The following is a 56,321-nucleotide window of genomic DNA, read 5'->3' on the forward strand; positions in this document are numbered from 1 at the left end:
CCAGAACACCTCTCACACGACATGCGCTCCGGGGAGCGACGGGGAGCCGTACGCGGGTCCCCGCACGGAGGGGGTGCAAACGACGGCGGTACACAAGGCGGTACTCCGGTGACGCTGCTCTCCGGAATCCCGCGGAGTAAACCCACCGTGATGCTCCGGCGTCGAAACGGGAAACGGCGCCCGTCCGCCGTACTCCTGACACGAGAATGGTCGCGCCCGTGTCGACCGATGCCTCCTGGGAGCGTGCCGCGTGACGTCGTCGGACCGAGTCTCCGCGCCAGTCGAGGACCTGCTGGACACCCGCCCGGAGATCCTCCGGGAGGCGGCCGACGACTTCGGTCACCTGGTGCGCCGACCGCCCCGGGGCGTACTGCGGCCCCGGTCCGCGGCCGAGGTCGGGGACGCGCTGGTGTACGCGGGGCCGCGCGGGATCCCGGTGACCGCGCGGGCCGGCGGTCACTCTCTCTACGGCCAGGGGCAGGCGCCGGACGGGATCGTCCTCGACCTGTCCGGGCTGAGCGCGGTCGGGCCGGTGGCCGGGGACCGGGTGGCGGTGCGGGCCGGGGCGCTGTGGCGGGACGTGCTGGCGGCCACCCTGCCGTACGGGCTCGCGCCTCCCGTCCTCACCGACTACCTCGGTGCCGGCGTCGGCGGTGTGCTGAGCGCGGGCGGCCTGGGCGGCGCCAGTCACCGGCACGGCCTGGTCGCGGACTCGGTGCTGGAACTGGAGGTGGTCACCGGGGCCGGTGAGCACCTGGTCTGCTCGCCGGACCGGCATGGCGCCCTCTTCGACGCGGTCCTCGCCGGCCTGGGCCAGCTGGCCGTGATCGTCCGGGCCACGCTCCGGCTGTCCCCCGCGCCCACCCTGGTGCGCCGCTACTGCCTGTACTACCCCGGTCTCGACGCCTACCTGGCCGACCAGCACCTGCTCGCGACCGACCGGCGCTTCGACTACCTCGAAGGCCAGGCCCGCCCGGTCGAGGACACCGCCGACGGCTGGACCTACATGGTCGAGGCCGTCGCCGCCCACCGGGGCCCGACCCCGCCCGACGACCGGGCCCTCCTGGCGGGCCTCGCCTTCGACTCGGCCGAGTTCACGGACCTGGAATACGCCGAGTTCGCGCACCGGGTCGCGGCCGACGAGGAACTGCTGCGCGCGACCGGCGAGTGGCTGCACCCGCACCCCTGGCTGAACCTGCTGCTGCCCGAGGACACCGCCGCGTCCGTCGTGACCGACATCCTCGCCGACCCCGGCTTCCGGGACCTGCGCGAGAACGGCGTGGTCCTGCTCTATCCCCTGCTCACCCGCGCCCTGCGGGCCCCGCTGTTCCGCCGCCCGCGCGGCGAAGTCGTCTTTCTGCTGGCCCTGTTGCGTACGGCGGCCCCGGGCGCGGCCGACCCGATGGTGGCCGCCAACCGAGGGGCGTACGAGTCCGCGCGGGCGAAGGGCGCCGTCGCCTATCCGGTCAACGCGCTGCCGATGACCCCGGCCGACTGGCGGGAGCACTACGGCGGCCGGTGGGACACCCTGGCCCGGGCCAAGGGCGTCCACGACCCGCACGGCATCCTGGGCCGGGGCCACGGGATGGCGCACTGAGGACTGCCGTCCGCCGGGGTGTCGATTCCGCGCGGCGCCGTTCGTCGGTGGGGTGTAAGAAGCTCTTGAGGACCGGGAGGAACCATGAAGTACATGTTGCTGGTCTGCGGCGACGACACCGCCGACGCCTCCGGGATGGCGCCGGTCGAACCCTGGGTGGAGGAGCACGGCGTCCGGAGCGGCGCCCGGCTCTACGGCCACCGGCTGCAACTGCCCGACACGGCGGTCACCGTACGCGTCCGCGACGGTGAGGTGCTGCGGACCGACGGCCCGTTCGCGGAGACGAAGGAGTACGTCGCCGGATTCGACGTCGTCGACTGCGACAGCCTGGAGGAGGCTGTGCGGATCGCCGCCGGGCATCCGGTGGCCGGCATCGGGGCCATGGAGGTGCGGCCGTTCTGGGACGAGGGGTTCGCCGAGGACGCCGAGACGGCGATCCGTCAGCTCGACGCCGAGCTCACCGAGGCCGCCCGCGAACGGGACGTCGAGCGGTTGACGGCCTGCTACGCGCCCGACGTGGAGACCTTCCAGCCCTCCGGCGTCGAGGCACGGTCGGGGATCGCCGCGTTCCGCAAGGCGGTCGAGGGGTGGTTCGCGACGCTCGACGGGCCCGTGCACCGGGAGGTGCTCGAACTGCGCGTACGGCCCGGGGAGGGCAGCGCCTTCAGCCACGCCCTCGTCCGGATCCGCGGCACCCGCCTGACCGGAGAACCCCTGGACCGGACGGTGCGCGTCACCACCGGCTACCGGGACACCGGTTTCAGCTGGCTGATCGCCCACGAGCACGTGTCGGTGCCGCTGGAGCAGACGGCCGGGAAGGAGGGGTCGTGAAATACGTCCTGTTCATCTGCACGCCCGTCGGCGGCGAGGAGCTCAGCCCCGCCGAGATCGCCGAGGACCCGCGCTTCACCTCGTACATCCACGAGGTCCGCAGCCGTGACATCGTCAAGGGCGGCGCCCGGCTGCGGCCGGCCGCCGACGCGACCACCGTGCGCGTCCAGGGCGACGAAGTGCTGCTGAGCGACGGGCCGTTCGCCGAGACCAAGGAGTACGTGGCGGGTCTCGACATCATCGAGGTCGCCGACCTCGACGAGGCCATCGCGCTCGCCTCCCGGCACCCCGCGGCGCTCGCCGGCGGCTCGGTCGAGGTGCGGCCGGTCTGGGAGTGAGCGTCACGGACGACGTCGAGAAGGCCGTCGCCGCCGCCTTCCGCGAGGAGTGGTCCCAGGTCGTCGCCACCCTGATCCGGGTGACCGGCGACTGGGACCTCGCCGAGGAGTGCGCGCAGGACGCCTTCGCCCAGGCGCTGGAGCGGTGGCGGCGCGACGGAGTGCCGCGCCGTCCGGGCGCCTGGCTGACCACGACCGCCCGCAACCGCGCCCTGGACGTGCTGCGCCGGGAGGCGGTGGGGGCGGCGAAGCTGCGGGAGGCGGCCGTGCTGGCACGGGACGAGGGACCGTACGACCCGGATCACGAGGGCGACGACAGCGGGGTGGCCGACGACCGGCTGCGGCTGATCTTCACCTGCTGCCATCCGGCGCTGCCCGTCGAGGCCCGCGTCGCCCTGACCCTGCGCACCCTCGCCGGGCTGACCACGTCCGAGATCGCCCGCGCGTTCCTGGTCCCCGAGGCGACGATGGCGCAGCGGCTGGTGCGCGCCAAGCGGAAGATCCGCAACGCCGGCATCCCGTACCGGGTGCCGCCCGCGCATCTGCTGCCCGACCGCACGACAGGCGTCCTCGGCGTGCTCTACCTGCTGTTCAACGAGGGGTACGCGGCCACGGCCGGCGCCGACCTGATGCGGACCGGGCTGTGCGCCGAGGCCGTCCGGCTGGCCCGGCTGCTGGCCCGGCTGATGCCCGACGAGCCGGAGGTCGTCGGGCTGCTCGCCCTCCTGTTGCTGCATGACGCCCGCCGGGACACCCGGGTGGACCGGGCCGGTGACCTGGTGACCCTGGAGGACCAGGACCGCACGGCATGGGACCGCGCCGAGATCGACGAGGGCGCCGCTCTGCTGGAAGGCGCCCTGCGCCGCGGCCGCCCCGGCCCGTACCAGATCCAGGCGGCGGTCGCGGCCTGCCACGTCACCGCGGCGACCGCCGCCGACACCGACTGGGCGGACATCGCCGGCCTCTACGGCGAACTCCAGCGGTACGTGCCCTCGGCCGTGGTCCGGCTCAACCGCGCGGTCGCCGTGGGCATGGCCGAGGGCGGGGAGGCGGGCCTCGCGCTGGTGGCGGAGCTGGAGGCGGAGGACGAGCTGGCCGGTTACCACCTGCTGCCGGCGACCCGCGCCGACCTGCTGCGCCGAATGGGCCGTACCCCGGAGGCGGCCGCGTCGTACGAGCGGGCCCTGGAGCTGGTGGAGAACGCGGCGGAGCGCAGGTTCCTGGAGAAGCGGCTCACGGAGTGCCGGGCCGGCTAGGGACCCGGGGGACGCCACGGGCTCGGGCGGATCTCCGCCGAGAGGCCCACAGGCAGGCAGGGAGGCACGGAGGCGATCGCCGCGTACGAGAGGGATCCGGCCGCCTGTCCGGGCTTCGACCGCGCGGGTCTCACCCGGCGGGGGCGGAGGCGACGGTCCTGCCGGAATGACCCGTCCATCGCCTCCGCCCCGGGCGTCAGCCGCCGAGCGCGGCCGTCACGACCGCCTGGGCCTCCTCCTGTACCCGGGACAGGTGGTCGGGGCCCTGGAAGGACTCGGCGTAGATCTTGTACACGTCCTCCGTGCCGGACGGGCGGGCCGCGAACCAGGCGTTCTCCGTGGTCACCTTGATGCCGCCGATCGCCGCGCCGTTGCCCGGCGCCTCGGTGAGCACCCCGGTGACCGGTTCGCCGGCCAGGGTCTCGGCGGTGACCTGGGCCGGGGAGAGCTTGGCGAGGAGGGCCTTCTCCTCACGGGTCGCCGGGGCGTCGATGCGGGCGTAGGCGGGCTCGCCGAAGCGCGCGGTCAGATCGGCGTAGTGCTCGGACGGGGTCTTGTCCGTCACGGCCGTGATCTCGGAGGCGAGCAGGGCGAGCAGGATGCCGTCCTTGTCGGTGGTCCACACCGAGCCGTCCCGGCGCAGGAAGGAGGCGCCGGCCGACTCCTCGCCGCCGAACCCGATGGCGCCGCTGACCAGTCCGTCCACGAACCACTTGAACCCGACGGGAACCTCGACCAGTTGCCGGCCGAGGTCGGCGGCGACCCGGTCGATCATCGAGGAGGAGACGAGGGTCTTGCCGACACCGGCGCCCGCCGCCCACTGCTCCCGGTGCCGGTAGAGGTAGGAGATGGCGACGGCCAGGTAGTGGTTGGGGTTCATCAGGCCGGCGTCACGGGTGACGATGCCGTGCCGGTCGGCGTCCGCGTCGTTGCCGGTGGCGACCCGGAACTCGTCCCGCTTCTCGATCAGCGAGGCCATCGCGTACGGCGAGGAGCAGTCCATGCGGATCTTGCCGTCCCAGTCCAGCGTCATGAACCGCCAGGTGGGGTCGGTGTACGGGTTGACCACGGTGAGGTCGAGGCTGTGCCGTTCGGCGATCCGGCCCCAGTAGGCGACGGAGGCCCCGCCGAGCGGGTCGGCGCCGATGCGCAGCCCGGACGCCCGGACCGCGTCCAGGTCGAGGACGCTGGGCAGGTCGTCGACGTACACGCCCATGAAGTCGTACCGACCGGTGGTGGGCGCGGCGAGCGCGCGCTCGTAGGGGAGGCGCTGTACGTCCTTCATCCCGTCGGCGATGATCCGGTTGGCGCGGTCCTGGATCCAGGAAGTGGCGTCGGAGGCGGCGGGGCCGCCGCTGGGCGGGTTGTACTTGAAGCCGCCGTCGGCGGGCGGGTTGTGCGAGGGGGTGACCACGACACCGTCCGCCAGTCCGGTCGTACGGCCGCGGTTGTGGGTCAGGATGGCGTGCGAGACGGCGGGGGTCGGCGTGTAGCCGTCGGCGCTGTCGATCAGGACGGTGACGCCGTTGGCGGCGAACACCTCCAGGGCGGTGACCTTGGCGGGCTCGGACAGGGCGTGGGTGTCGGCGCCCAGGAAGAGGGGACCGTCGGTGCCCTGACCGCTCCGGTACTCGCAGATGGCCTGGCTGGTGGCCGCGATGTGGTCCTCGTTGAACGCGGTCGTCAGCGACGATCCGCGGTGCCCCGAAGTGCCGAACGCCACCCGCTGGGCCGGGTCGGCCGGGTCGGGGTGCAGTGCGTAGTACGCCGTGACCAGCCGGGCCACGTCGACGAGGTCCTCCGGAGCCGCCGGCCGGCCCGCTCGCTCATGCGGCATGAGTCCACTTCCTCCGCAGTCGTTGATCGATCGCTGGACGCCCATCTTTCCTTGTCAGCGGCGGCGGACGCGAGTGCGGCACCGGCACCGGCACCGGCACCGAAGACACGGCGGGTTCACGGCTGGTTCACCGCAGCCGCGGCGCACCCGGGGCGCGCTGCTCGAAGATGCCGAGCAGCCGGTCGAGGACGGTGGCCCCACGTTCGGCGCGGGCCCAGGATACGGCGCTCGTACGGCAGGCGACGGGCGGTCGGCCGAACGGCTCCCCGACGGGCGCGGCGGACGTTCCGGAAGGCCTCCGGGGGGACATACTGAAAATCAGTCAACTCCCGCGCCCCCGGGGCACTCACGAGAGGCCGCACCCGTGGAGAACTCCCTCGCGCCCGCCGCCCAGGATCGCTACGACACCTATCTGAACCATGTGAGGCGCTGCCCCGACTGCCGCCCCGTGCGCTGCCGGACGGGGCAGGCACTGGTGCGTGCCTATCTGACGACCACCCGGGCGGAGCGATCCGAGACCCACAAGCACTGATCGCGCGGCGCTTCACCCCTCCTCGCCTTCACAGGCCACGCCGATCGGCAGGTCGCGGTACCGCACAGACCGAATCGATGAACTGGTCCCGGGAATGAAGGAGTTCGGGCGGAGAACGCGAGAGGGCCCCCGGATGGTTCCGGAGGGCCCTCACGTGCCGTGAATCGTTCAGTGTGCGGCGGGAACCGTCCGCCCGGCCGGAACCGTCGCCGGCTTGGGGTTGAGCTGCCGTTCCGCCAACTCGCCGAAGAGCAGGCCGAACCCGCCCCACAGCACCAGCTGGATGGCCAGCGCCGAGAGCCGGAACCGCCACAGCAGGGTGGCCGGGAAGTCCGTCGGCACCTCGTTGATGGTCGGCAGGAACTGGTACGCCAGTCCGATGACGACCGCGAACGCGGCCGCCGCGACCACGGTCGCCCACCAGGTGCCGAGGCTCGGCCGGAGCCGCTTGCCCAGGATGGTGGCGGCGACCGCCAGGAGCACGCTGAGCACCATCATCAGGAAGTACAGCGTGGTCCGCTTGCCGATGGTGTCCGGGTCGCCCACCGACGGCGGGTTGGCCGGGTACTTCAGGAAGGGCACGACGTACACGGCGAGCAGCGCACAGACGGACAGCAGCAGCGCCGTCGCCCGCGGCGAGAAGCGGCCGACGCGGCCCAGGGCGAAGGAGTAGGCGAGTGCCGCGATGCCGCCGAAGGCGACCCCGTAGACCAGCACACCGGTGGCCAGGCCCGCGGTGGACTGGAGAGAACGGGAGACGACCTCCATCTCGTGCTCGTGCGAGTGGGCGTCCTCGAAGCTGATCGCCTTGTCGACGTTCGGCTCACCGAGGAGGTAGGCGGCGACCAGGGCGAGCACACCGGCGGCGAGGCCGGCGAGCATGCCCCGCACCAGGAGGTTTCTTACCGTTGCGGAGTTCATGAGCGTGTGGCGTCCCTTGCGTCAGTGGCAGGGGAAGCCGAGGAGGTGGCGGGCGTCGTGCACCCACTCGTGGACGTCCGTGCCGCTGAACACGGAGGTGGCCCCCTGCTCGGCGCCGACGAAGTAGAGCAGGATGAGCATGAGGATGCCGAAGAAGACCGCCCAGGGAGCTATCGCGCTCAGCGGCAGCTTGGCGGGAACGACGGGGGTGGTGGCTGTCGGCTGCGCGACGGTCTGCGCCATGGCAGAACCTCCTCTGGGAGTTCGCGTCCCATCTCGGTGGTGCACTGGACGACTGCTACGGGTCTGACTCACGAGCTCCCAGGGGGCTCTCGCTTACAGTGGCGCGACCGTGCCGGACTTCCACCGGCTTCCGTTCTGTCGTCGTCGATATCGGACAGACCGTACCGCGTGTCAGGAGCACGGCCAAGACCGCACCATCAGGCGTGATCTTCATCTCGCGTCCGGTGGCCTGTTCTGGGGGTGCCGGGTCAGCGGTGACGGAACCCGCCGGTCGTTCGCCGGTCCAGGTAGCCCTGCGGCTGCATCTTCCCGGCGCCGGCGTTCGACGAGGATCGTCTCCTGCCCGGCGGCGACGGTACGGCTCACCAGGCCGCCTCCGTGGTGGTGTCGGGTCCGGCGAGGCCCAGTTCGCGTTCGCCGAGCGGAGCGAAGAACCGGTCGACGTCGGCGTCGGTGACCTCGGCGAGAGTGGCCGGGGACCAGCGCGGGTCGCGGTCCTTGTCGATGACCTGGGCACGGATGCCCTCCACCAGGTCGGGGGCGGCCAGGGCGGCGCAGGAGACGCGGTACTCCTGGTCGAGGACCCGCTCCAGCGGACCGAGCCGCCGGGCCCGGCGCATCGCCGCCAGGGTGACCTTCAGGGAGGTCGGCGACTTGGTGAGCAGGGTCTCCGCCGCCTCCTTCGCCGCCGGGTCGCCGTGGGCGAGCAGCCGCCGGACGATCTCCTCGACCGTGTCGGCGGCGTAGCAGGCGTCGATCCACTCGCGGTGGCGGGCCAGTTCGCCTTCCGGCGCCGGTCGCACGTGCCCGTCGAGCGCGTCGTGGACGGGTCGGTCGGCGAGGTCGGCGATCAGCCGCTCGATCCTGTCCGAGGGGACACAGTGGTCGGCGAGTCCGCACAGCAGGGCGTCCGCCGCGCCGATCTGAGCGCCTGTCAGCGCGAGGTGGGTGCCGAGTTCGCCGGGGGCGAGGGCGAGCAGGTAGGTGCCGCCGACGTCGGGGACGAAGCCGATACCGGTCTCCGGCATCGCGATCCGCGACCGCTCGGTGGCGATCCGGACGCTGCCGTGCGCGGAGACGCCGACGCCGCCGCCCATGACGATGCCGTCCATGATCGCGACATAGGGCTTGGGGTAGCGGGCGATCCGGGCGTTGAGGCGGTACTCGTCGCGCCAGAACTCCGCCGACACGGTGCCGCCCCCGGCGCGGACGTCCTCGTAGATGCTGCGGATGTCTCCGCCCGCGCACAGGCCGCGCTCCCCCGCGCCGGTGATGACGACGGTCTCGACGGCCGGGTCGTGCTCCCAGGCGGTGAGGGCCTCGGCGATGGACCGGACCATGGCGTGGGACAAGGCGTTGAGTGCCTTGGGCCGGTTGAGGGTGAGGTGGGCCGCCCGGCCGGCGGTGTGGAGCAGGACGTCGCTCATCCGAGGGCCTCCGTGCGGCCGCGGGCCACGATGACGCGCATGATCTCGTTGGTTCCTTCCAGGATCTGCTGGACCCGCAGGTCACGGACGATCTTCTGGATACCGTACGCGCAGGGGTAGCCGTAGCCACCGTGCAGCCGGAGCGCGCGGTCGGCGAGGTGGGCCAGGCCACGGTCGAGGGCACTGCGGGCGCCGACTGGGGAGCAGGCGGCAGTGGCGAGCCGGCCGCCGACGACACCGGCCGGCCCCTGTCACATCCGCGCTCCGGGCGGTGTCTTCATGCCGAACAGGCAACGCATACCGGCAACAGACGAGGAGAACACCGTGACGCCGCGCATTCCGAAGGCCGAACTCCCCGCCGGGCTCAAGGCGAACATGGTCGAACAGCTCGGTGCCGTGCCCGAGAACGTCGAGGTGCTGTGGCACAGTCCCGAGGTCGCCCAGGACAACCTGGAGTTCGGCGGCAGGGTCGGCGCCTGGGACCGGGCCGACACGAGCCTCAAGTCGTTCGCGCACATGGCGGTGGCGGCCCAGGTGGGCTGCACCTGGTGCCTGGACGTCGGCTACTTCCAGGCGCAGAACGGGAACCTGGACCTGTCCAAGGCCAGCCAGGTGCCACGCTGGCGGGAGTCTGACGTCTTCACGCCGCTGGAGCGGGACGTGATGGAGTACGCCGAGGCCGTGACGAACACCCCGCCGACCGTGACCGACGAGATGCACGCCGCTCTGCTGGACCGGCTCGGCGCGCCGGCGATGGTCGAGCTCACCGCGTTCATCGCCTATGTCAACCTGGCGACCAGGGCGAACGTGGCGAACGGGGTCGGCTCGCAGGGCTTCTCCGACGCCTGCGCGATCCCCCTGGCCAAGCCGGCCGCGACGGCATGACGGCCGACCTGTCCGCCGAGGACCTGTTCGTCGACCATCGCCGTCTGCTGTTCACGGTCGCCTACGAGATGCTCGGGTCGGCGGCCGACGCGGAGGACGTTCTCCAGGAGTCCTGGCTGCGATGGGCCGACGTCGACAGGTCCCGGGTGCGGGACCCACGGGCCTACCTCGTCCGGATCGTCACCCGCCAGGCGCTCAACCGGCTGCGGACGCTGTCCCGCAGTCGTGAGGAATACGTCGGTGAATGGCTGCCGGAACCGCTGCTGACCGGCCCCGATGTCGCCGAGGACGTCGAACTCGCGGACAGCGTCTCGATCGCGATGCTCACCGTGCTGGAGACACTCGCACCGACCGAGCGGGCGGTGTTCGTGCTCCGCGAGGTCTTCGACGTGCCGTACGGGGAGATCGCCGAAGCGGTGGGCAAGTCGGCCGCCGCGGTACGGCAGATCGCCCGGCGGTCCCGCGAGCATGTGGCGGCCCGGCGGCCCCGGGTCCGGGTGAGCCGGTCGGAACAGCGCGCCGTCGTGGAGCGGTTCCTGGCCGCGCTGCGTACCGGGCGGGTGCGGGAGTTGATGGAGGTCATGGCACCCGACGTGGTCCTGATCACCGACGGTGGTGGACAGGCCGGTGCCGCGCTCACCCCGCTGCACGGCGCCGAACTCGTCTCCGCGCTGCTCGCCCAGCCGGACCGGACGGTGTCGCCGGTATGGCTCAACGGCGCGCCCGCCGGCCGGATCGAGCTCGGCGGCCGGCTGGCGACGGTGAGCGTCGAGGTGGAGAACGGCCGCGTCATCCGCATCCACGCGGTGGCCAACCCGCGCAAGCTGACGCGACTCGACGAGCCGTCCGAACTCACCCGCTAGACCGGTGTGTTCCCGGCGGGCGGTGCCGCCCGCCGGGAACACGGTGACGTGGGAACGTGCGGTGGCGGGCCGGTCCGCCGCGTCCACCGCCACGGCCACAGCTGGGCGGCACCGAGCGCCACCTCCACCACGAGGAAGAGCCAGAGCAGCCGCGTGGCGCCGTGGCCCAGCGCGTACGCCTGCCACAGGGCGAAGAGGACGCGCGCCACGCCGTCGAACAGGCCGTGGGCCGGCTGCGGTTCGACGATCCGCAGCAGCGCCCACACCACCACGACCGAGCCCATCAGGTTCGCGTACAGGGTCTGCATCGGGTCGAGGGCGGGCAGCATGCCGAGACCGAGGGCGTCCCCCAGCGACGACAGCGCGTCGTGCACGAGCGCATAGGTCCACGGGGTCGCGAATCCCGCGGTGACGACGAGGTCGTACCAGGCGCTCGCGCGGACGACACGCGGATAGGCGGGGTGGGTGGGGGCGGCAAGACGGATCACGACGAGGCTCCTGCTCATCTCGTGGCAGCGACGCCTCACGCTAAACAGTGGAGTACTGTCCAACGTCAAGTCCCAGTGCGGCGGTCCGGCGGAGGGTCATGCGTATCGGAGAGCTGGCCGCGCGGGCCGGACTGAGCAAGGACACCATTCGCTTCTACGAGAAGATCGGCCTCGTCACGGGTCGTCGGCTGTCCAACGGCTACCGTGACTTCCCGCCGGAGACGGTGCCCTGGCTTCACTACGTCCGTACCGCGCAGACCCTCGGCTTCTCGCTGGCCGAGATCGGCCGGCACTTCGAGGAGCTGGGCGACGCGCCGGACTCGGCCGAGGCGCTGTCCGCGCTGTTCCAGGAGAAGATCCGGGTCGTCGACGCGCGCATGGCCGAACTCGCGGCCCTGCGGAGCGAACTCGAAGCGCGGGTCGGCGCCGGATGCCCGTTGCGGGCGGTGGAACGGACGGGCTGAGGCCCGGTGTGGGAAGAGCCGTGATGTCCGTCCGCTTCCGGCGCGGCCGCGGCGGTCGGTTCAGCGCGCCGGCGCCCGCGCCTTCTTCAGGACGGTCCAGACCGGCACCGACCGGGGGGCTCTTCGCGACGTCCGGTGAACCGGCAGGGAACTCTTGGTCATGGGTTTCCCTGGACGGCCGTTCGAGTGCGCGGGCCTGCCTAGCATGGGGCGATCACGAACGGTACGAACCCGGGAGCTCGGGATGGTGTTGTCCGGCCTCGGCTGGAGGTCGTTGCGTCCCTGGGCGGTCGTCGCGGTCGCCGTCGTGTGCCTGGTGGCCGGAGTCCTCGCCCTCACGCACGACTCACGCCCCGCGCACGCCGACCCGACCGCCCTGCCGCACACCACGGTGGAGGTGTCCGCCAGCCGCTGCGGCCGGGGCTGGCGGGCGCCGGTCCCCGGTGTCCAGGTCTTCGACCTGCGCAACCCGACCGACGGCCCCGCCGAGGTCTTCCTTGAGGACCCGGAGAGCCAGGCCGTCTACGGAGAGGTGGAGGACATCGGCCCCGGCACCACCCGGGAACTCACCGTCCGCCTCGGCAAGGGCAGCTACGCGTTCAAGTGCGTCCCCGACGACGCCGACGCCGTCACCGGGCCCACGGTCCGCATCGCCAGGGGGAAGAGCGGCCCGGCCGCGGCCCCGGTCACCGAGCACGACCTGATCCCGCCGGCACTCGCCTACCAGAAGTGGATCGGCGGCGGCCTGTCCGACGTCGTACGGCTGACGACGACGCTGCGGGACGCGATCGACGGCGGCGACCTGGCCGCCGCCCGTACCGACTGGCTGCCGGCACACCTGGAGTACGAACGGCTGGGCGCGGCGTACGACGCCTTCGGGGACGCGGACGGCGCGATCAACGGCACCGAGGCGGGCCTGCCCGGCGGGGTGCACGACAAGGACTTCACGGGCTTCCACCGCGTCGAGTACGGCCTGTGGCACGGCGAGTCCGCGAGCGGCCTGCGCGGCCCGGCGGCCGGCCTGGTCAAGGCGGTCACCGCACTGCGCGACGCCTGGGCGGGGACCCGGATGGACCCCGCCCAGCTGGGACTGCGGGCGCACGAGATCCTGGAGAACACGGTGCAGTTCGAACTGACCGGCCGTACCGACTACGGCAGCGGCAGCAACCTGGCCACCGCCCGCGCCAACCTGGACGGCACGGTGCAGGTCATGTCCCGGCTGCACCCGCTGCTGGCCACCCGGTACGCGGGTCTGTCCGCTCTGGAGGGCGAACTGGACCGGGTCGGGAAGACGCTCGACGGCTTCGCACACGGTCGCACCTGGACACCCCTGGGGCAGCTGAGCCACCGGCAGCGCGAGAACGTCGACGCGGCGCTCGGGGACCTGGTGGAACGGCTGGCGTCGGTGGCGACCCTGTGCGATCCGCGGAGGACGGTGTGAGCACCGACGAGACGACCGGCAGGGGCGGCGTCGGCCGCCGTGGCTTCCTGCGGAGCGCGGCGCTCGCGGGCGCGGGGCTGGCCGCCGGCGGCGCGGCCGCCCCGGTCGCGGACTCCACCGCGGCGACGCCCGCCGTCGCGCCCTTCCACGGTCCCCGTCAGCAGTCCGCGATCGCGGCGCCGCGCCGGACGACCGTCTTCACCTCGCTCGACGTCACCGCCGGCAGCCGCGCCGAGCTGACCGACCTGCTGCGCACGCTCACCGACCGGGCCCGCTTCCTGACCTCCGGCGGCACCCCCGACCCGGTGGGCGTCACCGCGCCGCCCGCCGACTCCGGCGTCCTCGGCGAGGAACTGCCGTCGGGTGCGCTGGCGGTGACCGTCGGCGTCGGCGCCTCACTCTTCGACGACCGGTACGGGCTCGGGGAACTGCGGCCCCGTCGGCTGACCACGATGCCGGCCTTTCCCGACGACGACCTCAAGCCCGAGTGGTGCCACGGCGACCTCAGTTTGCAGTTGCACGCGGACGACACCGACACCGTGCTGCACGCCCTGCGCGACATCGCCCGGCACACCCGGGGCGGCCTGCAGGTCCGCTGGCGGCTGGACGGGTTCACCAGCCCGCCCCGGCCGTCCGGCACTCCACGCAACCTGCTGGGCTTCAAGGACGGCACCGCCAACCCGGAGACCGGCAGCGCCCGTGAGATGGACCGGCTGGTGTGGGTCGGCGCGGACTCCGGCGAGCCGGAGTGGGCGGTCGGCGGCAGCTACCAGGTGGTGCGGCTCATCCGCATGCTCGTGGAGTTCTGGGACCGGGTCTCGCTCGGCGAGCAGGAGCGGATGTTCGGCCGCTCCCGCCAGTCCGGGGCACCCCTGGACGGCGACGGCGAGCACGACACGCCCGACTACGCCGCCGATCCCAAGGGCGACGTCATCCCGCTGGACGCGCACATCCGGCTGGCCAACCCGCGCACCACGGCCACCGCCGGGCAGCGGATCCTGCGCCGCGCCTACAACTACGACCGGGGCATGGACAGCAACGGCAACCTCGACATGGGTCTGCTGTTCTGCTGCTACCAGCAGGACCTGGCCCGGCAGTTCGAGACCGTGCAGAAGCGGCTGGCCGGCGAACCGCTGGTCGACTACATCTCGCCGTTCGGCGGCGGGTACTTCTTCGCACTGCCCGGCGTGCGGGACACCGACGACTGGTACGGGCGCGCGCTCCTCGCCTGAACCTGTCCGCGACCTGAGCTTGTTCGGACAACTCCTCGCCCCAGTCGGTCAATACAAGGTCAAGATTTGCCCCAGCATCCCTGACCCGCTATTCATTCACCCGCCATCATGGCTCCGCCGCAGCGCCCGGAAGCGGGCGAAGCATCCCTGCCTGTACGACGCAACGACGTTCATGCCCGGAGGGTGAGTCCGCATGGCCAGCACAGGAAGACGAACGGCGATCAGGAGTCTGGGGGCGCTCGCGGGTGCCGCCGCGCTCACGGTCCTCGGCGGCACCGCGCCCAGCTGGGCGGCCGTCCCCGCCGGGCACGGCGGAGGGTCGTCGACCGCGACCCCGATCAAGCACGTGGTCGTGCTGTTCGACGAGAACATCTCCTTCGACCACTACTTCGCGACCTACCCGAAGGCCGCGAACACCGACGGCACGAAGTTCACGGCGTCCAGCAAGACCCCGAAGGACATCGACACCGTCGCGCACGCCGGGCTGCTGACGAAGAACCCGAACCAGTACGCGCCCAAGCGGCTCTCCCCGTCGCAGGCCATGACCTGCGACCAGAACCACTCCTACGGGCCCGAGCAACTGGCGTACGACGGCGGCAAGGCCGACCAGTTCGTGCAGAACACCGAGGTCGACAAGTGCAGCGGCGGCCTGTTCGGCGAGCCGGGCCTGGTCATGGACTACTACGACGGCAACACCGTCACCGGGCTGTGGAACTACGCCCAGCAGTACGCCCTCAACGACCGCTCCTACAGCTCGGTCTACGGCCCGTCCACTCCCGGCGCGCTCAACCTGATCTCGGGTCAGACGCACGGCGCGATCTCGGTCGACCCGGTCACCGGCAAGCAGACCTCGACGCCCGACTCGTACGCCATCGCCTCCCCGAACGCCAAGGGCGTGGGCACGGTCATCAACGACCCCGACCCGGCCTTCGACGACTGCTCCGACAAGGACCACACCAGCACCAGCGCGCTGGCCTCGCTGCAGGGCAAGAACATCGGTGACCTGCTCAACTCCAAGCATGTGAGCTGGGGTTGGTTCCAGGGCGGGTTCCGTCCTTCGACCGGCTGGGACGGCAACTCGGCCGACCACGCCAAGTGCGACACCACGCACACCAACGTCGGCGGCGCGTCCGTGGTCGACTACAGCCCGCACCACAACCCGTTCTCGTACTACAGGTCGACGTCCAACCCGCACCACGTGGCGCCGAAGAACGTCAACGAGATCGGTCACAACGGCCAGGCGAACCACAACTACGACCTGACCGACTTCACCGCGGCCGCCAAGGCGGGCAAGCTCCCGGCCGTCAGCTTCCTCAAGGCCGGTGAGTACCAGGACGGCCACGCCGGGTACTCCGACCCGACCGACGAGCAGCACTTCCTCGTCAACGAGATCAACGCCGTCCAGAGCTCCCCGGAGTGGAAGTCCACGGCGGTCGTCGTCGCCTACGACGACTCCGACGGCTGGTACGACCACGCCTACGCCAAGCCCCGCAACGGCTCCAAGGACACCACGGCCGGCTCCAACGGCAAGGCCACGGACAGCGCGGCCTGCCAGGCGGGCCCCGCCGCGTCCGGCGGCTACGCCGACCGCTGCGGCCCCGGCACCCGGCAGCCGCTGCTGGTCATCTCGCCCTACAGCAAGGTGAACAAGGTCGACCACACGCAGACCGACCAGTCGTCCGTCATCCGCTTCATCGAGGACAACTGGCGCACCGGCCGTATCGGCGACCACTCCTTCGACGCCACCGCAGGCTCGCTGACCAACATGTTCGACTTCCGGCACCCCAACAACAAGCAGGTGCTGCTGAACGCGAACGGCTCCGTCGAGCGCGTCGGCCCGATCCACCACGTGGCCCCGGTCAGCACGCACATCACGCCGGGCCCGGCGATGGTGAACACCGCCGCGACGACCGGCTCCGGCGCGTTCCCGACCCTCCCGGTGAGCCTCGCCGTGGGCGCCCTCGTGGCCGTCGGCGCCACGGGCACGTACCTGACGCTGCGCCGTAGGCAGCGCACCACGGCCTGACCTCCGCACGACCCCTACCACCTCGGCACGGTCCTCCTCCCCGGACCGTGCCGAGGTGCGTGTGGACATGGCTCGAATTCTTCACCCTTTCGGATGTAACGGGGCATTGACGGAACGTCGGGCGTTCCCCGGAAGTCCTGTGGGGTGAAGGCAGAGACCACAGAACACACGGGGGTGTTCGGACCTTGACCGACATCATTGACAGGATCACCGAGGACGGCACGGGGGAAGCGGCACCGGCTTCGGCTTCGGCTTCGGCTTCGGCACCGGCTTCGGCTTCGGCTTCGGAGGAACTCACGCCCTACGTGGCACCGTTGCCCGTGCCGCCCGTGCTGCGGCCCGGCACCGGCGACGTGCTGCGCGAGACGGAGATCGCCGTGCGCCCGACCTGGGTGCGCCTGCACCCACAGCTCCCGCCGACCCTGATGTGGGGGTACGACGGGCAGGTGCCGGGCCCCACCATCGAGGTGCGTCGCGGGCAGCGCGTGCGTATCGCCTGGACCAACCGGATCCCCAAGGGCAGTGAATATCCGGTCACTTCGGTGGAGGTGCCCCTCGGCGCGCCGGGCACCGCACCGCCCAGCACCGAACCCGGGCGCGCGGGCGTCGAGCCCGACAAGGACGTCGCCGCCCTGCCCGCCTGGACGGTGACCCACCTGCACGGAGCGCAGACGGGCGGGGGCAACGACGGCTGGGCGGACAACGCCGTCGGCTTCGGCGACGCCCAGCTCTCGGAGTACCCGAACGACCACCAGGCGGTGCAGTGGTGGTACCACGACCACGCCATGAACATCACCCGGTGGAACGTGCACACCGGCCTGTACGGCACCTACCTCGTCCGTGACGACGAGGAGGACGCGCTGGGGCTCCCGTGCGGGGAGCGGGAGATCCCGCTGCTGCTCGCCGACCGGAACCTGGACACCGACGAGGACGGCCGGCTCAACGGGCGGCTGCTCCACAAGACGGTGATCGTCCAGCAGCGGAACCCGGAGACGGGCAAGCCGGTCACCATCCCGTTCACCGGCCCGTACACGACGGTCAACGGCCGTATCTGGCCGTACGCCGAGGTGGCCGACGCCTGGTACCGCTTCCGGCTCGTCAACGCGTCCAACGCGCGGATCTACGACCTGGTCCTCGTCGACGAGGACGGCAGCCCCGTGGCGGGCGTCGTCCACCAGATCGGCAGCGACGGCGGACTGCTGCCCCGCCCGGTCCCGGTCGACTTCGACGCCACGCTGCCGACGCTGACCGTGGCCCCCGCCGAGCGCTTCGACCTGCTCGTCGACTTCCGGGGCCTGGCCGGCAGGACGCTCCGCCTCGTCAACAAGGGCCGCAACCAGCCGCCGGGGGTGCCCGACCCGGCCGGTGACGTGCGCTGTCCGGCGGTGCTGGAGTTCCGGGTCGGCCGCGGCGGCGAGAGCGACACCTTCGAGCTGCCCGAGGTGCTCTCCGGCTCCTTCCGCCGGCTCACCCACGACCTCCCGCACGGCCACCGGCTGATCGTGCTCACCCCGCCGGCCACCAAGGGCGCCGGCGGCCACCCGGAGATCTGGGAGATGACCGAGGTCACCGACCCCGGAGGCATCCAGGTCCCGGCCGAGGGCGTCATCCAGCTCACCGGAGCCGACGGCACGACGAAGACGTACCGCCGCACCTCCCGGACGTTCAACGACGCGCTGGGCTTCACCATCGCGGAGGGCTCCTACGAGCAGTGGAGCTTCCTCAACCTCGCGGCGATCGTCCACCCGATGCACATCCATCTGGCCGACTTCCAGCTGCTGGGCCGCGACGCCTACGACGTCTCGGGCTTCGACCCGGCGGTGGGCGGCACGACCAGGCCCATCGCCCACGACGCGGCGACGCAGCTCCCGCTGGCGCCCAACGAGCGGGGCCTCAAGGACGTCTTCCGGGTGCCGGGCGGACAGATCCTGCGCGTCATGGGGAAGTTCGACGGCGCGTACGGGCGGTTCATGTACCACTGCCACCTCCTCGAGCACGAGGACATGGGCATGATGCGGCCGTTCGTCGTCATGCCCGAGGAGGCGATGAAGTTCGACCACGGCGCGGCCCACGGCGGCCATGACGGGGGCCACGAGGGGGGCCACACCGGCTGACCCGCCGCAGCGGCTCGCGTCGGCACCCCACGGTGGTGGTGCGGTGGCGACGCGAGCCGCCGGTGCGGCCCTCCGCGGACTCCCCGGCGCACGCTGGTCACGATCATCGGCGGCACGGAAACCTGCACCGTACAAGGGGCGCCCTGGCGCCCTGGCGAGCGAAGCGAGATGGGGGTACCCCCGGCCGAAGGCTGTGGGAGGCTCAGGCCGCCCGGACGGACCGGGATCAGCGCCGTCTGCACCGCCTCCGAGGCGCGCGGACAGGGCCACGCCGGCCGCCTGGTGAGCGCACTCGCCGCACGTGTCCTGTCCCGGGGCGAACGCCCCTTCCTGCACGCGGCCGAGTCGAACGCCCGCGCGATCGCGCTCTACGAACGGCTCGGCTTCGAGAGCCGCAGACATGTACTTCCGCGGCTTCCGCACTCCGTGAGCCATGGGTCCCCGAAAGGCGGCCCGCGCGGCCGCGACGCCTCCCCCGAACCCCGGCAGATTACGTGCACTGTGCACTTTCTCACGCGGCCCGACGGCGCGGATGCCGATAGCGTCAGGGGTGTTCACCCCTTAAGGAGAGACGTCCGTTGTCCATCCCGACCGTGTCCCCGGGCAGTTACTTCGAGGCCGTCGACGGCCACCACTACAAGCCGACGCCGCACGCGGGCGGGGCCTGGGCCCCGGACGAACAGCACTTCAGTCCGCTGTCGGGGCTGGTCGTCCACGCTCTCGACCAGTACCGGGCCGCCCGCCCGGGCAACGCTCTGCTGCTCTCCCGGATCAGCTACGACATCCTCGGCCGTCTCGCCCTGGACGAGTGCGAGATCGAGGTGGAGACCGTCCGTCCCGGGCGGACCATCGAGCTTCTCGAAGCGGTCGTACGGATCTCCGGGCGCTCGGTGCTGCGGGCCCGCGCCTGGTATCTGGCCGAACTCGACACCTCCGCGGTGGCCGGCGGCCCCGACGACCGTCTGGTCCCGCCGGACTCACTCGCCCCGTGGCCGGCGGGCGAGCTCTGGCCCGGCGGCTACATCGACTCCGTGGAGATCCGCCCGGTCGAACCGCGGCGCCCGGGCCGTGCGGCGGCCTGGATCTCCACACCCGTGGAGCTGGTCGCCGGGGTGCCGGTCAGTCCGCTCGCCTCGTATCTCACCCTGGTCGACACCGCCAACGGCATCGCCGTCCGGGAGTCCCCCACCGAGTGGATGTTCCCGAACGTCGACCTGACCGTCCACCTCCATCGCCGGCCCCGGGGCATCTGGACAGGCTTGGACACCAAGGTCACGTTCGGCCCGACCGGACAGGGTCTGACCAGCACGGTCCTGCACGACGTGGACGGCCCGGTCGGACACGCGTCGCAGATCCTCACGGTCCGGCCGCTGCCGGGGGCGTAGGTCACCTGGCCGCGGCTCGCCACCGCGGTCCCTTGATGGACAGTCGACCGCCGATCTGCACGGCCTGCGCCACGGTCGCCGAGACGAGGGTGATGGTGCGGGTTCGGGCGACCGGGTGCGCGAGCCAGCGGGGTACGGCGTCGGGGGTGACGGTGACGCTGCGGTGCGCCGGGAGCGGGCCGCCGCCGAGGCCCGTCACCCTGCCGGACAGCTTGCGGACGTAGAGGGTGACCATGCCGTTGGCACCCTGGCCCTTGAACGAGGAGGTCGTCGCCGGTCTGGCCCGGAGGCGCAGCGCCGCGCGGCCCCGGCCGGCGGTCAGGTCCAGGTCGACGGCGTCCAGTGACCGCACGGTGAACCTCAGCGCCCGGACGGTTCCCGTCGCGGTGTGCACCGTGGCCGTCCCGTGGAACCTGGCACCGCGCAGCACGAGCCGGTCGGCACGCAGCACCCAGGAGCCCTCGGCGGCGCGGAGCGGGCGCGGCCCGAGCCGTGCCGCGTCGGCGGCCGCCGAGGAGACGCCCACCCCCGGGTGCAGGGACAGGCTCAGGCAGGCCACGGCCGCCGCGCCGGCGAGCGGCCGGGACGCCCGGGCGAGCACGGAGCCGGTCTTACCCGTACGGCGCGGGCGACCGCGTTCGTCGGGGTACGCGCTGCGGCCGGTGCGGTCGTCAGCAGCCGCCACTTCGACCCTCCGCCGCCGGAACGACCGTGTTCCCGCCCTCGCTCGGCGGTGCCGGCGGTTCCCCGGCCGCGGGCGGCAGCCAGGCGCAGGCCAGAGAGCCGCCGACCAGGCCGGAGGCGACACCCAGGAAGAGTCCGCCGAAGTTCGCGACGGGAAAGGAGACGACCGAGAGCAGGAGGGTGGCGATCCCGGCGAAGACCCGGAGGTGGGGACGGCAGCAGAGGGCCACGCCCAGCACCAGCAGCAGGGTTCCGATCACCAGGGACCCGGCGCCCGAGGTGGTCGACAGGGCGAGCGGGATGCCGCCCAGGTCCAGTTTCGCGAAGGGCCAGTAGAGGATGGGCAGCCCGGCGGTGAAGGTGAACAGGCCGGCCCAGAAGGGGCGTTCGCCGCGCCAGGTGCGGAACCTGCGCCGGAACCCCGGTGCCGCGGCGAGCAGTTCTCCCGGCCTGCCGAAGGGGTTGGTGATCACGCGTCCTGTCCTGATCAGTGGTGTCGTGGTCCGCCGGGTCAGGGGCATGTGTGGTTGCCCGATTGGATACTCACCCGCAGACCCGGGACGTTGAAGGTGCCGGCGGACAGCGCGAGCGTGTTCACCCGTACGTCGGTGAGGGTGACCGAGGTGGACTGGAGGCCGACGCCGTCCGGATCGAAGAACCGGGAGTCCCGGTCTCCGGACCTGACCGGGCCTTTGGAGATGGCGCCCTGGGCGACACCGATGTCGAGGCCGGTGAAGTTCGCTTCCGCGGCCGCTTCGGCCGTGGCGTCGAGGAACAGGTCAGACGCCTCGGCCAGCCGCTGGTCGCCGCCCGTGAGGCGCAGGGTCTGGGTGCCCAGCACCGGAACGTCGACCGTGATGGCCTCACAGAGCCCGCTGACCTTCGCATGCCGGAAGCCTGTGACCACGACGGGTACGAGTTCACGCTTCCTGGTCACGTCGATCATGCTGTAGAGGCTGACCCCGCGGGCGGTCAGTGAATCGGCGGTGAGCTGGAACTTCTGGCCGGAGATGAAGAACGACGCGGCGAGCACTCCCTGCGCCATGCCGATTCCGACGGTGGCGCACGCCGCGACGCCGGGCACCAGGACCACCGCGAAGAGCCGCCAGCGGGTTCTCCCGGCGCGGTGCGACATCCCGTCTCCTTCGGTCGTGAGGTGATGCCCCGCCCCTACCGGACAAGGCGAGAGATGTCCTGTTTGCCCGGTGACGGATCCTAGGCTTCCGGGTCGGGCGACCGGCTGCACGCCAGGCCCGCCGTTCGAGTGATGCAACTTCTGCTGGGCCCTTCGGGCGACGGAGCGGGGGCTGTGCGGGGTCCGAGTAGGCTTCCGGGCCTTCGAAGTGGGTCAAGTGCCCATATCGACGAGAAGGAGCAGCCCGATCGACGGGCGTCCGACCTTCGCCCAGTTGCCGCGGCGCCATCGCCCCGCGGCCCGCCGAACTGGCCTGGGTGGACACGCTCGCGCGGAGCGAACTCGCGCCCGGTGTCGCCGTGGTGGGGCTCGTCACCGGCTCGGCCGGGCTGGGAGCGCCGTCTCGACCAGTTCAGGGCCGGCGACCTCAAGATCGCCAACGCGTGTCATCGAGGTGCCGGGCGCCTCCCCCGTGCCGGTGATCAGCCACCCGAGGGCCACGGCCCGCTTCGTCGAGACGGCCGTCAAGACCGTCCGCTGTCCTGAGCCGGCCCTGCACGGCCCCGGCCCGCAGACCGCGGGCCGGGGCCTCGCGCTGTCCTCAGTTCCCGGGTTCCGCCTCGGCCGGCGCTCCGGCTGCGCTCTCCGCGGGCCCGCGGTGCACGGCACGGACCGGGATCGCGAGCAGCCACCAGTACTTGGCGAGGTTCGGTGACCAGAACGCCACCGGGATCGCCGTGGCGAAGACCAGGACGACCAGGAGGTTGCTGCGGACCGCCGTCCGCAGCCGCCCGGGCTGCACGTCCGGGGTGGCCAGCGCGGGCGCGGTCAGCAGCCGCAGGTACATCGCGCACAGGAGGCCGAGGGACAGGGCGATCGCGCTCGAGTAGCAGGCCGTCGCCGTGGTCGTCTCGCCGTACTGGCTGAGCAGCTTGGTCGGGAAGGGCAGCGCGGCCACGACCGCGAGCAGGGCGAAGTACAGGTAGAGCAGCCAGCGGTCGACGTCGGCGATCAGCGTGAACAGGGCGTGCTGGGTCAGCCAGAGCACGCCGATGACGGCGAAGCTCAGCAGGTACGCGCCGATCGCGGGGAACAACTCCCGTACGGCGTGGGCGACCTCGGAGTCGTGCAGGCCCTCGGGGACGTTGATGTCGAGGGCGAGCAGGGTGATGGCGATGGCGAACACGGCGTCGCCGAGCATCGCCAGCCGTTCCGGTGCCACGGAGACCTCGCGGCGACGGAAGGCAAGGGGACGGGGTTGGTTCATGGAGGCGGCACCACGGCATTCCTCGGCGTACGGGACGACGGAAGGATTACCACACCGCGGTGTACGTCGGGAGCGCGAACGACCCGGGCGCGGCACGGCCTTGACCGACGGCCGTGCCACGCCCGGGCTCACGGGACGGGGTGCGTCAGCCGATGATGCGGTGGGTGGTCCAGAACGACGTCAGGTCCGTGGTCGTGGCGGCCTGTGCGGCGGCCTTGAACTCGGCCGTGGTCGAGACGCCGTACCAGTGCGAAGTGGCGTAGTCCTTCAGGAGTTTGGCCATCGCGGTGTCACCCAGGGTGCGGCGCAGATCGTGCAGGGCGCACTTGCCGTAGCCGTAGACGACGGTGGAGTAGCGGGACGAGTGGGCGTCCCAGTAGGCCATCGAGTTGGTGATGTTCTCCGCGGACGAGGCCCAGGAGACGCTGTTCCAGCAGTTCGTGCCGGTGCTGCCCAGGGCCAGGTCGGTGGCGTAGTCGGTGAACGCCTCGTCCAGCCAGGGGCTGTTGTACTCGTCGTCGCCGACGATGCCGTAGAACCACTGGTGGCCGATCTCATGGGTGAGCGCCGTGGTGCTGACCAGGTCGAGGACGAAGCCGGGGTACTCCATGCCACCGAACCAGAAGTTGTTGTCGATGACGGCGTCCAACTCGCCGTACGGGTAGGCGCCGAAGCGGCCGGCGTGGGCGTCGACCGCGGTCTTCGCGGTGGTGAGCATGGACTGCGCGCTGGACGAACTGATGCCCGAGACCGAGTAGATGTTGATCGGGGTGCCCGCCGACGAGGTACCCGAGATCTTGGTGAACGGGCCCGCCGCCCACGCGAAGTCGCGGACCTTGGACGCGGTGGCCGTGGTGACCGTGCGTCCGCTGGTGCCGGGGGTGTCGACCGAGGTGCCGGTGGCCGGGACCAGCAGGGTGGTCGGGTGGTCGAGGGTCACCTTGAAGTCGGCGGCCAGGGAGTAGAAGGACTCGCCGTTGTTCGTGTACGGGTCCAGGTGCCAGCCCGAGCCGTCCTTGACCGCGAGGACCGGCAGCGCGTTGCCGATCATGTTGAAGGCACCGTCGTGGCCGAACCGGTCGGCGCCGCTCGGGACGGTGATCCCCAGGTCGAAGCCGATCGTGGTCGACTGGCCCTGCGCCAGCGGGGTCGGCAGCGCGATCTGGAGGGCCGTGCAGGCCACCGAGAGGGCGCCCGCGGTGCCGCCGGTGACGTTGGTGACCGTGATCGGCGGTGCGGAGCAGGTGCCGTGGTAGTTGTCCCACAGCCTCAGGTACACCTCGGTGAGCGGGGTGGCCGAGGCGTTGGTGAAGGTCGTGCTCTCGTGTCCGGTCCAGACGGTACCGGCGGTGTTGCTGCTGAGACTGACGGTGTACGACGGGGCGGCCGGCGTGCGCGTCGAGTCGGCCGGCGGGGTGGTGTCGCCGGAGGTGTTGAGGGCGATGTCGTCCAGGACGAAGCTCGTCTGGAGGCTGGAGTCCTCGGTACCGGTGAAGGCGAGGCTCACGGTCTGCCCGGCGAACGCCGACACGTCCAACGACTTCTGGACGTAGCCGGTGGCCTTGTTCAGGTTCGAGTACGTCGCCAGGGTCGTGCTGCCGATCTTCGCCGTGAGTTTGTCGTACGCGGTGGACGAGGTCGTCTCGGCGGTGTCGATGTGCAGCCAGAAGGTGAGGGTGGCGCTGCTGCACCCGGACGGGATCGTGACGCTCTGGGTGAGCGTGTCGGTGTGCGTGCCGCCGACGCCGTCGAGCCAGGCGAAGCTCGTGCCGCCGTGGGCGCTCTGCCCGGTGCGGCTGGTGATCACGCTGGTCGACGACTGCGTCCAGGGCGAAGTGCCGCTCTCGAAGCCGCCATTGGTGAGCACCTGGGTCGGGGTGCAGGCCGCCTCCTCGGCGGCCGACGCGGTGCTGCCGGGGAGCAGGGCCGCGGCCAGCGCCGCGACGGCCAACGCACTGGTGACGAAGGCCTTGTGGGGGGTCGATCTCACACGAAACTCCTTTGCGGCGACCGGGATACCGGTCTGCTCGGTGACCACTTGGCCGGCAGGGGTGTGCCGGGGAGCGGCCACAGGTCACGCGTTACGAGTGGTGCGAGTCCGAAGCCTGACAGATTTGACCAGGCCATGTCACTAAGGGATAACCCGCGCGTCAGGGGTGGTCCGCGCAGCACGGGGTGGGGTTGGGGACCTCGAAGGGGGCCAGCAGGCCTCCAGCCGCGGGGACCAGGGCCAGGGTGAGGACGCCGTCGCGCCACTCCGGGCGTACGTGGTCCTGCGTCAGGATCCGCGTGGCGGGCGGGAGTTCGGCGGCCGGTGCGCCGAGCACCACCAGGCGTTCGACGGCGGTGCGGTCGAGGATCGTGCCCGCGGTGACCGTGCCGGTGAGGTGCCGCACGCCCGGATAGACGACCGCCCGGCCGGAGGTGCGGGGTGCGGCGGCCGCCCGGCGGGCGCTGTCCACCGCGTCGTCCGGGCCGTGGGTGCGGTCGGCCAGGGCCACGCCCGTACCCTCGGGCAACGCCGTCAGCAGCTCCTGCCACACCGCGCCCGGGTCCGGGACGGCCAGCGACACCGTCGTACCCCGGCGCTGGTCGGTGCGGTGCAGGTGGGTGCAGGCGAACACGCCCTCCGGGAGCGCCAGTCGGCCCAGCAGCTCGTGGATCAGATGGTCCGCCTCGCGCAGGGTCGCCGTACCGGCGTCCACCCCGATGACGGGATGGACGCCGGCGGCGCGGTGCGGGGAGGTCATGCGGGCAGGACCCACATCGGGTTGGAGTAGAACCACAGGTCCTTCCACGGGTCGGCGTCCCCGAGGACGTCGATGGCCGGGCCCGCCGGGTCCACGGCGGGCCCGTTGATGCCGACCGCCGAGCGGTTTCCGTCGGTGCCGCGCAGCCGGACGTAGACCGGCTTGTCGAGGCGGCCGAGGGAGTACGTCAGCCGGACGGCGCCGGTGGCCTTGTCGACCTCGAAGGACTTCACGACCCTGGTGGCGGGCGCGGCGAAGGTGTCCTTGTCGCTCGCCTTGCCGGTGACGGCGCCCTGGATGACGTCGACGCGGGCCAGGACCGGCACGAACTGCGCCCAGTTGGGGCCGTTGGCGAGGCTGATCTCGACGACCAGGTCGACCTGGCTGCCCTTGCGGACCTGGAGCACGCCGCCGAGGGTGACCGCGTGGGAGCCGGAGCGCAGCTGGGCGTTGAGGCCGCTGATCAGGCCGCCGTGGTCGACCCAGACCCGGCCGGCCCGGATGCCGTCCATGACCGACTTGTAGGAGAAGGAAGCCGCGCCGACGTGGGTGCGGGAGTACTGGCCGGGCCAGAAGTCGGTGTCGGTGAGACTGACACTGCCGCCGTAGACCGGGTCGTTGTAACGGCCGTTGGCGTTGAAGTCGCTGTTGGGGCCGCGCACCGCGGTGTCGGCGTACACGTTGTGGGAGTCGGAGTTGGCGGTGATCCACCAGGGCTTGCCCTCGGCGAGCAGGCTGTCCCAGAGGCCGCCGACGGTGGCGGTCATCCAGTCGAAGCCGCCCCAGGTGCGGTAGCTCTCCAGCGGGTAGCCGCCGAAGGAGTCCGCGCTCGGGCTGTTGTCGTAGATGCCTCGCGCGGAGCCGGGGCCGTTCGGCTTGGGCAGGCCGCCCGCCTGGTGGCCGGGGGCGCCCTCCATGCCGACGGCGATCGACGGCTGGGCGTCGCGCCAGGCACGGATCTCGTGCGGGGAGTCGATGCCCTTGCGCGCCGGGTGGTTGGCGAGGAAAAGGGCGTCCTTGACCTTGCGGCGCTGCACCTGCTCGGCGAGGAAGTTCAGGCCGGAGATGGCCAGCGCCTCGTTGGCCGGGGTGTTGGCGGAGGCTCCCTTGACCGAACCGTCGAAGGAGTTCTCGAACTCCTTGAGGACGGCGACCTCGTTCTTGCCGGGGTGGACGAAGACGGTGCCGTGCTCGGCGGCCGGGATGTTCCACTCCAGTCCCTGGAAGACCAGCGTGTCGTCGATCTCGTCACGGGCCGCGAGGATGTCCGGGTTGACCTTCTCGACACCGATCTTGGCGTGCTGCTCGCTGCCGTGGTCGGTGATGACCATCCAGTCCAGGCCGTGCGCGTTGGCCTGCCGGACGTGGTCGACGACCCGGTACTTGGCGTCCGAGCTGTACTGGGTGTGGATGTGGTGGTCGCCTGCCAGCCACAGGAAGTCGCCGGAGCGGCCGCTCCGGGAGTGGGAGGAGGAGACCGAGGCCGCGGCCTGACCCGCGCCGGCGAGGACGCTGCCGGCCGCGAGGCCCGCGCCGAGCAGACCGGTGCGGCGCAGCATCGAGCGGCGGGAGAGCTGACCGGGCGTCAGCTCCTCGTCGGGGACCGACAGATCGAGGGCGGGCGGCAGCGACGAGGCGTCGGCGTCCGTGTGGTGGTGATGGTGGTGGTGATGACCGTGGTCGTGGCTGTGACCGTGACTCATGCGCGAACTCCCGCGGACCGTCGGGACGGGGGGGGCGACTCCAGGACGTGCAGAGTCTGCGAAGGTCGCGTGAACAGCGGGAGTCGAGGTCATGGTGAGGTAAAGAACCGCTGATGTGCAGCAAACTACGGGTAGTTGGCACGTAAAGCGGACGTGGAGCAGTGCACGCGGACGCAAAGACGCCCGGGCCGGCCGGTGAGGCCGGCCCGGGCGTCGTGCGCCGGGCTTCGCCGGGATCGGACCCGCCGGGATCAGACCAGGTCGAACCGGTCCGCGTTGGCGACCTTCGCCCAGGCGGCGACGAAGTCCTTCACGAACTTCTCCTTGGCGTCGTCGCTCGCGTAGACCTCGGCGACCGCGCGCAGCTCGGAGTTGGAGCCGAAGACCAGGTCGGCACGAGTGCCGGTCCACTTGACCGCGCCGGTGGCGAGGTCACGGCCCTCGAAGGTGGTCTGGTCCTCGGAGGTCGACTTCCACTCCGTGCCGTAGTCGAGCAGGTTGGCGAAGAAGTCGTTGGTCAGCACACCCGGGGTCTCGGTGAGGACACCGTGCTTCGACCCACCCTGGTTGGCACCGAGCACACGCAGACCGCCGACCAGGACGGTCAGTTCGGGGGCGCTCAGGCCGAGCAGGTTGGCGCGGTCCAGGAGCAGGTACTCGGCCGGCAGGCGGTTGCCCTTGCCGAGGTAGTTCCGGAAGCCGTCGGCCGTCGGCTCCAGGGCCGCGAAGGACTCGGCGTCCGTGTGCTCGTCGGTCGCGTCGACCCGGCCGGCGGTGAAGGGCACCTCGATGTCGACGCCGGCGTCCTTGGCGGCCTTCTCCACGGCGGCGGCACCGCCGAGGACGATCAGGTCGGCCAGGGAGACCTTCTTGGCACCGGAGTTGAACTCCTGCTGGACGCCCTCCAGGACGCGCAGTACCTGGGCCAGCTCGTCGGGGTCGTTGGCCTCCCAGCCACGCTGCGGCTCCAGGCGGATGCGGGCGCCGTTGGCACCGCCGCGCTTGTCGCTGCCGCGGAACGTCGAGGCCGACGCCCAGGCGGTGGAGACCAGCTGCGAGACCGTCAGACCCGAGTCGAGGAGCTTGGCCTTGAGGGCCGTGACGTCGGCGGCGTCGATGACCTCGCCCTCGGCCGCCGGCAGCGGGTCCTGCCACAGCAGGGTCTCCGCCGGGACCTCCGGGCCGAGGTACAGGGACTTCGGGCCCATGTCACGGTGGGTCAGCTTGAACCAGGCGCGGGCGAAGGCGTCCGCGAACTCCTGCGGGTTCTCGTGGAACCGGCGGGAGATGGACTCGTAGATCGGGTCGAAGCGCAGCGACAGGTCGGTGGTGAGCATCGTGGGCAGACGCTTCTTCGACGGGTCGTGCGCGTCGGGGATGATCGCCTCGGCGTCCTTGGCGACCCACTGCTTGGCGCCGGCCGGGGACTCGCTCAGCTCCCACTCGTAGCCGAAGAGGATGTCGAAGAAGTCGTTGCTCCACCGGGTGGGCTTGGTGGTCCAGGTGACCTCCAGGCCGCTGGTGATCGCGTCGCCGCCCTTGCCGGTGCCGTAGGTGCTCTTCCAGCCGAGGCCCTGCTGCTCCATCGGCGCGCCCTCGGGCTCGGCGCCCACGTTCTCCGCGGGGCCGGCGCCGTGGGTCTTGCCGAAGGTGTGGCCACCGGCGATGAGGGCGACGGTCTCCTCGTCGTTCATCGCCATGCGGCGGAAGGTCTCCCGGATGTCGCGGGCCGCGGCGATCGGGTCCGGGTTGCCGTTGGGGCCCTCCGGGTTGACGTAGATGAGGCCCATCTGGACGGCGCCGAGCGGGCTCTCCAGGTCGCGGTCGCCGGTGTAGCGCTGGTCGTCCAGCCAGACCTTCTCGGGGCCCCAGTAGACGTCGTCCTCCGGCTCCCAGACGTCCACGCGGCCGCCGCCGAAGCCGAAGGTCTCGAAGCCCATCGACTCCAGGGCCACATTGCCGGTGAGGATCATCAGGTCGGCCCAGGAGATGGCCTGGCCGTACTTCTTCTTGACCGGCCACAGCAGCCGGCGGGCCTTGTCCAGGTTGCCGTTGTCCGGCCAGCTGTTGAGCGGGGCGAAGCGCTGCTGGCCGGCGCCGGCGCCGCCGCGGCCGTCGGAGATGCGGTAGGTGCCCGCGCTGTGCCAGGCCATCCGGATCATCAGCGGGCCGTAGTTGCCGAAGTCGGCCGGCCACCAGTCCTGCGAGGTGGTCAGCACCTCCGCGATGTCCCGTTTCACGGCCGCCAGATCAAGGCCCTGGAACGCCTCGGCGTAGTCGAAACCCCCGTCGAGCGGGTTCGCGACGGCGGGGTTCTTGGCAAGGATCTTCAGGTTGAGTCCCTCGGGCCACCACTGGCGGTTGCCGCCGCCCTGCGTGGGGTGCGGGGCACGGTCGTGCGCGACCGGGCACTTGCCCGCGGCGTTCTCCTGGGTCTCAGACATGGGGGAAATCCTTCCGGAAGGGGCGGATCAACGTACTCAGGAATTAATTACTGACAGTGGAACAGGCGGGGCACAGGCCCCAGTAGATGACCTCGGCCTCGTCGATGGCGAAGCCGTGGTCGTCCGAGGCGGTCAGGCACGGCGCTTCGCCGACCGCGCAGTCGACATCGGCGACGGCACCGCACGACCTGCACAGGACGTGGTGGTGGTTGTCGCCGACGCGCCCCTCGAACCGGGCCGGGCTGCCGGCCGGTTCGATACGGCGTATGAGTCCTGCCGTGGTGAGCGCGTGCAGCGCGTCGTACACGGCTTGAAGCGATATGTGGCCTACGCGCTCGCGGACGCCCGAGGCGACCCTTTCGACGTCCAGGTGGTCGCCGCCCCGGACGGTCTCCAGCAGCGCGACGCGGGCGGCCGTCACCCGCAGGCCGGCACCGCGCAGCTCGTCGGCGGTGGTCGGGGGCTGGGATGCGGTCATGACGCCAACCTATCCTCATAAACACGAGTGATTCAAGAAAACAAACCGTTCAAGTTTGATGCCGAAGCAGACAACCCCGCCCCTCGGCCGTCATCCGTCCGCGGACTTTGCCATCTCTTTACAACCCGTCCCGGCGCCGGGTCGTCTCTCCGTTCGATCCGTTACTCAGCCCGCCCTGACCAACGCGGGCCGACGAAAGAGAGCGTCTCCATGCGCCGAACTGTCCTGACCGCCACGGCACTCGCCTGCACCGCCGTCCTGGCCGGCACCGTGCCCGCGTTCGCCGACGGCACCAGCCCGAGCCCGGTGCCCACCGTGGCACCGTCCGCCGCCCCCTCCGCGGAACCCTCCGCCGTCCCGTCCCAGGCCCGGTCCGCCCAGCCCACCCGGGCCGCCACCCCCGCGCCCGCCCGGGACCGGGGCCAGGTCGCCGCCGTACCCCAGGGCGCGCCCGACACCGGGGTCGCGGAGCCGTCCTCGGACTCCGGCACCGAGAGCGCACTGATCGGCGGCGGCGCGGCGGCGGCACTCGCCGCGGGCGCCGTGGTCTTCGCCGTGCGTCGCCGCCGGGCGACCGGGGCATGACCTCGCTCTCCAGGCGCGCCTTCGTCACCGCCGCGACGGCCTCGCTGCTGGCGGGCTGCGCGGGGCAGGCGGCCCACTCGACGGCCACCGCCGTCCGCCGCGAGGAGCCGCCGGCGCCTTCGCCGTCCGCCACGCCGACCGCGCTCGGGCGTTCCGTGCCGGTCCGGCTGCGCATCCCGGCGATCGGCGTCGACACGCCGCTGCTGCGGCTGGGTCTGGCGGCCGACGGCACGGTGCAGGTGCCGCCGATCACCGCGCACGACCGGGCCGGCTGGTACCGCCACTCCCCCACCCCGGGGCAGGTCGGCCCGTCGGTGATCCTCGGCCATGTCACGGTCGGCTCCTACGGTGACGGCGTCTTCCGCCGGCTCGCGGAGCTGCACCGGGGCGAGCAGGCCGTGGCGCGTCTGGAGAACGGCCGGTCGGCGGTGTTCACCGTCGACGAGGTGCGTACGGTCGCCAAGGCCGAGTTCCCGACCGAGGACGTGTACGGGGACGTGGACCGCCCGGAGCTGCGGCTGATCACCTGCGGCGGCCCGCGGGGCGGCGACGGCTACCTCGACAACGTGATCGTCTTCGCCACGCTGACCGGCACGACAGCCTGACCCGGCGGACCCGGATGCGGGACCGGTGGAACGTACCGAACCGGTTCCGCATCCTCCTCATCGTCCCCGACGAGCCCTTCGACCCTGGAGAACGTTGAAACGGTCCCGTGACAAGGCGGCGTCCGAGCTCTTCGCCGCCCTGTACCCGCGCCTGGCCGGCTGGTGCCGCCGCCTGGTCGACGACGACGAGACGGCGCACGAGATCGCCTCGGAGGCGTTCACCCGGCTGTGGGCCCGGTGGACGTCGGTGGAGGAGCCCCGCGGGTTCCTCTATGTCACCGCGGCCAATCTCGTCCGGGACCACTGGCGCAAGCTGGAACGCGAGCGCCGGACCGTGCGCCGCGTCAGCTCGGAGGCCGCGACCCGCCCGCACGCCGAGCAGGCGGACCCCTCGGTACGGCTGCTGGTGCAGTCGCTGCCGGAGCGACTGCGCGTCCCGATCCTGCTGCACTACTACGCTGACATGCCGATCCGGGAGGTGTCCGAGCTGACCGGGCGCAAGGAGGGAACCGTCAAGGCCGATCTGCACGCGGCCCGTGAACTGCTCCGCGGCCATCTGAGGAGAAGCCTTGACCACACGCTTTGACGAGGAGCCGGAGTTCGACGGCCCCGACGATCCCCTCACCGTCGTGCTGCGGCCGCCGGCCGCCTATCTGGGCCCGCCGCCGGGCCGGTACGAGGAGATCCGGCGCGCCGCGGGCCGCCGCCGGCTGGTGCGTGCGGCGGCCGGGGCGGGGGTGACCTGTGCCGTCGCCCTCCTGGTGGCTTTGCCGATGCGTCTGACGACGCCCTCGGCACCGGTGTCCCCTCGGGTCCCCCTGGCGCCGCCGGCCGTCAGCCCCACGGCCCCGCACCGCACCCCGGTGTCGCCGGCGCCGCGCAGCCCCACGCCGAGCCCCAGCGCCACGCCCGAGCGGAGTCGCGCCACACAGGTCCCCACCCGTGGCGCCTCGACGGCTCCGTCGGCGATGCGCGTCGCGCCCTCCGCGGACCGGCCGAGCGCCGTCGCCACGCGGTCCCGGTCGTAGCGGAGTCAACACGACGAAGGGCCACATCACCCGTTCGTGCCCCCGCGTTTCGGCGCGCCGCCTGTCCTGCGAACGCGCGGGCCAGGGCGTCGGGGCGGGGGGTGCGGCGCCCCGCGAGGGCCACGGTCCGTGTCGGCCGTCCGGGTAGGGTCGCACCCGCCCATCCGGCCGCTACGGCCCGTTTGGCCGAGGCCGCTGCTCGGCGTTGGTGTGATGTTTCGTACGAGGCCGGAATGAAAGGTGTGGAACGGGCAACGCTCCGTTCCATGCTCCACGCGCGAACCCTCCGGCAGGTGACCTGATGACGACGGCGACCAAGGCCCCTCTGACCTCTCCGGCCGCCGCGCCACCCTCCTCCCGTACCCAGCCGTCCGCCCCCGCCCCCTCGCTGCCGTCCCTCACCGGGCTGAGATGGCTGGCCGCGCTGCTGGTCTTCGGACTGCACGTGCACAACTTCCGCTACTTCGGCGGCACCGGCGCCCGCTTCATGTCCTGGGGGTTCGAGGCCGGCGCGTCAGGGGTGTCGTTCTTCTTCGTGCTGTCCGGGTTCGTGCTGATGTGGTCCGCGCGGCCGGGTGACCGGGCGGGGCGTTTCTGGTGGCGGCGCGTCGCCCGGGTCTATCCGGTGCACCTGGTGACCGTCGCCGTCGCCCTGACGATGGCCCTCACGCTGCCCCGCCAGCCGAGGCCGACCCTGCCGCAGGGCCTGGCCGACGTCTTCCTGGTGCACTCCTGGTGGCGGCCTTGGTGGCAGACGCTGGACCCGGTCAGCTGGTCGCTGGCCTGCGAGGCCTTCTTCTACGCCGCCTTCCCGCTGCTGGCCCTGGTGCTGCGCCGGCTGGACGTGCGGGGCACCAGGCTGCTGGCCGCGCTGTCCGTGCTCGCGGTGCTGGCGCTGGCCTGGACGGACGCCCACCACTGGTGGGACCAGCCGATCAGCTCCTTCCCGGCGGCCCGGCTGCCCGAGTTCGTGCTCGGCGCGGCCGCCGCGCGGCTGGTGCTGCTCGGCCGCTGGCGCGGCCCCGGTCTGGAGGCCTCGCTCGCGCTGGCGATCATCGGTTACTTCCTGGTCCCGCAGTTCACCGACGAGTACGCGGCCACGGCGTGCACCATCACGGGTTTCGCGCTGCTCATCCCGGCGGCCGCCCTCGCGGACCTGCGCGGACTGCCCTCGCTGTGGCGGCGCCGGTGGCTGGTGCGCCTCGGCGAGCTGTCGTTCGCGTTCTACATGGTCCATCTGCTGGTGCTGCGGACGGGCACCCACCTGCTCGGTGCCCGCCCGCGCTTCGGCCCGCTCGCCGGGGCGGCCGCCACCATCGTCGCGTTCGCCGTGTCGCTGGGCCTGTCCTGGCTCCTCTACGAGGGAGTGGAACGGCCCGCGCGACGGCTGCTGCTGCGGCGCCCGGCCCGGCGGACGACGGCCTAGCCGGCTACGGGAACTGCGTCACCTTCGAGGGCACCGTGCTGGTCCCCGAGGTCGGCGCTCCCGTGGTGTTGACGACGTGGGCGTACTGGCCCATGCCACCCAGCGAGATCACCAGCAGGTCGTGCATCTTGATGCCCGAGCCGGTCGGCACCTGGAAGCCGTTGGACTGCACGATCGACGGGTCGGCCGTGTAGTTGCAGTAGCTGCCAAGTCCCCATGCCTCGTGGCTGGTCACGGTGTCGGCGACCTTGTAGGCCGCGTAACCGACGACGCCGTCGTGGCTGATGGCGGCGGCGTTCGGGGCGTCGTAGGCCTTCTCGTTCTGGAAGAAGATGGTGCGGCCCCGCTGGCCGTTCCAGTAGACGTCGTACTTGTTGAAGTGCTCGACGAACAGGCCGGTGGCGAGGACGTCGTTGCCGTTGACCCGGAGGCCGTAGTCGGCGCGGTTGGTGTCCCAGCCGACCCCGCTGCCGTGGTCGGCGCGCCAGAGCCAGGTGTGGTCGATGATGACGTTGTTGCTGTTGACGACCACGGAGTTGGTGGCGAGGCCGGGTCCGGCACCGCCGACGCGGACGAACACGTCCTGCATGCTGGTGGGGTTGGCGGAGTGGTCGGCGCTGGAACCGGGGTCGCCGATCCGCAGCAGGGTGTCGGAGTTGACCGAGCCCGCGTCGATGAGGAACCCGGCGAGCTTCACGCCGTCGACGTCGGCCACGTGCACGGCGTCGACGCCGTTGTCCGGGACCAGGGTGGCCAGGCCCAGGCCGAGGACGACGGTGTTGGCGCGGGTGACGTTGATCGTCTGGTCGAGGTGGTAGATGCCCGGGGTGAAGAGCAGGTTGAGGCCCTGGGCGAGGGCCTGGTTGATGGTGGCGGCGGTGGCGCCGGGCTTGACGACGTAGAACTGGTCCAGCGGCAGCGAGGTGCCCGCGTTGGCCGGCCAGGAGACGCCCCGGGCGTTGGTGCGCTTCGCCGGGACGAAGACCTTGTAGGTGCTGCCGTCCAGGTACAGGAACGGCTTCTCGCGCGAGACCGGGGTGGTGTCCAGCGTGGTGTACGGACCGGAGTCGAAGTTGGTCGCGGGTGCGCCCTGGACTCCGGAGAAGGTCATGTTCCAGACGCCGTTGGTCCAGCCGCCGACCGAGCTGTCCCGGGTGTACCACTGCTGCTGGGAGTACGGACCGACCGTGCCGTCGATCTTCGAGTCGGCGATGTAGCCGCCGGAGGCCCAGCCGTAGCCGTTCGGGGCCAGGTTGAGGCCGCCCTTGACGTGGATACGACGGAAGGGGGCCGCCTGAGCCACGGCCCAGCGATCCGTCCCGTTCGACGGGGTGATGGCGAGGTTCTCCGCCGAACGCCAGAAGTTCTGCGTGGCGTTGCCGTTGAACCAGCCGGCGTCGACCGTGACGTCACCGTTGATCTGGGTGTCGTCGGGGTTGAGGCCCAGGCCGGAGATCGAGGTGTAGAAGCCGATCTGGGCGTTGATGCCGTTGTAGGTCCCCGGCTTGAGCAGGAACTGGTAGCGGCCGGTGCCGAACTGGGCCGACTCCTGCTGGGCGAAGACGGAGTCGAACTTCTGCTGGAGGTTCGGCGTGGAGGGGTCCACGACGATCACGTTCGGGCCGAGGTCGCCGCCGCCCTGGACCGGGGGCGTGCCGGTCGTGGTGCCGAAGACCTGGAACTCCCAGAGCGAGTAGCCGTACTGGGTGGCACGGTGCACGCCCTGCATCCGGACGTAACGGCCCTGGCCGGAGACGGCGAGGGTGTCGGTGCCGCCGTCCCCGCCGGTGACCGACGTGAGGTCGGTCCAGCTGCTGCCGTTCGCGGAGATCTGGAGCTTGTAGTCCTTGCCGTAGGCGGTCTCCCAGTTGAGGACCACCTGGGAGACCGTGGCGGTGGCGCCGAGGTCGACCTGGAGCCACTGGTCGTCGGTGAAGGCGGACGACCAGCGGGTCCCGGTGTTGCCGTCGACCGCGTTCGCCGCCACGGTTCCGGCGTTCTCCTCGGAGGAGGCGGTGGCCGTCTTTCCCTGGGACAGGGGGGTGTCGGCGGCCTGGGCCGCCGGGGCGTGCACGGTGGGCAGGGCGAGCAGCGCCGCCATGGCGGCGAGCGCAACGCCCAGGGATCTCAGTCTCATCAGCGGCTCCCTGAGATGGGCACGGACGCGCCCGACGGACGTGTCTCCGTGCTTAGTTCAGGATTTGATTTAAGTGATGAGGCAACCGGGCGACAACCCTTCGGCACCGGAATTTTCGACGACCGCCCCTCCGCGACCGGGCGGAGGGAGGCCGACGGGCGGTCAGGGGGCCGGCGTCACCGGGCGGCGAGTCGCTCGTACATGGCGGCGGGGTCGCCGGACAGGGCGCCCTTGACCCAGCGGGTGAGGTCGTCGGCGAGCACCTCGAAGGCGTCCGACTCGACGCCGTCGAGGGCCGCCGCGGCGATGTCCTGCGGGCTCGTCTTGGGCGCGTCGATGTGGGCCGCCATGTCGGTGTCGACATACCCCATGTGCAGGCCGGTGACGCCGATGCCCTGCGGCTTCAGCGCCACGCGCAGGCTGTTGGTCTGCGACCAGAACGCCGCCTTGGAGGCGCTGTAGGCGCCGCCCTCGGCGAACCAGGACAGCACCGAGTGGACGTTCAGGATGTGGCCGCCGCCGTTGCGCTCGATCAGCGGGACGAAGGCGCGGGTGAGCAGCAGCGGCCCGTAGAAGTTGATCTCGAACTCGCGGCGGATGTCGTCGAGCGAGGAGGTCAGGAAGCGGGTGCCGCTGGCGACCCCCGCGTTGTTGACCAGGAGGGTGACGTCCTGGGCCTGCTCGGCGACCGCGGCCACGGAGTCGGGGTCGGTGACCTCCAGCGCCAGCGGGACCGCGTCGGGGTGGGTGACGGAACGCGGATCGCGGGCGGTGGCGTAGACCTTGCCGGCGCCGCGTGCGTACAACTCCTCCACCAGCGCCTTTCCGACGCCCCGGCTGCCGCCGGTGACGAGGACGACGGAGTCCTTGATCGCGGTCATGACACTCACACTCCAGACTTGGACAGAGCCCGGAAACCGATCGGTTTCCGACGACTGAGGCCATCGTAAACCGATCGGTTTCCCACTTCAATCGCGGAGGGTGACGCCCGGCCGCCGGCCGCATCGGACGCCCTTACGGGCAGGGCGAGTTACTCGATCCAGTTGATTGCGTCCGACCTCTGGCTCCGGACTCCTACCGGGCGGTATACAGACCCGACACACGCGTGCGGGCCGCCCGTCGGGACCGGTTCCGCGCGCGTCCCGGTTCCAGGGGGGATCTCCATGGCGTACGGCACCCCGTCCGACGGTTCGGCGAGACGGCACCGGCGGAAGGCCACCGTCGCGGCGGCGCTGGGCGGCTGCGCCCTGGTGGCCGCGTCCACGACACCGGCCGCCGCGCACGGCGGCGACCACCACGGCGGCCACGACCGCGGCACCAGCTATGCGGCGCTCGGCGACTCCTACACCTCGGGCCCCGTCATCCCGACGCAGGTCGACGCCAACTGCGCCCGCTCCGACCACAACTACCCCTCGCTGGTGGCGGCGGCGCGGCACGTCAGCGCGTTCAAGGACGTGAGCTGCGGCGGTGCGACGACCGCGGAGATGTGGAAGGCGCAGGGCACCAACGGCCCTCAGCTCGACGCCGTCCGGCGGGACACCGACCTGGTGACGGTCCAGATCGGCGGCAACGACATCGGGTTCAGCTCCATCATCGGCACCTGCGCGACGCTCGGTGCCACGGACCTGACGGGCAACCCCTGCCAGCGGTACTACAACGCCTCCGGCACCGACCAGCTGACGGTCAGGATCGCGCAGACCGCACCCAAGGTCGACAAGGTGCTGCGGGCCGTCCGCGCCCGGGCCCCGCACGCCCGGATCCTGGTCGTCGGCTACCCCGACCTGCTGCCCGACGACGGCAGCGGCTGCTATCCGACGGTGCCCTTCGCCGCCAAGGACTTCCCCTACCTCCGGGACGTCGGGAAGCGGCTGAACCTCATGCTGCGCCTGGTCGCCGCGTGGAACGGCGCCCGGTACGTGGACACCTACGGTCCGACCGTGGGCCACGACATGTGCAAGGCCCCCGCCGACCGCTGGATCGAGCCCCTCCAGCCGACCTCACCGGCGGCTCCCGCCCACCCCAACGCCAAGGGCGAGGCGGCCATGGCCGGGGCGGTGCTGGAGCGGCTGGGCAGGCGGTACTAGGGGCTGGTCGGCAGCGGCTCGGGGGCCGTGCCCCACGGGGGTGGCGGCGCCCGAGCGGCTCGGACGGTCCGACACCACGGGCTGTCCGCCCCCGTGGAAGGGACCGGGGGACGGTTCGCGATAGGTTGGCCTGCATGAGCGACAACGTTTATTTCGACATCTCGATCAACAACGAGCCGGCCGGCCGGATCGTGTTCAACCTGTTCGACGACGTGGTCCCGAAGACGGCCCGCAATTTCCGTGAGCTCGCCACCGGGCAGAACGGCTTCGGCTACGCCGGTTCGGGGTTCCACCGGGTCATCCCCCAGTTCATGCTCCAGGGCGGTGACTTCACCCGCGGTGACGGCACCGGCGGCAAGAGCATCTACGGCGAGAAGTTCCAGGACGAGAACTTCCAGCTCAAGCACGACCGCAAGTACCTGCTGAGCATGGCCAACGCGGGCCCGCACACCAACGGCTCGCAGTTCTTCGTCACCACCGTCCTGACTCCGTGGCTGGACGGCAAGCACGTGGTCTTCGGCGAGGTCGTCGAGGGCTCGGAGATCGTCGACAAGATCGAGGGCTACGGCAGCTCCAGCGGTGCGCCGAAGGCCAAGATCGAGATCACGGCCAGCGGCACCGTCTGACAGCGACCCCCACAGGTGACCGGGCGACCGCCCGGTCACCGTTTGTCACGTGCGCGCCGGAGTTCCTCGACCTCCGGCGGGGCGCGGCCGGCCGGGTGATCGTGCGCGGTGAGGTGTTCCAGGGCCTCGGCCAGTTCCTGGCAGGCCTCCTCGACGGAGAGCCGGGTGTTGCGCTGCTCGGTGATCACGGCCGACAGCAGCAGCGCGGTCAGGGCCAGCGAACCGTTGAACAGCTGGAGCTTCACCATCACCTCGACGCGGGACAGCCCGGCGAACGCGCCGGTGCCGGCCGTCGCGGCGACCGTGGCCAGCACCGACGCGAACAGGGCGCACAGCATGCTCCCCGCGAGCCGGAACCGCAGCGCGGCCCAGATCAGCAACGGGTAGACGAGGAAGAGCGCGCTCAGGGAGCTGCGCGTGGCCACGGGGACCAGGACGACCGCGACGGCCGAGAGAGCCAGGGCCTCCCGCCAGCGGGCGAACGCCGGGGGCCAGCGGGCGCCGAGCAGCACCAGCAGGACCGGGGTGACGATCAGGACGCCCATCGCGTCGCCGACCCACCACGCCAGCCAGATGGGCCAGAAGTGGGTCGCGGCGAGCTTGCCGGCGAGGATCAGCGTGACCACGTCGACGGTGGAGCTGATCAACATGGCGGCGAGCGCCCCGAGGAACACCAGGGCGAGGCCGTCCCGGAGCCGGCCCAGGTCGGTGCGGAAGCCGACCCGGCGCAGCATCACGTAGGCGCACACCGGCCCGGCCGTGTTGCCGAGGAGGATGCCCACGACGTCGGGTCCGGGCGTGCCGAGCGACAGCACGAGGAAGAAGGCGCCGAGTGTGACGCCCGGCCAGCAGCCCAGGCCGAAGACCAGGAGACAGGCCAGCGCGACTCCGGTCGACGGATAGATGGGGGTGAGTACGGCGCCCTCGACGGTGAGCCGGCACAGCAGGCCCAGCCGCCCTGCCGCGTAGTAGCAGGCGGCGACGGCCAGCGTCCGGAGGGCGAAGACCGCCGGCCGGCGCGGTTCCTGGATACCCACCACAGCAGCCATCAGACACCGAGGCGGCCGGGTCGGCGAGGCGGGAGCCACCTACGGCTCACCTGCCGGGCCGACGCCGGTCACCCCGCCCCCCTCGTCCGACGGGAACTTCAGGCCGTGCGGTCGACGCTGTCGTGGCCCACGACCAGGACCGCCGCGTCGTCCTCGTGGCCCACCTGTTCCGCGCCCTTGATCACGGCGGCGGCCAGGGAGTGTGCCTCCAGGCCGGCGACGGCGGCGATGCCGGCGAGCCGCACCACCTGGTCGAGCCCTTCCTGGATGCTCATCGACGGACCTTCCACCACCCCGTCCGTGAGCAGCACGAACATGCCCCCGGTGGTGAGCCGGAACTGGGACACCGGGTACTCGAAGCCCGGTGCGATGCCCAGCGGCGGGCCGCCCTCGTCCTCGCCGACCCCGGACTTTCCGTCCGCGGTCGCCCAGACGAAGGGGATGTGACCGGCCCGGGCGCTCTCCAGCACCCCGGTCTCCGGGTCGAGCCGCATGAACGTGCAGGTGGCGAAGAGGTCGTTGCCCAGGGAGACCAGCAGGTCGTTCGTCCGGGCCAGCAGTTCGCCCGGCTCGCTGGTCACCGAGGCGAGCGCCCGCAGCCCCGCCCTGACCTGGCCCATGAAGGCGGCCGCCTCGATGTTGTGACCCTGGACGTCGCCTATGGACAGGCCGATACGGCCGTCGGGCAGGGTGAACGCGTCGTACCAGTCGCCGCCCACGTTGAGCCCGTAGGTGGCGGGCGCGTACCGGACGGCCAGGTGGAAGCGGGGGGTGTCGGGCAGGTCCCGGGGCAGCATGCCGCGCTGCAGGGCGATGGCCAGCTCGACCTGGGAGCGCTGGTACTCGGCCCGCTCGCGTGCTTGCGCGGTGAGCGACCTGAGTCTGACCAGCAGCTCGTCGTCGTCCATTGAGCGCTTGCGGGGCATGGATCACTCCGGCCGGGGCGGCAGCCTTTCCAGGGCGAACCCTTAGATTTTTACCTTTACAGGATCATAGTGCGAATGGCGGGCACAGATCGATCGCACCGGCGACGGCCGGGCGGGGCCGGCCGTCGCCGTCCTGACCACGGGGCGGCCCGGCGGGCGCGGCGGGCTCGTGGTCCGGACGAGCGGTTCACTCCTGGCGGATCCCGTCGGGCCGGCGCGAGGCGCGCAGCGTGCCGACCGTCTTGAGCAACCGGTCCGCCGGCTCACGCAGCCGGGGATGGGCGAGGACGGTGTTGCGCAGCCCGCGGACCGGGCGGCGCCACAGCCGGTGCGCGGCGGCCACCGGATGGGTGCGGGTGACGAACCCCTCGCCCACGCGCAGTTCGCGGGTCTTGAGCCAGTCCTTGTACTCCTTGTCCCCGCGCCCGAGGTCGACAAGGGTCACACCGCCGCGCGCCGCGCCCTCGGCGGTGCGCAGATGCATCATCAACCCGGGTGAGTAGTAGTGCAGTTCGGGGTCGTAGGCGGTGAACCAGGCGGCCAGTACGCTGCCCGAGCGCGGCCCGAAGTGCGCGGCCACCGGGCGGTCGCCCGCGTAGAGCACGGAGAGCACACCGGTGAAGTGCTCCTCGCGGACATGGAAGAGGTGGTCCACGAGGTCGACGATCCAGGGGCGGGCGAAGCGGTCCATGCGTCCGGTCCGCCGGTACTGGGCGGACTTCCAGCGCATCAGGGTGCGCAGGGCCGCAGGGTCGCGCTCATCGAACTCGAAGCGCAGGTCGCCGATGTCGCGGCCGAGGCGCCGTTCCTTCTTCAGCGTGGTCTTCGCCAGGCCGGGGTAGGTGGCGCGCAGCCACTCGGGGTAGCCACCGTCGCCGGGTTTGACGTCGATCACCGGGGAGGCGAAGGTGCCGGTGACATGACCGGCGAACGGTCGCTGCTCGGCGACCAGATGGTCGAACTCGAAGATGGACATCCCGCACGCGCTCAGCAACTCCTGGGCGTCCCAGGTGACTCCGGGCCGGTGCACCAGTGCCTGGCAGTCGGAGAGGCCGAGGCCGATGGCCCGGCCCACGCCGAGGGCGTTGCGCTCGAAGGGGAAGAAGCCGACGGGTTCGCCGGCGTCGCGCAGGACCGCCACCCGGACGCCCCCGCGGTGTCTGCCGACCCCGATCGTGAACTCCGGGGCCAGAAAGGGATTGGCGTACTCCGGTGACTCGTCCATCGCGTGGTGCCAGGCCCGGCAGAGCGACTGGGTCAGCTCGCCGGGTCTGTGGATCGTGATGTCCACCTCAGATCAACCGCCCTTCGGTTGACGAGGTGTGTGGCGCATGACTCCGGGACCGACTCCCGGACGGCCCTCTGCACTGGCCTCTGGATCGCATGGGCGACCACTCCCCCCCCATAACGCGGAATCCGCGTTCTGCCGTTGCTCTGAACAGCTCCTGTTCCCCGCCGTACACCTGCGGTCCGCGACCGGCGACGGGGTCGCCGGTCCGGAGGTGTCGCTCAAACGTCGCGAAACAGTACGCACGCTGTCAAGAGTGCCACTGTCGCGGCGGGATGGGGGTGGGGTGACTCGGACTTTCCCGGTGCTTTCCGTCAGGTCGCCGTCGCCGCGGCCGCCGCCCGGCCCGCCTGGCGGCCCGAGAAGAGGCAGCCGCCGAGGAAGGTGCCCTCCAGCGAGCGGTATCCGTGCACCCCGCCGCCGCCGAAGCCGGCGACCTCACCGGCGGCGTACAGGCCGGGCACCGGGGAGCCGTCGCTGTTCAGGACGCGTCCGGAGAGGTCGGTCTGGAGACCGCCCAGGGTCTTGCGGGTGAGGATGTTGAGCCGGACGGCGATCAGCGGGCCGGCGCTGGAGTCCAAAATCCGGTGGATCGCCGCCGTCCGGCTGAGCGAGTCGCCGATGTAGCTCAGGGCGTTGCGGATGCCCTGGACCTGGACGTCCTTGGTGTAAGGGTTGTCGATCTCGCGGTCGCGGGCCTCGATCTGCCGTTTGAGGTCGGCGAGTTCGATGAGGTTGTCGCCGGTCAGCTTGTTCATGCCGGTGACGAGGTCGGTGAGGTTGTCGGCGACCACGAAGTCGACACCGTTGTTCTTGAACTTCTCGATGGGCTCGGGGGTCTGCCAGATCCGGGACAGCAGTTGCCAGACGTTCTTGTTGGTGAGGTCGGGGTTCTGCTCGGATCCGGAGAGCGCGAACTCCTTGGCGATGATCTTCTGGGTGGTGACGAACCAGGAGTAGTCGTAGCCGGAGGCGGTGATCGACCCCAGCGTGTGCAGGGTGTCGTAGCCGGGTACGTCCGGCGTGTTGAAGCGCCGGCCCTTCGCGTCGAACCACATCGAGGACGGTCCGGGCAGGATGCGGATGCCGTGGTTGGGCCAGATCGGGGCGTAGTTGCGCAGGCCCTCGGTGTAGTGCCACATCCGGTCGGGGTTGACGATCCGGCCGCCCGCCTGCTGGGTGATGGCCAGCATCCGGCCGTCCACGTGCGCGGGGACCCCGGTCACCATGAACTTGGGCGGGGTGCCGAGCCGGGCCGGCCAGTTCTGCCGTACGAGGTCGTGGTTGGCGCCGATGCCGCCCGAGGTGACCACGACGACCGGGGCCCGCAGTTCGAAGTCGCCGACGACGGTACGGCTGCTCGGGGTGCCCCGGGCCGCGCTGCTGGGCTCCAGGACCGCGCCCCACACGCCGGTCACGGCGCCCGCGGTGGTCACCAACTCGTCGACCCGGTAACGGAACTTGAAGGTCACCTTGCCGGCGGCGACCGCCGCGCGCACCTTCTTCTCGAACGGCTCCACGACGGCCGGACCGGTGCCCCAGGTGACGTGGAAACGGGGCACCGAGTTGCCGTGGCCGTCGGCGAGGCCGCCGCCGCGCTCGGCCCAGCCCACGATCGGGAACCACTGCACGCCGAGGCCCGAGAGCCAGGAGCGCTTCTCGCCGGAGGCGAAGTCCACATACGACTGGGCCCACTTGTAGGCCCAGTAGTCCTGGCCCTTGGGGTCGTCGACGTCCCGGTCGAAGCCGGCCGTGCCGAGCCAGTCCTGCCAGGCGAGGTCATGGGAGTCCTTGACGCCCATCAGTCGCTGTTCGTCGGAGTCGACGAAGAACAGGCCGCCGAAGGACCAGAACGCCTGGCCGCCCAGGCTGGCCTCCGGTTCCTGGTCGAGCAGCAGCACCTTGCGGCCGGCGGCGGCGAGTTCGGCGGTGGCGACCAGGCCGGCGAGGCCGTGGCCGACGACGATCGCGTCCGCGTCCTGGGACTCGGCGGCGAACGCACCTGCCTGGCTGAGGGCCATACCGGCGAGCGTGCCGCCGGCCACCGTCAGCACCTGACGGCGGGTGAAACGGGACGGCTGGTCGGTGCCGTCGATCGGGCCGGCGCCTGCTCTGGGATTCTCCATGGGTGGGGGTGCCTTCCGTACGGATGCGGGCGGTGCGGGAGACAGGTCTGAGACTGCCGAGACGGCAGGGTGTTACCGACGGTAGCCCAAGGTGGCGGGCGGCGACCAGAGGTCTGCACACGGGGATCGTCAGATATCTCAGGACCACGGCAGGCCCCACATGCGCAAGCGATTTCCTATAGGATTCTGGTCGTGGAGGGTGATTCCGGGGCGAGCGCCACCCACATCTCCCCTAGTCACATCCACTCTTGTCGCAAGTCTTGACGCATGCGCCTCCCTGACCCACGATCTCCGCATCGATTTCCTATCTGATTCCGCAGGGGTGGGCGATGCGCTTCCCGACCAGATCCGTCCTGCCCGGCCTCCTCACCGCGGCCCTGCTCGCCGCGGGGACAGCGGCCTGCACCTACCGCAACGCCCCCGGCCCCGCGGCCGGTCGGGCCACGACTGCCCAACGGACGGGCGGCGGTGCCGAGTTGGCGGACGGCTCCCGGACCGAGGTGGCCCTGGTGCCCGGCGGCGCGCATCCCTACTTCCAGCCCTGGAAGACGGCGGGCGCCACCGCGAAGAAGACGTACGGCCTCGGGTCCGTGACCTTCGACGAGACGGCCGAGTGGGACCAGCAGAAACAGAACAACCTGCTGTCCACGCTCGCGGCGCGCGGCTACAACGCCTTCGGGGTGTTCGGGGTCTCCCCCACCGACATCAACACGACCTTCGCGGACCTCAGGTCGCAGGGCTTCCCGGTGGCCTCCCTCGGCTCGTGTCCGGCGGGCGGCACCGACGAGGCCGACTTCTGTCTCTCCACGAACGTCGAACTCGCCGCCTACAAGGCGGCGAAGGCGGCCATCGAGGCCATGGGCGGCAAGGGCACCCTGGTCCATCTGACCGGCAACAACGTGGACGCCAACACCCAGTTGCGGATCAAGGGGGTCGCCCGGGCCGTCAAGGAGTCCGGCGGCAGGGTGCGGCTCCTGCAGACCGTCACCGACATCGACACCGACCTGGGGACCGCGCAGAAGGCGGTGTCCGACCTGATGGCGGCGAAGGGCGACCGGATCACGGGCATCGTCGCCACCGCCTACAACCCGGCCGTCGCCGCCGCGGACGCCGTCAGGTCGTCCGGGTCGAAGGCGAAGGTCATCGCCATCGACGACGACGCCAAGATCCTCAGCGGCATCAGGCAGGGCACGGTCACGGCCACCGTCGTGCAGAACCCGGTCGGCCAGGCCGAGATCGGCGTCTGGGCGCTCGCGCTGCTCCAGACGAAGCAGTGCACCGTGCGCGACCCCGGAGTGGAGGTGGACTCCGGCTCGTTCGTCGTCGACAAGGCGCACGTGGCCGACTACGACAAGGCCCGGCAGACGAAGACCGCGCAACTCAAGCAGGAGTTCGCCGACAAGATCCTCGCGTGCGGCTGACCGCCCCGACAGAGAACGGACACCGATGACCCTCATCACCACCGCGACCGCCAGGCTGGCCGACATCGCCGTCGAGACGGACCGTACCGACGCGGTGCAGTCCTTCGTCAAACAGGAGACGGTCCTGGTCGACCTGGAGACGGCGGACGGCCTCACGGGCACCGGCTACACCTACACGATCGGCACCGGCGGCAGCTCCGTACTGGCCCTGCTGCGCGACCATCTGCTGCCCGCGCTCGTCGGGCAGGACGCCCGCAACGTCGAGGCCCTGTGGCAGCGGCTGTTCGCGCTGACCCGGGCGACCACCACCGGAGCCATCACCTCCCTCGCGCTCGCCGCCGTGGACACCGCCCTGTGGGACGTGCGCTGCAAGCGGGCGGGCGAGCCGCTGTGGCGGCTGGCCGGCGGACACCGCCAGGAGGTCCCGGTCTACGACACCGAGGGCGGCTGGCTCCATCTGAGCACCGAGGAGCTGGTGAAGAGCGCCCTGCGGGCCCAGGAGGCGGGCTGGGCGGGCGTCAAGATCAAGGTGGGCCGGCCGCATCCCGCCGAGGACGCGGAGCGGCTGGGCGCCGTGCGCGAGGCCGTGGGTCCCGCGCTGCACATCATGACCGACGCCAACCAGTCCCAGACGGCGTCCTCGGTGCTCCGGCTGGCGGCCGCGCTGGAACCGTACGCGCCCTACTGGCTGGAGGAGCCGCTCCCGGCGGACGACATCAGCGGGCACGCCCGGCTCGCCCGGGCCACCGGGACACCCGTGGCCGTCGGCGAGTCCTTGTACTCGCCGGCGCAGTTCCGGAGTTACCTGGAGGCCGGTGCCGCCTCCGTCGTCCAGGTGGACGCCGCCCGGATCGGCGGCATCACCCCGTGGCTGAAGGTCGCGCACCTGGCGGAGACCCACAACGTGATGGTCTGCCCGCACTTCCTGATGGAGCTGCACGTCAGCCTGGCCGCCGCGGTGCCCAACGGCCGGTACGTGGAGTACATCCCGCAGCTGCGGGCCGTGACCCGGACCGAGCTGACCATCCGGGACGGCATGGCGGTGGCCCCGGACGTGCCGGGCATCGGCATCGACTGGGACCGGGACGCCCTCGACGACCGGAGGGTGGCATGACGACGTCCGTCAGCCCACCGGACACCGTTGCGGAGGAGAGGACGGCCGGTCACCGCATGCCGTTCTGGGTCAACCAGCGGCTCGGCCTGCTCGTCCTGGTCGTCGCGCTCGGCGTCCTGTTCGGCGTGGTGCGGCCGGCCTTCCTCGACCAGCGCCTGGTGCTCTTCCCGCTGCTGCGTGACGTCGCCACGCTGACCGTGGTGGCGCTCGCCCAGATGGTCGCCCTGTCCGTGGGGCACATGAATCTCGCGGTGGGGCGGATGGCGGCGTTCGGGGCCATGTTCGCGGGCCTCGGCTACGACCGGCTCCATCTCCCCATGCAGGCGGGGCTGTTGCTGTGCCTGGCCGCCGGTGCGGCGATCGGCGCGGTCACCGGCTGGCTGATCGCCCGCACCGGGGTGAGCTCCTTCGTCGTCACGCTGGCGATGGACTTCGCCCTGCTGGGCCTGGTCTCCCTGCTGTACTCGGCCCTCACCGAGGACGCCGCCTTCACCACCCGCCCGGGCGGCATCGACGCGCTGCGGTCCTACTCCCTCGCCGACATCTGCGTCGGACCGATCTGCGGCTCACCGGCCGTCCCGCAACTGGCCCAGTTCACCGTCTACGCCATGCTCGGTCTCGGCTTCCTGTACGGCTGTACGCGCATCGGCCGGGAACTGCTGCTCACCGGGGCGAACCCGGCCGCCGCCGAGTTGTCCGGGATCCCCACCGGACGCCGGGTCCTGCTGGCCCACACCCTCTCCGGGCTGCTCGCGGCGCTCGCCGGATTCATGGCCGCCGCCGGGACGGGCACGTTCCGCGCCTCCATCGGCGACGACTTCATGCTGCCGTCCTTCCTGGGCGCGGTGCTCGGCGGCACCCTGCTCACCGGCGGGGTGGTGTCCGTCCTGGGCACGCTGCTCGGCACCGCGCTGGTCGGTGTGATCCGCAAGGGGCTCGACCTGCTCGGCGTCGGCCTGGAAAGCCTGAACATCTACCTCGGCTGCATCCTGCTGCTCGCCCTGTCGGCCGACCGGATCCGCACCGTGGTGTCCTATCGCAAGGTGGTGCGCTCCACATGAACACGATCCTCGATCGGCGAAGCCGTGCGGCCGCGGTGCTGCACCGGTTCTCCCGTACGACGACGGCCATGCTGCTGGTGGTGGTCGTGGCCGGTTCGGTGGCGCTGGAGGTGGCGTCGTCGGGCTCCTTCCTCGAGGGCCCCTCGGTGCGGGTCTTCCTGCAGTACCTGGCCACGCCCATCCTGATCGGTCTGGCGCAGATGGTGGCGCTGTGCGTGGGCCAGCTCAATCTCGCCGTCGGCGCCCTGGGCGGTTTCACCGCCTGCCTGACGGGGGTGCTGATGGCCGATCACGGGGTGCCGGCCGTGGTCGCCGTGCCGGTGGGCCTGCTGACGGCGACCGCCGTCGGCCTGGTGACCGGCATCGTCATCGTGGCCACGCGGATCAACGGCTTCATCGTCACGCTCGCCACCATGACGATCCTCCTCGGCGCCCAGTACCGGCTCACCGGCACCCGTACCGTCGACGGCTACTCACCGGCCCTGCGCGACCTCGGCACGGCGGCTCCGCTGAACGTCCCGCTCGTCTTCGTCACGGCGATCGTCGCGGCGGTCCTGCTGGGCGGGTTCGTGTACCGCACGGTCGCCGGACGGCGGCTGCTGGCCGCCGGTGGCAATCCACTGGCCGCCCGGCTGTCCGGAATCTCCACCGACCGGCAGATCGTGGTCGCGCACACGCTGTCCGGACTGCTGGTCGGGGTGGCCGCCGTGACGGCGACCGCCTCGCTGCCCGGCGTCAACCGCAGCGTCGGCGGTGACTGGCTGCTGCCGAGCTTCGCGGCGCCGATCATCGGCGGTGTCGCGCTGACCGGCGGCTCCATCGCCGTGTTCGGGACGGTGCTGGCGGCCTTCGTGACCCGGCTCATCGACGCGGCACGAGCCCAGTTCTCGCTGGACCCGAGCTGGGTGAACCTCCTGATCGGGCTGGTCGTGCTCGGCACGGTCGCCGGCGGGCACCTGCACCAGACCCGGCTGGCGAGGACCACGCCGTCCCCGCAGCCAGGAGGTGCGCGGTGAATCCGGTCCTCCTCGAATGCCGCGACCTGGTCAAGGTCTTCCCCGGCGTCCGCGCGCTGGACGGCGTGGGGCTGCGGCTCACCGCCGGCAGTGTGCACGCGCTCCTCGGGGAGAACGGCGCCGGCAAGTCCACCCTCATCAAGGTCCTGACCGGGGTGCACGCCCCCGACGGCGGCACCCTCGCCTGGTGCGGCGAACAGGTGCGGCTCCGCTCGCCGTTGGAGGCGACCCGCACCGGCATCGGCGTCGTCCACCAGGAACGCAACCTGATCCCGGGCTTCTCGGTGGCCGAGAACATCACCCTGCAGAAGCCGCCCGCGCGCCGCGGACTGGTGGACTACGCGGCCATGACCGAACCGGCCGTCACCTGCCTGACCGAGCTGGGCGTCGACCTCGACCCGGACCGCCCGGTGCGTGAACTGTCCGTAGCACAGCAGCAGTTGGTGGAGATCGCGAAGGCCCTGTACACCGAGAGCCGGGTGCTGCTCCTGGACGAGCCCACCGCCTCGCTGTCCCCCGAGGAGACGGAGCACCTGTTCGAGGTGGTCCGGCGGCTGGCCGGACGCGGCGCCTGTGTGGTGTTCGTCAGTCACAAGCTGGAGGAGGTGTTCGCCGTCTGCGACACCGTCACCGTACTGCGGGACGGGAGGTCGGTGCTGGAGTCCGCGCCGCTGGCCGAGCACACCCATGACGACATCGTGAGCCTCATGGTGGGCCGCGCCCACGCGGCGGCTCGGATGCGCCCGCGCGCGGTCGACCGGTCCGCCGCGCCGGTCCTGGAGCTGGACGCGGTCGCCACGGCCGGCGGGCACCGGGACATCAGCCTGGCGGTACGGCCCGGGGAGATCCTCGGTCTGTACGGGCTGGTCGGCGCCGGGCGGAGCGAGCTGGTCAAGGCGGTGCTCGGCCTGGACCGCGTCACCGGTGGGGAGGTGCGGGTGCACGGCCGGCCGGCCCGGATCGGCTCGCCGCGACAGGCGCTGCACGAGTTCGGCATCGGGTACGTGACCGAGAACCGCAAGGAGGAAGGCGTCTTCCTGGAGCAGCCGATCGTCCGCAACGTCACGGTGACGGTGTGGCGGAGGCTGGCCAGGGCGTTCGGGTTCGTCCCGGCGGGCGAGGAGCGCGCGGTCGCCCAGGACCTCGTGGACCGGCTCGGCATCCGGATCACCGGCCTCTCGCAGAACGCCGGTGAACTCTCCGGCGGCAACCAGCAGAAGGTCAGCCTCGCCAAGTGGCTCGCCGCCGACACCCGACTGCTGATCGTGGACGAGCCGACGGTGGGGGTGGACGTCCGCACCAAGCATGCCTTCCACGAGCTGATCTGGGAGCTGGCCTGCGACGGCCTGCCCATCCTGCTGATCAGCAGCGACCTCGCGGAGATGGTCACCCTCGCCGACCGGATCGTGGTCATGACCGACCACCGCGTCCGCGGCGAGCTCGACAACGACCGTGACTACGAGCGGATGAGCGGCCGGATCATCCGCCTGATCCACGCTCAAGACCCGGTGCGCTCGTGAAACGCGGGGCGATCCGGGTCAGGGAGCGGCCGGCGGCTCGCCCTCGCCCTCGCCGACCTGGCGTTCCATGCTGCGGGTGAGGTGGTCGGTCATCGCCTCGGCCGCCCGCTCGGGTTTGCGGCGCAGTACGGCCCGGACGATCCGCTCGTGCTCGGCGACGGTCGGGCCGCCGGCGCCGACCACCTTGCTGAGCCGGAAGATGTGCAGGTGCGCGTGGAGGCGTTCCACCGCGTCCACGAGGAGCGGGCGGTGCGCGGCCTGTCCGATCGCCTCGTGGAAGCGCTGGTCGAGCGCGGCGAAGTCACGGTAGGACGCGTACCGGCCGTTCGGGCTGGGCTGGGCCTGCATCTCCTCGACGATCCGTTCGAGGTCGTCGAGTTGGTCCTCGGTGGCGTTGGCGGCGGCCAGGGCGGCGGCCCGGGGCTCCAACAGCAGCCGCATCTCGAAGAGTTCCGCGAGGCCGTGACGGGTCAACAGCTCCGTGGCCCGGTATCCGGACAGCGCGCGCTTGACCACCAGTCCGTCGGACTCCAGCCGGGCCAGGGCCTCGCGGACCGGGGTGGGCGAGACCTTGAGGGTGCGGGAGAGCGCGTCGATGCCGACGCGGGCGCCGGGGGCGATCTCGTGGTCCATGACCATCGCCTTGATGCTCTCGTACACACTGTCCGACAGCGCCTGCCGGACAGGAGGCGGCCCGTCGTGCTCCTCGCCCTCGGCCGGGGCCCCGGCCGCGGCAGAGCTGTGCGACGGCATCCCGGCTCCTCGTCCTCAAGGCCTCTGTGTCGTCCACAGTTTACCCAGGTGGGCGGGGTGAGAGGCGCGAGAGTCCTGATCACGCACGGCAGCCGCGGCATCCGGTCCGCCACCCTCCTCACTGACGTCTCGCACTGACGTGCTAGGACGCTGCCCATGGAAACCGAGCCGATCACCCCCTCCACCCCACGGCCCGTGCGGCGGCCGACCCAGGTGCAGGGCTGGCACGAACTCACCTTCCTGCACTGGCCGGTGGAGCCGGAGCGGGTGGCGGGGCTGCTGCCCGCCGGCACCCGGCCGGACACACTGGACGGGGTCAGCTACGTCGGCCTGGTCCCCTTCCTGATGCGGGACGTCGGTCTGGGCCCGGGACCCGGGCTGCCGTACCTGGGGACCTTCTGCGAGACGAACGTACGGCTGTACTCGGTGGACGAGCAGGGCCGGCGCGGGGTGGTGTTCAAGTCCTTGGACGCGGCCCGGCTGCTCCCCGCGCTGGCGGGCCGGCTCGGATTCCGTCTGCCGTACCTCTGGTCCTCGATGCGGCTGCGCCGCGAGGGCGAGACGATCACCTACACCTGCCGGCGACGGGGCCGCCCGGCCACCGGCAGCCGGACGGTCGTACGGACCGGGCCGCCGATCGCCGAGCCGTCGCCGCTTGAGCACTTCCTGACCGCGCGCTGGGGGCTGCACGCCACCTGGCACGGGCACACCCTGCACCAGCCGGCCGAGCACCCGCCCTGGCCGCTGCACCGGGCCGAACTCCTCGATCTGGAGGACGACTTGGTGGAGGCGGCGGGCCTGCCCGCACCTGCCGGGCCGCCGGTCAGCGTGCTCTGGTCCCCGGGCGTGAAGGTGCGGTTCGGGCAGCCGACACTGCTCCGGCACTCCAGGTAAAGGATTCGTATGGTCTAGTCCAAAGTGCACTTTGGTCCAGTCCAATCTATTGACGTGATCGCGACACCTCCGGAAGCTGGGGCACTACCCCCACCTCCCCCCGGCCCCCTGGAGGCACAGTGAGACCCCTTCGCGCATGTCTGGGCGCGGCGGCCGCCGTCACCCTCGCCGCCGCCGGTACGACCGCGCTCGTCGCGAGCAACGCCTCGGGTGCGACCACCGCGCTGAGCAACCGGTGGTACGCGGCCGCCCCCTATCTGATGCCGCTGGACAACAACCCGCCGAACGCGGCCACCATCATGGACGCCACCGGACTCAAGGCCTTCCAGCTGGCGTTCGTCCTGGCCCCCAACGGCGGCGGCTGCTCCCCCACCTGGGGCGGTACGGCGGCGGTCTCCTCGGACACCGCCGTCCAGTCGGTCATCAGCACCATCCGCGCCAAGGGCGGTGACGTCTCCGTCTCGATCGGCGGCTACGGCGGCACCAAACTGGGCCAGACCTGCGCGGACGCCGCCTCCACCGCGGCGGCCTACCAGCAGGTCATCACCAAGTACGGGCTGCACGCGATCGACTTCGACCTGGAGGAGCCGGAGTACGAGAACACCGCGGCGATCAAGAACGAGATCGGCGCCGCGAAGATCCTCCAGCAGAACAACCCGGGCCTGTACGTCTCGGTCACCACGGCCGGCACGGCGGACGGGACCGGCTGGTTCGGCAAGCAGATGCTCCTGGAGGCGAAGTCCCAGGGGTTCACGCCGAACAACTTCTCCATCATGCCGTTCGACGGCGGCTTCAGCGGCGCGTCGGCGCAGACCAGCGCGCTCACCAACTTCAACGCGATCCTGCAGTCCACCTTCGGCTGGGACCAGGCGACCGCCTACGCCCACGAGGGCTTCTCCGGGATGAACGGCCGCAGCGACAGTGGCGAGTACTTCAGCCAGGCCGACTTCCAGACGGTTCTCGACTACGCCACGAGCCACAACATGGACCGCTTCACGTTCTGGTCCCTGAACCGCGACCGGCAGTGCACCCCCGCCGACAACAACGGCACCACGTCCGGGACCTGCTCCAGCGTGGCGCAGAGCGACTGGGACTTCGCCAAGTACTCGGTGAGGTTCGCCGGGGTCACCCCGCCGACCGGCACGCCCACCCCCACCCCCACGCCGACCCCGACCCCGACCCCGCCGTCCACCTCCTGCAAGACCGCGTGGAGTTCGACGGCGGTGTACACGGCCGGCAACGAGGTCTCTTACAACAGCCACAACTGGAAGGCCAAGTGGTGGACCCAGAACGAGGTGCCCAGCGCCTCGGAGTGGGGCCCCTGGCAGGACGAGGGCGCCTGCTGAACCTCTTGACGGGGTTGGTTCGGACCTTTAGCTTCACGGGTCATCGACGGTTATGGATGCGTCCGGAGTTCACGGATATGAACATCTGCTGAACTCCGGACGCATCCCTCCTCCGAAAGGACCCCCCACATGAACCGTTCCCGGCTGCTCGCGGCTCCGGCCGCCGCGGGCCTCGCCCTCGCCCTCGTCCTGCTCACCGGCGGCAGCGCGGGCGCCGCGGACCCGAGCAAGGCGCCCGGCGGCAACTTCGACCTGTCCATCTGGCAGCTCCAGGAGCCGGTCGGCTCCCCCGGCTCGCCGACCACCATCCCCTCGTCCCGGCTGCAGGGCGCCGGCGGCTACCAGGACGCGTACTTCTACACCGACACCCGCGACGGCGCGATGACCTTCTGGGCGCCCGAGAAGGGCGTCACCACGCCGAACTCCAACTACGCCCGCTCCGAGCTGCGCGAGATGAACCGCGACGGCAGCGCGGCCAACTGGTCGCTGAGCGGCAGCCACAAGATGAGCGCGACGCTGCGGGTGGTCTCGGTGACCAAGAACGTGTGCGTGGGCCAGATCCACCTCGGCACCGGCGGCTCCTCCACCAAGCCCCTGCTGGAGCTGTACTACCACTCCAACGGCGACATCGTCCTCGGCACCGAGAACTCCCCGTCCGGCGGCCAGACCACGCACACGGTGGGCCATGTGTCGATCGGCAAGACCTGGACCTACACCATCGCCGTCTCCGGCGGGAACACCATCGACCTGACCGTCAACGGCACCACGACCCACTACGCCATTCCGTCCTCCTTCAACCCGTACAAGCAGTACTTCAAGGCGGGCTCGTACAACCAGTCGTCCTCCGACAGCACGACCAACGGCGCCCGGGTCGCGTTCTACGGCCTGACCGTCCAACACGGCTGAGTTCGGCCGCCCCCTTGGCGGAGGCGGTGGCTCCGCAGCACGATGGAGACGCCATCCGCGCCAAGGGCCGGACGACGGGAGGACTCATGACACAGAGCTGGGGACCACGTCCTCCCGTCACGGCGGACGACGCCGAATGGCGGCCCGCGCTGGACATCCCGGCACCCGGGCCGCAGCGCCGCTGGACGGTACTGCTGCGCTGGCTGCTGCTGATCCCGCAGTTCGTCGTCGTCTGCCTGCTGGGCATCGCCGCGTTCTTCGTGACGGTGGCCGGCTGGTTCGCGGCGCTCGTCCTGGGCCGGCTGCCCGACGGGATCGCCGGCTTCCTGGGCAGGTACCTGGCGTACGAGACCCGGGTCACGGCCAGCTCCATGCTCCTGGTGGACCGCTATCCGCCGTTCGCCCTGACCGCGCCGGAGTACCCGGTGCAGATCGAGCTGCGGCCCACCACCCTGAACCGGCTCGCGGTGCTGTTCCGGCTGATCCTGATGATCCCGGCGGGGATCGTCGCCAACTTCGCGGCGGCCGGCTGGTTCGCGATCGGCTGGATCTTCTGGATCATCGGGATCGTGCTGGGGCGGCTGCCCGGGCCGGTCTTCGGGGCGACGGCGGCGGTCGCCCGCTACCGGATGCGGTTCGGCGCGTACGCCGCCATGCTGACGCCCGTCTACCCCAAGGGGCTGTTCGGCGACCAGCCGGCCGCAGAGGCGCAGGAGGCCCGCTCCGCGACCCGGCCGCTGCTCCTGGACACCACCGCGAAGGTCCTCGTCTGGGTCTTCCTGGTTCTCGGCCTGCTCACCCAGGTCTTCTCCCGCCCCACCGCCGACTACGACGACAACGGGCTCGCGCACCCGGCGCAAGTGGTACATCCGGCGGGACGGTCGTAGCGTCGAAGGAAAGGCAATACGGCGGAACTGGTGGGAGCGACCATGCGCAGACCAGTGGTGGGAACGGCGATCGGACTCGGGGCGGCTCTGCTGCTCACGGCGGGCATGACGACGGCTTCCGCGACTCCGCCGACACCGGCCGCGTCGCGGACGGTCCAGCACCCCGTGCTCGTCGACTGCCTCTGGCACCAGCGGTTCCGGCCGACCGACTTCATGCTGGCCTGCGGCGACGGCAACAGCCTGCTCAGCGGCATGCGCTGGACCCAGTGGAACGACAACACGGCGGTCGGCCAGGGCGTGAACGTGGTCAACGACTGCAAGCCGTACTGCGCGGCCGGCCACTTCCGCAAGTACGCCGTGACGGTGCGGCTCGACCGGCCCACAGCCTGGACGAAACATCCGAACGTGCAGCAGTTCACGCGGATGAGCCTGAACTACGCCGGCGCCAAGCCGGAGGGATACACGCAGGTCATGAACTACCCGCTGTGGAACTGAGCGGGACCCGTCACCCGGCTGCGCGGCAAGCGGGGCCACGCCGTGCGCCGGGCGGGCGACGTACCGGCCGGGGCTGACCCGGGCCGGGACCGATGAACCGTCATTTTTGTGTGACCGGTACGCCGGAGCCTCGCGCTCCCGTCGAAAGAGGTCACATGCCCCGATTTCTCCGCCCGGCCGCCGTCGCGCCGGCCGCGGTCGCGATCGGCCTGCTCGCGGCGGCTCCGGCCGCGAGCGACGAGCCGGTCGTCTCCAGTCCGCACGTCATCGCGCACTTCGATCTGGCCGCCGGGCAGACGCCCGAGAACGTCGTCACCGAGCGGGGCGGCTCGGTCGACGTGACCTTCTCCTTCGCCCGGCAGGTCGCCAAGGTCACCCGGGAACGCCGGGTCCGGGTCCTGGCGACCCTGCCCGCCGAGGACCACCCCCGCACCTCCCTGATGGGCGGCGCCGTCACCCTCGGCCTGGCCCGCGCCCACGACGGCACGCTGTACGTCAACTACGCCACCGGCACCGACAGGACCGGCGTCTGGCGCGTCCCGGCGGGCGGCGGTACGCCCGAACGGATCGCCCAGCTGCCGTCGGACAGCCTGCCCAACGGCCTGGCCCTCGACGAGCGGCATGGGGTGCTCTACGCCGCCGACTCGGCGCTGGGCACGGTGTGGCGCGTCCCGCAGGCCGGCGGCA

The 56,321-nt window shown here is 71.4% G+C and carries 53 protein-coding genes, 2 pseudogenes and 1 riboswitch (2 of these 56 running past the window's edge); of the genes and pseudogenes, 32 read left to right on the forward strand and 23 right to left on the reverse strand.

The window, feature by feature from the left end; genetic code table 11:
• Nucleotides 1-23: the 5' end (the start) of an acyltransferase family protein gene (locus tag ABZ642_RS07050; RefSeq protein WP_360478376.1), read on the reverse strand. 1,192 nt of this gene lie to the left of the window's left edge; 23 of the gene's 1,215 nt are visible here — the first part of the coding sequence; its start codon is at nt 21-23; its stop codon lies beyond the left edge, outside the window.
• Nucleotides 24-250: 227 nt separating this feature from the next.
• Here ABZ642_RS07050 and ABZ642_RS07055 point away from each other — a divergent pair, with 227 nt between their 5' ends.
• The 4 genes from ABZ642_RS07055 (at nt 251) to ABZ642_RS07070 (ending at nt 4,022) form a co-directional block, all read left to right on the forward strand.
• Nucleotides 251-1,597 carry an FAD-binding protein gene (locus ABZ642_RS07055; protein WP_360478379.1) on the forward strand — a complete coding sequence of 449 codons (1,347 nt, stop codon included), beginning with the start codon at nt 251-253 and terminating at the stop codon, nt 1,595-1,597.
• 84 nt (nt 1,598-1,681) lie between these two features.
• Complete coding sequence (locus ABZ642_RS07060; protein ID WP_360478382.1) at nt 1,682-2,428, forward strand: nuclear transport factor 2 family protein; 747 nt, start codon at nt 1,682-1,684, stop codon at nt 2,426-2,428.
• Nucleotides 2,425-2,766 (forward strand): YciI family protein, encoded by a 342-nt coding sequence (locus ABZ642_RS07065; RefSeq protein WP_360478385.1) that lies wholly within the window; start codon nt 2,425-2,427, stop codon nt 2,764-2,766. The genes ABZ642_RS07060 and ABZ642_RS07065 overlap by 4 nt, the downstream gene beginning before the upstream one ends.
• Entirely contained in the window at nt 2,763-4,022 is a 1,260-nt protein-coding gene (locus ABZ642_RS07070) for an RNA polymerase sigma factor (RefSeq protein WP_360478388.1), read from the forward strand. The genes ABZ642_RS07065 and ABZ642_RS07070 overlap by 4 nt, the downstream gene beginning before the upstream one ends.
• 196 nt (nt 4,023-4,218) lie before the next feature.
• Here ABZ642_RS07070 and pgm read toward each other — a convergent pair whose 3' ends face one another.
• Nucleotides 4,219-5,859 carry a phosphoglucomutase (alpha-D-glucose-1,6-bisphosphate-dependent) gene (gene pgm / locus ABZ642_RS07075; RefSeq protein WP_360478391.1) on the reverse strand — a complete coding sequence of 547 codons (1,641 nt, stop codon included), beginning with the start codon at nt 5,857-5,859 and terminating at the stop codon, nt 4,219-4,221.
• Nucleotides 5,860-6,223: 364 nt separating this feature from the next.
• Here pgm and ABZ642_RS07080 point away from each other — a divergent pair, with 364 nt between their 5' ends.
• Entirely contained in the window at nt 6,224-6,391 is a 168-nt protein-coding gene (locus ABZ642_RS07080) for a hypothetical protein (protein ID WP_360478394.1), read from the forward strand.
• A 168-nt stretch (nt 6,392-6,559) separates the two neighbouring features.
• Here ABZ642_RS07080 and ABZ642_RS07085 read toward each other — a convergent pair whose 3' ends face one another.
• The 4 genes and pseudogenes from ABZ642_RS07085 to ABZ642_RS07100 form a co-directional block, all read right to left on the reverse strand.
• Nucleotides 6,560-7,312, reverse strand: coding sequence for a CbtA family protein (locus ABZ642_RS07085; RefSeq protein ID WP_360478397.1), 753 nt, complete (start codon nt 7,310-7,312; stop codon nt 6,560-6,562).
• A 21-nt stretch (nt 7,313-7,333) separates the two neighbouring features.
• Entirely contained in the window at nt 7,334-7,555 is a 222-nt protein-coding gene (locus tag ABZ642_RS07090) for a CbtB-domain containing protein (protein ID WP_351323751.1), read from the reverse strand.
• 41 nt (nt 7,556-7,596) lie between these two features.
• A riboswitch (cobalamin riboswitch) is annotated at nt 7,597-7,734 on the reverse strand.
• Nucleotides 7,735-7,917: 183 nt separating this feature from the next.
• Nucleotides 7,918-8,982, reverse strand: coding sequence for an enoyl-CoA hydratase/isomerase family protein (locus ABZ642_RS07095; RefSeq protein ID WP_360478401.1), 1,065 nt, complete (start codon nt 8,980-8,982; stop codon nt 7,918-7,920).
• A pseudogene (locus tag ABZ642_RS07100) lies at nt 8,979-9,221 on the reverse strand (acyl-CoA dehydrogenase family protein); the annotation flags it as partial. The gene ABZ642_RS07095 and the pseudogene ABZ642_RS07100, both read right to left, overlap by 4 nt.
• Nucleotides 9,222-9,306: 85 nt before the next feature.
• Between ABZ642_RS07100 and ABZ642_RS07105 the strand changes: the two are divergent.
• Both ABZ642_RS07105 and sigJ read left to right on the forward strand, forming a co-directional pair.
• A complete protein-coding gene (locus ABZ642_RS07105; protein WP_360478404.1) occupies nt 9,307-9,867 on the forward strand; it encodes a carboxymuconolactone decarboxylase family protein in 561 nt (186 codons plus the stop codon).
• On the forward strand, nt 9,864-10,730 hold the full coding sequence (gene sigJ, locus ABZ642_RS07110; protein WP_360478407.1) for an RNA polymerase sigma factor SigJ: 867 nt from the start codon (nt 9,864-9,866) through the stop codon (nt 10,728-10,730). The genes ABZ642_RS07105 and sigJ overlap by 4 nt, the downstream gene beginning before the upstream one ends.
• Here the strand turns inward: sigJ and ABZ642_RS07115 are convergent.
• Nucleotides 10,727-11,218: a hypothetical protein gene (locus ABZ642_RS07115; RefSeq protein WP_360478410.1), complete on the reverse strand. Its 492-nt coding sequence runs from the start codon at nt 11,216-11,218 to the stop codon at nt 10,727-10,729. The genes sigJ and ABZ642_RS07115 overlap by 4 nt on opposite strands.
• Before the next feature lie 98 nt (nt 11,219-11,316).
• On the opposite strand from ABZ642_RS07115, the gene ABZ642_RS07120 reads away from it, so the two are divergent.
• From ABZ642_RS07120 to ABZ642_RS07150, 7 genes and pseudogenes are all read left to right on the forward strand, one after another.
• Nucleotides 11,317-11,682: a MerR family transcriptional regulator gene (locus ABZ642_RS07120; protein WP_360478413.1), complete on the forward strand. Its 366-nt coding sequence runs from the start codon at nt 11,317-11,319 to the stop codon at nt 11,680-11,682.
• A gap of 244 nt (nt 11,683-11,926) precedes the next feature.
• Nucleotides 11,927-13,123, forward strand: coding sequence for an EfeM/EfeO family lipoprotein (locus ABZ642_RS07125; RefSeq protein WP_360478416.1), 1,197 nt, complete (start codon nt 11,927-11,929; stop codon nt 13,121-13,123).
• Nucleotides 13,120-14,355 (forward strand): iron uptake transporter deferrochelatase/peroxidase subunit, encoded by a 1,236-nt coding sequence (efeB, locus tag ABZ642_RS07130; protein ID WP_360478419.1) that lies wholly within the window; start codon nt 13,120-13,122, stop codon nt 14,353-14,355. Before ABZ642_RS07125 ends, efeB begins: the two co-directional genes overlap by 4 nt.
• 193 nt (nt 14,356-14,548) lie before the next feature.
• On the forward strand, nt 14,549-16,381 hold the full coding sequence (locus ABZ642_RS07135; RefSeq protein WP_360478422.1) for an alkaline phosphatase family protein: 1,833 nt from the start codon (nt 14,549-14,551) through the stop codon (nt 16,379-16,381).
• 185 nt (nt 16,382-16,566) lie between these two features.
• Nucleotides 16,567-18,495, forward strand: coding sequence for an O-aminophenol oxidase PhsA (gene phsA, locus ABZ642_RS07140; protein WP_360478425.1), 1,929 nt, complete (start codon nt 16,567-16,569; stop codon nt 18,493-18,495).
• A 198-nt stretch (nt 18,496-18,693) separates the two neighbouring features.
• A pseudogene (locus ABZ642_RS07145) lies at nt 18,694-18,925 on the forward strand (GNAT family N-acetyltransferase); the annotation flags it as partial.
• A gap of 148 nt (nt 18,926-19,073) precedes the next feature.
• On the forward strand, nt 19,074-19,880 hold the full coding sequence (locus ABZ642_RS07150; protein ID WP_360478428.1) for a thioesterase family protein: 807 nt from the start codon (nt 19,074-19,076) through the stop codon (nt 19,878-19,880).
• Between the two features lies 1 nt (nt 19,881).
• On the opposite strand, the gene ABZ642_RS07155 is transcribed toward ABZ642_RS07150, so the two are convergent.
• The 9 genes from ABZ642_RS07155 to ABZ642_RS07195 form a co-directional block, all read right to left on the reverse strand.
• Complete coding sequence (locus ABZ642_RS07155; protein WP_360478431.1) at nt 19,882-20,565, reverse strand: hypothetical protein; 684 nt, start codon at nt 20,563-20,565, stop codon at nt 19,882-19,884.
• Nucleotides 20,552-21,037 (reverse strand): DUF6114 domain-containing protein, encoded by a 486-nt coding sequence (locus tag ABZ642_RS07160; protein WP_360478434.1) that lies wholly within the window; start codon nt 21,035-21,037, stop codon nt 20,552-20,554. Before ABZ642_RS07160 ends, ABZ642_RS07155 begins: the two co-directional genes overlap by 14 nt.
• A 38-nt stretch (nt 21,038-21,075) precedes the next feature.
• Nucleotides 21,076-21,699, reverse strand: a complete 624-nt coding sequence (locus tag ABZ642_RS07165; RefSeq protein ID WP_360478437.1) for a DUF6230 family protein — start codon at nt 21,697-21,699, stop codon at nt 21,076-21,078.
• 601 nt (nt 21,700-22,300) lie between these two features.
• The gene (locus ABZ642_RS07170; protein ID WP_360478440.1) at nt 22,301-22,966 is read right to left on the reverse strand and encodes a TMEM175 family protein; all 666 of its coding nucleotides are present in this window, start codon (nt 22,964-22,966) and stop codon (nt 22,301-22,303) included.
• Between the two features lie 145 nt (nt 22,967-23,111).
• The gene (locus ABZ642_RS07175; RefSeq protein WP_360478443.1) at nt 23,112-24,956 is read right to left on the reverse strand and encodes a M1 family aminopeptidase; all 1,845 of its coding nucleotides are present in this window, start codon (nt 24,954-24,956) and stop codon (nt 23,112-23,114) included.
• 160 nt (nt 24,957-25,116) lie between these two features.
• Entirely contained in the window at nt 25,117-25,716 is a 600-nt protein-coding gene (locus tag ABZ642_RS07180) for a hypothetical protein (RefSeq protein WP_360478446.1), read from the reverse strand.
• Nucleotides 25,713-27,419 (reverse strand): PHP domain-containing protein, encoded by a 1,707-nt coding sequence (locus ABZ642_RS07185; RefSeq protein WP_360478449.1) that lies wholly within the window; start codon nt 27,417-27,419, stop codon nt 25,713-25,715. Before ABZ642_RS07185 ends, ABZ642_RS07180 begins: the two co-directional genes overlap by 4 nt.
• A gap of 251 nt (nt 27,420-27,670) precedes the next feature.
• Nucleotides 27,671-29,863, reverse strand: a complete 2,193-nt coding sequence (katG, locus tag ABZ642_RS07190; RefSeq protein WP_360478452.1) for a catalase/peroxidase HPI — start codon at nt 29,861-29,863, stop codon at nt 27,671-27,673.
• Nucleotides 29,864-29,906: 43 nt separating this feature from the next.
• Nucleotides 29,907-30,341, reverse strand: a complete 435-nt coding sequence (locus ABZ642_RS07195; RefSeq protein WP_360478455.1) for a Fur family transcriptional regulator — start codon at nt 30,339-30,341, stop codon at nt 29,907-29,909.
• Nucleotides 30,342-30,551: 210 nt separating this feature from the next.
• Here ABZ642_RS07195 and ABZ642_RS07200 point away from each other — a divergent pair, with 210 nt between their 5' ends.
• From ABZ642_RS07200 to ABZ642_RS07220, 5 genes are all read left to right on the forward strand, one after another.
• On the forward strand, nt 30,552-30,926 hold the full coding sequence (locus tag ABZ642_RS07200) for a sortase-dependent protein (protein ID WP_360478458.1): 375 nt from the start codon (nt 30,552-30,554) through the stop codon (nt 30,924-30,926).
• Complete coding sequence (locus ABZ642_RS07205) at nt 30,923-31,531, forward strand: class F sortase (RefSeq protein WP_360478461.1); 609 nt, start codon at nt 30,923-30,925, stop codon at nt 31,529-31,531. Before ABZ642_RS07200 ends, ABZ642_RS07205 begins: the two co-directional genes overlap by 4 nt.
• 94 nt (nt 31,532-31,625) lie before the next feature.
• A complete protein-coding gene (locus ABZ642_RS07210) occupies nt 31,626-32,117 on the forward strand; it encodes an RNA polymerase sigma factor (RefSeq protein WP_360478464.1) in 492 nt (163 codons plus the stop codon).
• Nucleotides 32,101-32,559, forward strand: a complete 459-nt coding sequence (locus ABZ642_RS07215) for a hypothetical protein (protein ID WP_360478467.1) — start codon at nt 32,101-32,103, stop codon at nt 32,557-32,559. The genes ABZ642_RS07210 and ABZ642_RS07215 overlap by 17 nt, the downstream gene beginning before the upstream one ends.
• 301 nt (nt 32,560-32,860) lie before the next feature.
• Nucleotides 32,861-33,985, forward strand: a complete 1,125-nt coding sequence (locus tag ABZ642_RS07220; protein WP_360478470.1) for an acyltransferase — start codon at nt 32,861-32,863, stop codon at nt 33,983-33,985.
• A 4-nt stretch (nt 33,986-33,989) separates the two neighbouring features.
• Here the strand turns inward: ABZ642_RS07220 and ABZ642_RS07225 are convergent, their stop codons facing one another.
• Nucleotides 33,990-36,122, reverse strand: coding sequence for a discoidin domain-containing protein (locus tag ABZ642_RS07225; RefSeq protein ID WP_360478473.1), 2,133 nt, complete (start codon nt 36,120-36,122; stop codon nt 33,990-33,992).
• Between the two features lie 176 nt (nt 36,123-36,298).
• Nucleotides 36,299-37,003 (reverse strand): SDR family oxidoreductase, encoded by a 705-nt coding sequence (locus ABZ642_RS07230; RefSeq protein WP_360478476.1) that lies wholly within the window; start codon nt 37,001-37,003, stop codon nt 36,299-36,301.
• A 282-nt stretch (nt 37,004-37,285) separates the two neighbouring features.
• Between ABZ642_RS07230 and ABZ642_RS07235 the strand changes: the two genes are divergently transcribed.
• Nucleotides 37,286-38,206 (forward strand): SGNH/GDSL hydrolase family protein, encoded by a 921-nt coding sequence (locus ABZ642_RS07235; RefSeq protein WP_360478479.1) that lies wholly within the window; start codon nt 37,286-37,288, stop codon nt 38,204-38,206.
• A 134-nt stretch (nt 38,207-38,340) separates the two neighbouring features.
• A complete protein-coding gene (locus ABZ642_RS07240) occupies nt 38,341-38,832 on the forward strand; it encodes a peptidylprolyl isomerase (protein WP_360478482.1) in 492 nt (163 codons plus the stop codon).
• Between the two features lie 35 nt (nt 38,833-38,867).
• Here the strand turns inward: ABZ642_RS07240 and ABZ642_RS07245 are convergent, their stop codons facing one another.
• The 4 genes from ABZ642_RS07245 to ABZ642_RS07260 all read right to left on the reverse strand — a co-directional run bounded on the left by ABZ642_RS07245 (nt 38,868) and on the right by ABZ642_RS07260 (nt 44,221).
• Nucleotides 38,868-39,872 (reverse strand): MASE1 domain-containing protein, encoded by a 1,005-nt coding sequence (locus ABZ642_RS07245; protein ID WP_360478917.1) that lies wholly within the window; start codon nt 39,870-39,872, stop codon nt 38,868-38,870.
• A 107-nt stretch (nt 39,873-39,979) separates the two neighbouring features.
• Nucleotides 39,980-40,807: a PP2C family protein-serine/threonine phosphatase gene (locus ABZ642_RS07250; RefSeq protein ID WP_360478485.1), complete on the reverse strand. Its 828-nt coding sequence runs from the start codon at nt 40,805-40,807 to the stop codon at nt 39,980-39,982.
• A 187-nt stretch (nt 40,808-40,994) separates the two neighbouring features.
• Complete coding sequence (locus ABZ642_RS07255; RefSeq protein WP_360478488.1) at nt 40,995-42,098, reverse strand: GNAT family N-acetyltransferase; 1,104 nt, start codon at nt 42,096-42,098, stop codon at nt 40,995-40,997.
• Nucleotides 42,099-42,409: 311 nt separating this feature from the next.
• Entirely contained in the window at nt 42,410-44,221 is a 1,812-nt protein-coding gene (locus ABZ642_RS07260) for an FAD-binding dehydrogenase (RefSeq protein ID WP_360478491.1), read from the reverse strand.
• Nucleotides 44,222-44,550: 329 nt separating this feature from the next.
• On the opposite strand from ABZ642_RS07260, the gene ABZ642_RS07265 reads away from it, so the two are divergent.
• Genes ABZ642_RS07265 through ABZ642_RS07285 form a run of 5 tightly spaced genes read left to right on the forward strand, consistent with a single transcriptional unit; the run spans nt 44,551 to nt 50,353 of the window.
• Nucleotides 44,551-45,642, forward strand: a complete 1,092-nt coding sequence (locus ABZ642_RS07265; protein ID WP_360478494.1) for a substrate-binding domain-containing protein — start codon at nt 44,551-44,553, stop codon at nt 45,640-45,642.
• Nucleotides 45,643-45,667: 25 nt separating this feature from the next.
• A complete protein-coding gene (locus tag ABZ642_RS07270; protein ID WP_360478497.1) occupies nt 45,668-46,756 on the forward strand; it encodes a mandelate racemase/muconate lactonizing enzyme family protein in 1,089 nt (362 codons plus the stop codon).
• Nucleotides 46,753-47,817 (forward strand): ABC transporter permease, encoded by a 1,065-nt coding sequence (locus tag ABZ642_RS07275; RefSeq protein WP_360478500.1) that lies wholly within the window; start codon nt 46,753-46,755, stop codon nt 47,815-47,817. The genes ABZ642_RS07270 and ABZ642_RS07275 overlap by 4 nt, the downstream gene beginning before the upstream one ends.
• Nucleotides 47,814-48,833, forward strand: a complete 1,020-nt coding sequence (locus ABZ642_RS07280) for an ABC transporter permease (protein ID WP_360478503.1) — start codon at nt 47,814-47,816, stop codon at nt 48,831-48,833. Before ABZ642_RS07275 ends, ABZ642_RS07280 begins: the two co-directional genes overlap by 4 nt.
• Nucleotides 48,830-50,353: a sugar ABC transporter ATP-binding protein gene (locus ABZ642_RS07285; protein WP_360478505.1), complete on the forward strand. Its 1,524-nt coding sequence runs from the start codon at nt 48,830-48,832 to the stop codon at nt 50,351-50,353. Before ABZ642_RS07280 ends, ABZ642_RS07285 begins: the two co-directional genes overlap by 4 nt.
• A gap of 18 nt (nt 50,354-50,371) precedes the next feature.
• On the opposite strand, the gene ABZ642_RS07290 is transcribed toward ABZ642_RS07285, so the two are convergent.
• Nucleotides 50,372-51,106, reverse strand: coding sequence for a GntR family transcriptional regulator (locus ABZ642_RS07290; RefSeq protein ID WP_360478508.1), 735 nt, complete (start codon nt 51,104-51,106; stop codon nt 50,372-50,374).
• Between the two features lie 156 nt (nt 51,107-51,262).
• On the opposite strand from ABZ642_RS07290, the gene ABZ642_RS07295 reads away from it, so the two are divergent.
• The 6 genes from ABZ642_RS07295 to ABZ642_RS07320 all read left to right on the forward strand — a co-directional run.
• A complete protein-coding gene (locus ABZ642_RS07295) occupies nt 51,263-52,000 on the forward strand; it encodes a DUF2071 domain-containing protein (protein WP_360478511.1) in 738 nt (245 codons plus the stop codon).
• Between the two features lie 119 nt (nt 52,001-52,119).
• The gene (locus ABZ642_RS07300; RefSeq protein ID WP_360478514.1) at nt 52,120-53,346 is read left to right on the forward strand and encodes a carbohydrate-binding protein; all 1,227 of its coding nucleotides are present in this window, start codon (nt 52,120-52,122) and stop codon (nt 53,344-53,346) included.
• A 129-nt stretch (nt 53,347-53,475) separates the two neighbouring features.
• Nucleotides 53,476-54,252 (forward strand): polysaccharide lyase family 7 protein, encoded by a 777-nt coding sequence (locus tag ABZ642_RS07305; protein WP_360478517.1) that lies wholly within the window; start codon nt 53,476-53,478, stop codon nt 54,250-54,252.
• Between the two features lie 86 nt (nt 54,253-54,338).
• Nucleotides 54,339-55,139 (forward strand): DUF4389 domain-containing protein, encoded by an 801-nt coding sequence (locus ABZ642_RS07310; protein WP_360478520.1) that lies wholly within the window; start codon nt 54,339-54,341, stop codon nt 55,137-55,139.
• Between the two features lie 42 nt (nt 55,140-55,181).
• Nucleotides 55,182-55,634 carry a hypothetical protein gene (locus tag ABZ642_RS07315; protein ID WP_360478523.1) on the forward strand — a complete coding sequence of 151 codons (453 nt, stop codon included), beginning with the start codon at nt 55,182-55,184 and terminating at the stop codon, nt 55,632-55,634.
• Nucleotides 55,635-55,789: 155 nt separating this feature from the next.
• A protein-coding gene (locus ABZ642_RS07320; RefSeq protein ID WP_360478526.1) for a hypothetical protein crosses the window boundary here: on the forward strand, nt 55,790-56,321 show its 5' portion. 446 nt of this gene lie beyond the right edge of the window; only the first 532 of its 978 coding nucleotides appear in the window; its start codon is at nt 55,790-55,792; its stop codon lies beyond the right edge, outside the window.

The sequence above is a fragment of the Streptomyces sp. NPDC007157 genome, from assembly GCF_040634235.1.
Classification (GTDB): domain Bacteria; phylum Actinomycetota; class Actinomycetes; order Streptomycetales; family Streptomycetaceae; genus Streptomyces.

Excerpts from the sequence above, each read along its gene's own strand:
- ABZ642_RS07060 (WP_360478382.1), top strand. The coding sequence starts at position 1,682 with ATGAAGTACATGTTGCTGGTCTGCGGCGACGACACCGCCGACGCCTCC.
- pgm (WP_360478391.1), bottom strand. The coding sequence starts at position 5,859 with ATGCCGCATGAGCGAGCGGGCCGGCCGGCGGCTCCGGAGGACCTCGTC.
- ABZ642_RS07085 (WP_360478397.1), bottom strand. The coding sequence starts at position 7,312 with ATGAACTCCGCAACGGTAAGAAACCTCCTGGTGCGGGGCATGCTCGCC.
- ABZ642_RS07090 (WP_351323751.1), bottom strand. The coding sequence starts at position 7,555 with ATGGCGCAGACCGTCGCGCAGCCGACAGCCACCACCCCCGTCGTTCCC.
- ABZ642_RS07095 (WP_360478401.1), bottom strand. The coding sequence starts at position 8,982 with ATGAGCGACGTCCTGCTCCACACCGCCGGCCGGGCGGCCCACCTCACC.
- sigJ (WP_360478407.1), top strand. The coding sequence starts at position 9,864 with ATGACGGCCGACCTGTCCGCCGAGGACCTGTTCGTCGACCATCGCCGT.
- ABZ642_RS07120 (WP_360478413.1), top strand. The coding sequence starts at position 11,317 with ATGCGTATCGGAGAGCTGGCCGCGCGGGCCGGACTGAGCAAGGACACC.
- ABZ642_RS07125 (WP_360478416.1), top strand. The coding sequence starts at position 11,927 with ATGGTGTTGTCCGGCCTCGGCTGGAGGTCGTTGCGTCCCTGGGCGGTC.
- ABZ642_RS07135 (WP_360478422.1), top strand. The coding sequence starts at position 14,549 with ATGGCCAGCACAGGAAGACGAACGGCGATCAGGAGTCTGGGGGCGCTC.
- ABZ642_RS07165 (WP_360478437.1), bottom strand. The coding sequence starts at position 21,699 with ATGTCGCACCGCGCCGGGAGAACCCGCTGGCGGCTCTTCGCGGTGGTC.
- ABZ642_RS07170 (WP_360478440.1), bottom strand. The coding sequence starts at position 22,966 with ATGAACCAACCCCGTCCCCTTGCCTTCCGTCGCCGCGAGGTCTCCGTG.
- ABZ642_RS07180 (WP_360478446.1), bottom strand. The coding sequence starts at position 25,716 with ATGACCTCCCCGCACCGCGCCGCCGGCGTCCATCCCGTCATCGGGGTG.
- ABZ642_RS07185 (WP_360478449.1), bottom strand. The coding sequence starts at position 27,419 with ATGAGTCACGGTCACAGCCACGACCACGGTCATCACCACCACCATCAC.
- katG (WP_360478452.1), bottom strand. The coding sequence starts at position 29,863 with ATGTCTGAGACCCAGGAGAACGCCGCGGGCAAGTGCCCGGTCGCGCAC.
- ABZ642_RS07195 (WP_360478455.1), bottom strand. The coding sequence starts at position 30,341 with ATGACCGCATCCCAGCCCCCGACCACCGCCGACGAGCTGCGCGGTGCC.
- ABZ642_RS07200 (WP_360478458.1), top strand. The coding sequence starts at position 30,552 with ATGCGCCGAACTGTCCTGACCGCCACGGCACTCGCCTGCACCGCCGTC.
- ABZ642_RS07205 (WP_360478461.1), top strand. The coding sequence starts at position 30,923 with ATGACCTCGCTCTCCAGGCGCGCCTTCGTCACCGCCGCGACGGCCTCG.
- ABZ642_RS07220 (WP_360478470.1), top strand. The coding sequence starts at position 32,861 with ATGACGACGGCGACCAAGGCCCCTCTGACCTCTCCGGCCGCCGCGCCA.
- ABZ642_RS07225 (WP_360478473.1), bottom strand. The coding sequence starts at position 36,122 with ATGAGACTGAGATCCCTGGGCGTTGCGCTCGCCGCCATGGCGGCGCTG.
- ABZ642_RS07230 (WP_360478476.1), bottom strand. The coding sequence starts at position 37,003 with ATGACCGCGATCAAGGACTCCGTCGTCCTCGTCACCGGCGGCAGCCGG.
- ABZ642_RS07235 (WP_360478479.1), top strand. The coding sequence starts at position 37,286 with ATGGCGTACGGCACCCCGTCCGACGGTTCGGCGAGACGGCACCGGCGG.
- ABZ642_RS07240 (WP_360478482.1), top strand. The coding sequence starts at position 38,341 with ATGAGCGACAACGTTTATTTCGACATCTCGATCAACAACGAGCCGGCC.
- ABZ642_RS07250 (WP_360478485.1), bottom strand. The coding sequence starts at position 40,807 with ATGCCCCGCAAGCGCTCAATGGACGACGACGAGCTGCTGGTCAGACTC.
- ABZ642_RS07260 (WP_360478491.1), bottom strand. The coding sequence starts at position 44,221 with ATGGAGAATCCCAGAGCAGGCGCCGGCCCGATCGACGGCACCGACCAG.
- ABZ642_RS07265 (WP_360478494.1), top strand. The coding sequence starts at position 44,551 with ATGCGCTTCCCGACCAGATCCGTCCTGCCCGGCCTCCTCACCGCGGCC.
- ABZ642_RS07270 (WP_360478497.1), top strand. The coding sequence starts at position 45,668 with ATGACCCTCATCACCACCGCGACCGCCAGGCTGGCCGACATCGCCGTC.
- ABZ642_RS07275 (WP_360478500.1), top strand. The coding sequence starts at position 46,753 with ATGACGACGTCCGTCAGCCCACCGGACACCGTTGCGGAGGAGAGGACG.
- ABZ642_RS07280 (WP_360478503.1), top strand. The coding sequence starts at position 47,814 with ATGAACACGATCCTCGATCGGCGAAGCCGTGCGGCCGCGGTGCTGCAC.
- ABZ642_RS07290 (WP_360478508.1), bottom strand. The coding sequence starts at position 51,106 with ATGCCGTCGCACAGCTCTGCCGCGGCCGGGGCCCCGGCCGAGGGCGAG.
- ABZ642_RS07295 (WP_360478511.1), top strand. The coding sequence starts at position 51,263 with ATGGAAACCGAGCCGATCACCCCCTCCACCCCACGGCCCGTGCGGCGG.
- ABZ642_RS07305 (WP_360478517.1), top strand. The coding sequence starts at position 53,476 with ATGAACCGTTCCCGGCTGCTCGCGGCTCCGGCCGCCGCGGGCCTCGCC.
- ABZ642_RS07310 (WP_360478520.1), top strand. The coding sequence starts at position 54,339 with ATGACACAGAGCTGGGGACCACGTCCTCCCGTCACGGCGGACGACGCC.
- ABZ642_RS07315 (WP_360478523.1), top strand. The coding sequence starts at position 55,182 with ATGCGCAGACCAGTGGTGGGAACGGCGATCGGACTCGGGGCGGCTCTG.